The organism is Ruegeria sp. BHSB058 (genome assembly GCF_059613285.1).
Genome location: NZ_JBXWSF010000026.1, coordinates 1 through 46,366, shown reverse-complemented (window position 1 = coordinate 46,366; position 46,366 = coordinate 1). Strand labels below are relative to the sequence as shown.

General features: G+C 61.1%; 46 protein-coding genes. 27 read left to right on the top strand and 19 right to left on the bottom strand.

What is annotated here, in order from left to right; genetic code table 11:
• Positions 1-97 precede the first annotated feature (97 nt).
• The 3 genes from purH to AC2FNB_RS09075 form a co-directional block, all read right to left on the bottom strand.
• Complete coding sequence (purH, locus tag AC2FNB_RS09085; protein ID WP_480750288.1) at positions 98-1,687, bottom strand: bifunctional phosphoribosylaminoimidazolecarboxamide formyltransferase/IMP cyclohydrolase; 1,590 nt, start codon at positions 1,685-1,687, stop codon at positions 98-100.
• 22 nt (positions 1,688-1,709) lie between these two features.
• Positions 1,710-3,449 carry a heparinase II/III family protein gene (locus tag AC2FNB_RS09080; RefSeq protein ID WP_496745810.1) on the bottom strand — a complete coding sequence of 580 codons (1,740 nt, stop codon included), beginning with the start codon at positions 3,447-3,449 and terminating at the stop codon, positions 1,710-1,712.
• Positions 3,450-3,534: 85 nt separating this feature from the next.
• The gene (locus tag AC2FNB_RS09075; RefSeq protein ID WP_496745808.1) at positions 3,535-4,794 is read right to left on the bottom strand and encodes an RsmB/NOP family class I SAM-dependent RNA methyltransferase; all 1,260 of its coding nucleotides are present in this window, start codon (positions 4,792-4,794) and stop codon (positions 3,535-3,537) included.
• 93 nt (positions 4,795-4,887) lie between these two features.
• Between AC2FNB_RS09075 and AC2FNB_RS09070 the strand changes: the two genes are divergently transcribed.
• A complete protein-coding gene (locus AC2FNB_RS09070) occupies positions 4,888-5,070 on the top strand; it encodes a DUF1674 domain-containing protein (RefSeq protein WP_496745807.1) in 183 nt (60 codons plus the stop codon).
• Between the two features lie 5 nt (positions 5,071-5,075).
• Here the strand turns inward: AC2FNB_RS09070 and AC2FNB_RS09065 are convergent, their stop codons facing one another.
• Positions 5,076-5,924, bottom strand: a complete 849-nt coding sequence (locus tag AC2FNB_RS09065) for a hypothetical protein (RefSeq protein ID WP_496745805.1) — start codon at positions 5,922-5,924, stop codon at positions 5,076-5,078.
• Between the two features lie 70 nt (positions 5,925-5,994).
• On the bottom strand, positions 5,995-6,855 hold the full coding sequence (locus tag AC2FNB_RS09060; RefSeq protein ID WP_480750283.1) for a LysR family transcriptional regulator: 861 nt from the start codon (positions 6,853-6,855) through the stop codon (positions 5,995-5,997).
• Between the two features lie 97 nt (positions 6,856-6,952).
• Here AC2FNB_RS09060 and tmpA point away from each other — a divergent pair, with 97 nt between their 5' ends.
• From tmpA to AC2FNB_RS09045, 3 genes are read left to right on the top strand one after another with little or no spacing between them, the layout of a single operon-like run.
• The gene (gene tmpA, locus AC2FNB_RS09055) at positions 6,953-8,089 is read left to right on the top strand and encodes a 2-trimethylaminoethylphosphonate dioxygenase (RefSeq protein ID WP_496745803.1); all 1,137 of its coding nucleotides are present in this window, start codon (positions 6,953-6,955) and stop codon (positions 8,087-8,089) included.
• Entirely contained in the window at positions 8,086-8,676 is a 591-nt protein-coding gene (gene tmpB, locus AC2FNB_RS09050) for a (R)-1-hydroxy-2-trimethylaminoethylphosphonate oxygenase (RefSeq protein WP_496745801.1), read from the top strand. Before tmpA ends, tmpB begins: the two co-directional genes overlap by 4 nt.
• The gene (locus AC2FNB_RS09045; protein ID WP_496745799.1) at positions 8,673-9,341 is read left to right on the top strand and encodes an ureidoglycolate lyase; all 669 of its coding nucleotides are present in this window, start codon (positions 8,673-8,675) and stop codon (positions 9,339-9,341) included. The genes tmpB and AC2FNB_RS09045 overlap by 4 nt, the downstream gene beginning before the upstream one ends.
• 4 nt (positions 9,342-9,345) lie before the next feature.
• Here AC2FNB_RS09045 and AC2FNB_RS09040 read toward each other — a convergent pair whose 3' ends face one another.
• Genes AC2FNB_RS09040 through dapB form a run of 3 tightly spaced genes read right to left on the bottom strand, consistent with a single transcriptional unit; the run spans position 9,346 to position 11,177 of the window.
• Positions 9,346-9,576 (bottom strand): cysteine rich repeat-containing protein, encoded by a 231-nt coding sequence (locus tag AC2FNB_RS09040; RefSeq protein ID WP_496745797.1) that lies wholly within the window; start codon positions 9,574-9,576, stop codon positions 9,346-9,348.
• A gap of 54 nt (positions 9,577-9,630) precedes the next feature.
• The gene (locus AC2FNB_RS09035; RefSeq protein ID WP_496745795.1) at positions 9,631-10,329 is read right to left on the bottom strand and encodes a DUF2306 domain-containing protein; all 699 of its coding nucleotides are present in this window, start codon (positions 10,327-10,329) and stop codon (positions 9,631-9,633) included.
• Positions 10,330-10,367: 38 nt separating this feature from the next.
• Positions 10,368-11,177 carry a 4-hydroxy-tetrahydrodipicolinate reductase gene (dapB, locus tag AC2FNB_RS09030; RefSeq protein WP_496745793.1) on the bottom strand — a complete coding sequence of 270 codons (810 nt, stop codon included), beginning with the start codon at positions 11,175-11,177 and terminating at the stop codon, positions 10,368-10,370.
• A gap of 92 nt (positions 11,178-11,269) precedes the next feature.
• Here dapB and rbfA point away from each other — a divergent pair, with 92 nt between their 5' ends.
• From rbfA to AC2FNB_RS08975, 11 genes are all read left to right on the top strand, one after another.
• On the top strand, positions 11,270-11,665 hold the full coding sequence (gene rbfA / locus AC2FNB_RS09025; RefSeq protein WP_480750276.1) for a 30S ribosome-binding factor RbfA: 396 nt from the start codon (positions 11,270-11,272) through the stop codon (positions 11,663-11,665).
• Positions 11,662-12,405, top strand: a complete 744-nt coding sequence (locus AC2FNB_RS09020) for a phosphodiester glycosidase family protein (RefSeq protein WP_496745791.1) — start codon at positions 11,662-11,664, stop codon at positions 12,403-12,405. The genes rbfA and AC2FNB_RS09020 overlap by 4 nt, the downstream gene beginning before the upstream one ends.
• Before the next feature lie 54 nt (positions 12,406-12,459).
• Positions 12,460-13,365 (top strand): tRNA pseudouridine(55) synthase TruB, encoded by a 906-nt coding sequence (gene truB, locus AC2FNB_RS09015; RefSeq protein ID WP_496745789.1) that lies wholly within the window; start codon positions 12,460-12,462, stop codon positions 13,363-13,365.
• Between the two features lie 188 nt (positions 13,366-13,553).
• The gene (locus AC2FNB_RS09010) at positions 13,554-14,747 is read left to right on the top strand and encodes a hypothetical protein (protein WP_496745787.1); all 1,194 of its coding nucleotides are present in this window, start codon (positions 13,554-13,556) and stop codon (positions 14,745-14,747) included.
• A gap of 176 nt (positions 14,748-14,923) precedes the next feature.
• A complete protein-coding gene (locus AC2FNB_RS09005; RefSeq protein WP_480750438.1) occupies positions 14,924-15,445 on the top strand; it encodes a DUF1643 domain-containing protein in 522 nt (173 codons plus the stop codon).
• Positions 15,446-15,530: 85 nt separating this feature from the next.
• Positions 15,531-16,553, top strand: coding sequence for a calcium-binding protein (locus AC2FNB_RS09000; RefSeq protein WP_496745786.1), 1,023 nt, complete (start codon positions 15,531-15,533; stop codon positions 16,551-16,553).
• 141 nt (positions 16,554-16,694) lie between these two features.
• Complete coding sequence (gene rpsO / locus AC2FNB_RS08995) at positions 16,695-16,964, top strand: 30S ribosomal protein S15 (protein WP_480750272.1); 270 nt, start codon at positions 16,695-16,697, stop codon at positions 16,962-16,964.
• Positions 16,965-17,117: 153 nt separating this feature from the next.
• Complete coding sequence (locus tag AC2FNB_RS08990; protein WP_496745783.1) at positions 17,118-18,788, top strand: adenylate/guanylate cyclase domain-containing protein; 1,671 nt, start codon at positions 17,118-17,120, stop codon at positions 18,786-18,788.
• Between the two features lie 192 nt (positions 18,789-18,980).
• Positions 18,981-21,131: a polyribonucleotide nucleotidyltransferase gene (gene pnp / locus AC2FNB_RS08985; protein ID WP_480750270.1), complete on the top strand. Its 2,151-nt coding sequence runs from the start codon at positions 18,981-18,983 to the stop codon at positions 21,129-21,131.
• Positions 21,132-21,314: 183 nt separating this feature from the next.
• Positions 21,315-22,004: an outer membrane protein gene (locus AC2FNB_RS08980; RefSeq protein WP_496745782.1), complete on the top strand. Its 690-nt coding sequence runs from the start codon at positions 21,315-21,317 to the stop codon at positions 22,002-22,004.
• A 69-nt stretch (positions 22,005-22,073) separates the two neighbouring features.
• Complete coding sequence (locus AC2FNB_RS08975; protein WP_480750268.1) at positions 22,074-22,790, top strand: glycosyltransferase family 25 protein; 717 nt, start codon at positions 22,074-22,076, stop codon at positions 22,788-22,790.
• Here AC2FNB_RS08975 and AC2FNB_RS08970 read toward each other — a convergent pair.
• Positions 22,787-23,440: a peroxiredoxin gene (locus AC2FNB_RS08970; protein WP_480750267.1), complete on the bottom strand. Its 654-nt coding sequence runs from the start codon at positions 23,438-23,440 to the stop codon at positions 22,787-22,789. The two genes, AC2FNB_RS08975 and AC2FNB_RS08970, sit on opposite strands and share 4 nt — an antisense overlap.
• A gap of 241 nt (positions 23,441-23,681) precedes the next feature.
• On the opposite strand from AC2FNB_RS08970, the gene AC2FNB_RS08965 reads away from it, so the two are divergent.
• Positions 23,682-25,121: an aldehyde dehydrogenase family protein gene (locus AC2FNB_RS08965; RefSeq protein WP_496745781.1), complete on the top strand. Its 1,440-nt coding sequence runs from the start codon at positions 23,682-23,684 to the stop codon at positions 25,119-25,121.
• Positions 25,122-25,226: 105 nt separating this feature from the next.
• Here AC2FNB_RS08965 and AC2FNB_RS08960 read toward each other — a convergent pair whose 3' ends face one another.
• Positions 25,227-25,874 (bottom strand): RluA family pseudouridine synthase, encoded by a 648-nt coding sequence (locus AC2FNB_RS08960; protein WP_496745779.1) that lies wholly within the window; start codon positions 25,872-25,874, stop codon positions 25,227-25,229.
• 96 nt (positions 25,875-25,970) lie between these two features.
• Between AC2FNB_RS08960 and AC2FNB_RS08955 the strand changes: the two genes are divergently transcribed.
• Both AC2FNB_RS08955 and AC2FNB_RS08950 read left to right on the top strand, forming a co-directional pair.
• Positions 25,971-26,381 (top strand): nuclear transport factor 2 family protein, encoded by a 411-nt coding sequence (locus AC2FNB_RS08955; RefSeq protein ID WP_496745777.1) that lies wholly within the window; start codon positions 25,971-25,973, stop codon positions 26,379-26,381.
• Positions 26,378-27,082, top strand: a complete 705-nt coding sequence (locus AC2FNB_RS08950; RefSeq protein ID WP_496745775.1) for an SGNH/GDSL hydrolase family protein — start codon at positions 26,378-26,380, stop codon at positions 27,080-27,082. The genes AC2FNB_RS08955 and AC2FNB_RS08950 overlap by 4 nt, the downstream gene beginning before the upstream one ends.
• Here the strand turns inward: AC2FNB_RS08950 and rarD are convergent.
• From rarD to AC2FNB_RS08920, 6 genes are all read right to left on the bottom strand, one after another.
• Positions 27,073-27,981, bottom strand: coding sequence for an EamA family transporter RarD (gene rarD, locus AC2FNB_RS08945; RefSeq protein WP_480750261.1), 909 nt, complete (start codon positions 27,979-27,981; stop codon positions 27,073-27,075). The genes AC2FNB_RS08950 and rarD overlap by 10 nt on opposite strands.
• Positions 27,982-28,093: 112 nt before the next feature.
• Complete coding sequence (locus AC2FNB_RS08940; RefSeq protein WP_496745773.1) at positions 28,094-29,236, bottom strand: saccharopine dehydrogenase family protein; 1,143 nt, start codon at positions 29,234-29,236, stop codon at positions 28,094-28,096.
• 3 nt (positions 29,237-29,239) lie between these two features.
• The gene (locus tag AC2FNB_RS08935; RefSeq protein WP_496745771.1) at positions 29,240-30,295 is read right to left on the bottom strand and encodes a saccharopine dehydrogenase; all 1,056 of its coding nucleotides are present in this window, start codon (positions 30,293-30,295) and stop codon (positions 29,240-29,242) included.
• 14 nt (positions 30,296-30,309) lie between these two features.
• Complete coding sequence (locus AC2FNB_RS08930) at positions 30,310-30,924, bottom strand: glutathione S-transferase family protein (protein ID WP_496745769.1); 615 nt, start codon at positions 30,922-30,924, stop codon at positions 30,310-30,312.
• A gap of 11 nt (positions 30,925-30,935) precedes the next feature.
• Complete coding sequence (locus AC2FNB_RS08925) at positions 30,936-31,586, bottom strand: histidine phosphatase family protein (protein ID WP_480750257.1); 651 nt, start codon at positions 31,584-31,586, stop codon at positions 30,936-30,938.
• 79 nt (positions 31,587-31,665) lie between these two features.
• The gene (locus tag AC2FNB_RS08920) at positions 31,666-32,364 is read right to left on the bottom strand and encodes an SDR family oxidoreductase (protein ID WP_496745767.1); all 699 of its coding nucleotides are present in this window, start codon (positions 32,362-32,364) and stop codon (positions 31,666-31,668) included.
• Between the two features lie 88 nt (positions 32,365-32,452).
• Between AC2FNB_RS08920 and AC2FNB_RS08915 the strand changes: the two genes are divergently transcribed.
• Positions 32,453-33,637, top strand: a complete 1,185-nt coding sequence (locus tag AC2FNB_RS08915) for a Zn-dependent hydrolase (protein ID WP_496745765.1) — start codon at positions 32,453-32,455, stop codon at positions 33,635-33,637.
• A gap of 101 nt (positions 33,638-33,738) precedes the next feature.
• Here the strand turns inward: AC2FNB_RS08915 and AC2FNB_RS08910 are convergent, their stop codons facing one another.
• Positions 33,739-34,443, bottom strand: a complete 705-nt coding sequence (locus AC2FNB_RS08910; RefSeq protein ID WP_496745763.1) for a response regulator transcription factor — start codon at positions 34,441-34,443, stop codon at positions 33,739-33,741.
• The gene (locus tag AC2FNB_RS08905) at positions 34,440-36,308 is read right to left on the bottom strand and encodes a PAS-domain containing protein (RefSeq protein ID WP_480750437.1); all 1,869 of its coding nucleotides are present in this window, start codon (positions 36,306-36,308) and stop codon (positions 34,440-34,442) included. Before AC2FNB_RS08905 ends, AC2FNB_RS08910 begins: the two co-directional genes overlap by 4 nt.
• A 283-nt stretch (positions 36,309-36,591) precedes the next feature.
• Between AC2FNB_RS08905 and AC2FNB_RS08900 the strand changes: the two genes are divergently transcribed.
• The 7 genes from AC2FNB_RS08900 (at position 36,592) to AC2FNB_RS08870 (ending at position 44,012) form a co-directional block, all read left to right on the top strand.
• Positions 36,592-38,565, top strand: coding sequence for an AMP-binding protein (locus AC2FNB_RS08900; protein ID WP_480750253.1), 1,974 nt, complete (start codon positions 36,592-36,594; stop codon positions 38,563-38,565).
• A gap of 80 nt (positions 38,566-38,645) precedes the next feature.
• Positions 38,646-39,464: an ABC transporter ATP-binding protein gene (locus tag AC2FNB_RS08895; RefSeq protein ID WP_480750252.1), complete on the top strand. Its 819-nt coding sequence runs from the start codon at positions 38,646-38,648 to the stop codon at positions 39,462-39,464.
• A 29-nt stretch (positions 39,465-39,493) separates the two neighbouring features.
• Positions 39,494-40,480, top strand: a complete 987-nt coding sequence (locus AC2FNB_RS08890) for a branched-chain amino acid ABC transporter permease (RefSeq protein ID WP_480750251.1) — start codon at positions 39,494-39,496, stop codon at positions 40,478-40,480.
• Positions 40,481-40,483: 3 nt separating this feature from the next.
• Positions 40,484-40,606, top strand: a complete 123-nt coding sequence (locus tag AC2FNB_RS08885; RefSeq protein WP_496745760.1) for a hypothetical protein — start codon at positions 40,484-40,486, stop codon at positions 40,604-40,606.
• Between the two features lie 3 nt (positions 40,607-40,609).
• Positions 40,610-41,686: a branched-chain amino acid ABC transporter permease gene (locus AC2FNB_RS08880; protein WP_480750249.1), complete on the top strand. Its 1,077-nt coding sequence runs from the start codon at positions 40,610-40,612 to the stop codon at positions 41,684-41,686.
• Positions 41,687-41,779: 93 nt separating this feature from the next.
• Complete coding sequence (locus AC2FNB_RS08875) at positions 41,780-43,063, top strand: ABC transporter substrate-binding protein (protein ID WP_480750248.1); 1,284 nt, start codon at positions 41,780-41,782, stop codon at positions 43,061-43,063.
• A gap of 115 nt (positions 43,064-43,178) precedes the next feature.
• Positions 43,179-44,012 (top strand): ABC transporter ATP-binding protein, encoded by an 834-nt coding sequence (locus AC2FNB_RS08870; RefSeq protein ID WP_480750247.1) that lies wholly within the window; start codon positions 43,179-43,181, stop codon positions 44,010-44,012.
• 4 nt (positions 44,013-44,016) lie between these two features.
• Here AC2FNB_RS08870 and AC2FNB_RS08865 read toward each other — a convergent pair whose 3' ends face one another.
• Positions 44,017-44,847 (bottom strand): hypothetical protein, encoded by an 831-nt coding sequence (locus AC2FNB_RS08865; RefSeq protein WP_480750246.1) that lies wholly within the window; start codon positions 44,845-44,847, stop codon positions 44,017-44,019.
• A 137-nt stretch (positions 44,848-44,984) separates the two neighbouring features.
• Between AC2FNB_RS08865 and AC2FNB_RS08860 the strand changes: the two genes are divergently transcribed.
• The gene (locus tag AC2FNB_RS08860; protein ID WP_496745757.1) at positions 44,985-46,205 is read left to right on the top strand and encodes a phenylacetate--CoA ligase family protein; all 1,221 of its coding nucleotides are present in this window, start codon (positions 44,985-44,987) and stop codon (positions 46,203-46,205) included.
• The last annotated feature ends 161 nt before the right edge of the window (positions 46,206-46,366 follow it).

The following is a 46,366-nucleotide window of genomic DNA, read 5'->3' as shown; positions in this document are numbered from 1 at the left end:
CGATGGGCCACATCCATGACATGAACGACCAGAAACTTGCTGAACTGGTCAGCCAGCAAAGCCAGTGCCGTGGCCCAGAGAAGAAGACGGAAACGCATCAATGCCGGAAATGCCGCATACCGGTGAAGACCATGGCCAGACCAGCATCGTTGGCGGCTTTGATCACCTCGTCATCGCGCATTGAGCCACCTGGCTGAATGACGCAGGCTCCGCCAGCAGCGGCGGCCTCGAGCAAACCGTCCGGGAAGGGGAAAAACGCATCCGAGGCCACGACGCACCCTTTGGCAAGGCTTTCATTCAGGCCAAGTTCGGCAGCCATGCGTTCTGCCTTGGCAGCGGCCACATTCGCGCTGTCCAGACGCGACATCTGTCCCGCGCCCACACCCACGGTGGCACCGTTTTTGACATAGACAATCGCGTTGGACTTCACATGCTTGGCGACTTTCCATGCGAAAAGCAGATCCTGCATCTGTGCCTCGGTCGGTGCTTTGTCGGTCACGATCTTCAGGTCTTTGATGCCCACGTAACCCACATCCTTGTCCTGCACGAGCATACCCCCCGCGACCTGCTTGTAGGCTACAATCGGTTGGCGAGTGTCAGGCAGACTGTCGGTCAGCAAAAGGCGCAGGTTTTTCTTGGCGGCGAAGATGGCCTTTGCCTCGTCCGATGCGCCGGGGGCGATGACGACTTCGGTAAAAATCTCGACGATCTTGGTTGCGGTTTCCGCGTCGAGTGGCCGGTTCAGTGCGACAATACCGCCAAAGGCCGAAGTTCGGTCACAATCAAATGCCTTTTGATACGCCTCGACCAGCGTCGCGCCTGTCGCCACGCCACAGGGGTTGGCGTGTTTGATGATCGCAACGGCAGCGCTGTCGCGCGGATCGAATTCCGCCACCAGTTCATACGCGGCATCGGTGTCGTTGATATTGTTATAGCTCAGTTCCTTGCCCTGCAGCTGGACAGCCGTGGCCACTCCAGGCCGGTTCGATCCATCGGTATAGAACGCCGCTGTCTGGTGGCTGTTCTCGCCATAACGCAGTGTCTGTTTCAGCTCTCCGGCAAAGGCGCGACGCTTGGGGGCCGTCAACTCCAGCGCACCGGCCAGCCAGTTCGACACGGCCGCGTCATAGGCGGCGGTACGGGCATAGGCCTTTTGCGCCAGCTTGCGACGGAATTTCGGGCAGGTCGCGCCGTTGTGCTGATCCATGTCGCCCAACAGTTTTTCGTAATCTTCGACGTCGACCACCACGTTGACAAAGGCGTGGTTCTTGGCCGCCGCGCGGATCATCGCCGGGCCACCGATGTCGATATTCTCGATGCAGGTGTCATAGTCTGCGCCCTTGGCCACCGTCGCCTCGAACGGATAGAGGTTTACGACCAGCAGGTCGATTGGGCCGATGTCATGTTCCTTCATTGCCGCGACATGGGCGTCATTGTCTCTCAGCGCCAGCAGGCCGCCATGCACCATCGGATGCAATGTCTTTACACGCCCATCCATCATTTCGGGGAACCCGGTCACGTCGCTCACGTCTTTCACGGCCAACCCGGCATCGCGCAGTGCCTTGGCAGTGCCGCCGGTCGACAGCAGTTCTACCCCGCGGTCTGCCAAAGCCTGTCCCAGCTCGATCAGTCCGGTCTTGTCGGATACGGAAAGCAACGCGCGGCGCACGGGGTGAAGGTCGGTCATGTGTTCGGGGTCCTTATGCGGATCAGTCGAAATCGGGTTCGTCCCGGCTTACGTCGCGAACGGCAACAGCTGTATCATGGGCCTTGCTCAACGACCACCGGATGCGCGTCGCATACTCCATTGCGCGCCCGGATAGAACGATCTGTTTTGTCGCGCGTGGCTTTAATCGACCTTTTTCAAGATAAACGCTTGGTTTCAATGACAACTCGCAAGGAGAGTCATGCCGAAAGATCCAGATTTCCCCGCTTTTGAGCGCCATCGATACCGCCGCGCCACCCAGATCCAGCGCGGCGTCGATGTCGGGATGCAGGTGAAAACGGACGTCGATTCCAATCCCGGTCAGCCCCGATGCGTCGACCGCCCCATCAAACCGGCGCTTGGCCGCATCACCCAAGGCCAGCAAAAGATCCTCGCCCGTCAGCTCCCGGCCGTCAAACGCAAGGTCCAGAGTGCGTGCATGAGTCAGCCCCAAAGCCTTGATGTAACCGTCATGTGCACCCTGAAAACGCACTCCGCCATGGGTCTCTTCGATTTCCACGGGCACGTTTGCCGGTACATCAGTCAATTCCTCGAACTCGGTGCCCTTGTGCGACCCAGTCAGGCGAGCACTGGAATAGCCGTCCAGGCATAAGGTTGAATGTGACGGTGTTGCCCGACCCGCGCGGCGCCACTCCATTCCGAAACTCTCCCCAGAGCCGCAATTGACGATCAAAGGCCGCCGCCCTGATGTCAACTCGAATGCCAGGGTCGAGGCGTGACCGTTATACGATGCGCGTCCGATAGGCGGTGAACTCGCATCGACCACGATGCTTGTGCGGCCCGCCGACAATCTGGCGTATCCCATCACCAATCCGACGGGATGATGTGGCTTGACGCCGCTTTGTGCAAGCGCGTGATCGAGCCGTCCTTCCAGACCGCGCCCGCCGCCGTGGAAGCGGGCCAGACCCCCATCTGTGTGGCGCAGGCTACGAAGGGTGGGCGCAATCCGCTTGATGGCCGCCGTGTGGTCAGAGGGAGTTCCGCGTCCGACGTCATGCAGCGCTGCCGCCGTCCATGTCAGTAACGTGAACACTTCCAGTAATTCTTCGGAATTACGGGTGGGAATTCCGCCAGTCTCGTCGATCTGAGTTTTGCATTCCTTTCCCAAAGCCTTGATCGCGGGATCGGCCAAAGCCTCGAAACCTTCCAGTGCCAGGCTGGCATAGATAAGGCCGCACAGAGCCTCGAAACGCGGCAGGCCCGGTGTCGTCTGGTACCAGCGTTTCGACAGGTACCAGGTTTGTTGGGCCAATGAGCGCAAAAATGCCTCGCTGTGGGCGTCATCAGTTCCGCGTAACAGGAAGGCCGAATGATTGATCCAGCGGATCAAACGTCTGCCGGTCAGGTCAGGAGCCCATCCGGAACCGTAGGACTGTCCCTGAGTCTCTATCCAGCCCCACAGCCAAAGTTGCGCTTTTTCGCGAGCATTCGGGTCGCCGACCGCAGCCAGGTCGTCAAGCCAAACGAACCCATGCCTCTCGGCGTCAAAGGCTGCATTCGGGGCCTCGACTTCCCACAAACCACTGTCCTGAGATTCGACGAGGTAACCAGCGAACAGCAAGTTGCCCGCCACAAGTTGCCGTCCACGCGCGAAGGAACCGACAGTTCGCGGCTCTGGCTGGGACACGAAACCGGCAATTGCCTTTCGACGCTGACTGAGGCGCACATAAAGACGGTTCTGAAACCGCCCCCATCTGCTGGAAATTGTACGCGGGCCGGACATCTCGTTCCCCTGCCTCTTACGCTCTATGGCGTTTGAACGCGAAAATAGCGGGTCATCGGTGCCGTGTCACCGAAAAGAGTCCATCTTAGCCTGCTTTGCGCAAACACGCGACGTAAAATCCGTCCATTCCACCTCGATCAGGCCAGTAGTCCGGGCGCAGACGCAGGCCGCCTTCTTCGGTGATCCAGCTGGTGTCAACACCCGGAAGATTTGATATGCTTCGGTCCGCCGCCATATCGGGGAACAGCTCCAGCGCCTCCTCGACCTGAACCTCGCCTTCGTCGGGCAACAGCGAACAGGTGCAATAGACTAACCGACCACCGGGCCTCACCAGCGTCCAGGCGTGTGCCAACATTTTCGCTTGCAACTCGATCAGCGGACCGAATTCCGAACCGTCCTTGGCAAAGGGCAGGTCGGGATGCCGCCGGATGGTTCCGGTCGCTGAACATGGCGCGTCGAGAAGCACCGCGTCATAGGTACCCCCGTGCTCCAGCGCGTCGCCTATGATCAACTCAGCTTGCAACCCGGTGCGCGCCAGATTCTCCCGCACGCGCGCCATACGGGTCTCTGAAATGTCCAGCGCCGTAACCTTGGCGCCGAAGGAGGCAAGTTGCATCGTCTTGCCGCCCGGTGCCGCGCACAAATCCAGAACACGCTCTCCGGATTGCGCGGCCAATATTTTTACAGGCAATGCAGCCGCAGCATCCTGAACCCACCAGTTTCCGTCGGAAAATCCGGGAAGGACCGACACCTGATGGGTGCCGTGCAATCGGATCGATCCGGTTGGCAGCTTTTCACCGTCGGGCGCTTCGGCGCCCGGCTTCACTGTCAGGTCCAGTGGCGCACCTGCAAAATGTGCGTGCTCGATCCCGGTGACAGCCTCTTTTCCCCATGCCTCAATCAACGGTCCGCGTAACCATTCGGGCATGCGAGGCACCCGCATGCGCGGCCACGCATCAGGCCCTTCTGCGGCGATCTTTCGGAGAACGGCATTGACCAGCCCCTTGAGTCGCCCGTGCTTGCGACTGCGCCCCACGATCTCAACCAACGAATTCACAACGCCGTGCGCTGCTTCGCCCTGACAAAGTTCGACCGTTGCAAGCCGCAACGCATTTTTGACTGTCAGGGCTGGCGCTTTCTTCAGATGACCACTCAGCAACCGGTCGGCGCGCTCAAGCCCGCGTAGGGTCTCCAGCGCCAGCCGCTGCGCACGCGCCCGATCTTCGGGTAACAACCGATCCAGTGCTCCTGCGGCCAGACATTCGGACATCAGGCGACCCTCACCCAGAATTTGATCCAGCAGATAGATCGCGCTGCGCCGCGCCGAGGTTGCGCTGTCTGCCATGAATACCGCCTTTTTGCATGTGACCTCCGCCCGCATTGTGTCGGACGGACGTGGGCGTATATCAAGTGCAAAGTCGAAAAGGAACCCGATGCAATGAGTGACGACCGCAAAGACCTTTCTCCCACCGCGAAACGCGCGCTCGCCGAGGCCGAAGAGCGTCGCAAGAATGCTGCGGCCGTAGCAAAGGAGTTGCCAAAGGAATTGGGTGGACGGGACGGCCCCGACCCGGCGCGCTATGGCGATTGGGAAAAAAAGGGCATCGCCATCGACTTCTGACAGGCTCAGTTCTGATCGCGGGGAACTTGCGCGCAATCGACCTGCGAAGACCTGGGGAACTCCGTGCCATCCATCGCGGCCTTCATTCCGCAATAGTGCGACTTGCAATCGTGTTGCGGGTCGTTGATCCTGACTCCTTGATCCCGCGTAACTCCCAACTCAAGGCGGCATAACACCCCGTTGGACAGTTGTTCCTGATAGAGCCATCCTGTCGTTGTCGGGGTCAAATTACCTCTGATCCCGCAGAAATGACCGGTTGCCGCCCAGATTTCGAGGTCGAAGAGACCGGCACCAGTGCTGTCGAGTTCGATCCTCAGCGTCCCTCCATCGTGAACATAACAATATCCGGCAAGCTCGGTTGACGGCGCTGCGACGTTGGCTGCGTCACAAGGTATTTCCGACAAACGCCATCCTTGGCCGGCGATGTCATCGATTCGCCAATGCCCGTCGACCGGGGCAAATTCATAACTCACAATTTCGGGTTTCCCGAAGTTCCGGAACCTTGCATGCACGATCTGGCGGGTGCCTTCGTTCACGGCCTCGATTTGCAGGGTGCGCAAGATCTCTGCAGCGTCATAGTCCTGCCCGGAAACATCGACGCCAAAACCGATGCACGGCGGCTGGCGGTTGGCGTCCTTAAATTCATTCGCGGCAAACAGGCGGATAAGGCGGTCGGAAAAGAACTGCTGCCGACGCTCTGGAGCAGACAGATAGGGAACACCATGAAGTCCCGGTTGCGATAGTGACACATAGATCCACTGCACAAGATCCTGCGGGCTTTGGGCGGCCAGTTTGCCCGCGGGCAGGATAGTTATAAGGATGACAGCAAGGAAGTTGAACACAAATGCAGGCATCGGAAATCTCCTGATTGCAGGATACCGCAACTCGGGATTACCTCAAAACCAAACATTGAAATGGGCCCTGTCAGGCATCCTGTCGAATCAAATCCAGAAACCCGGTAACCAATGCACGCTGCCGCCTGGATTGCAGCCGCCCCTCAGGCCATGTCAGCCAGTATCCGTCGCGGGTTGGCAACGCGGGTAGGCCGAGCAGGTGCAACCGTCTGGCCGCGCAAGCCGTCTTTGCCAAAGCGATTGACCCCAAAACTACACCAAGCCCCTGTTCGGCTGCCGTCAACGCATGCCCCATCGAGTCGACGCTTAGCAAGGCAGGCGCAGTGTCCGGCTGGCCTGCGTTGCGTGCCCATTCGCGCCAGCCGGGCCGTTCGCCGCGCAATTCGATCAACGGTGCACCCCATTCCGTTCCGGGCGCGGCCATGGGGGCCAGCACTTCTTGCGCGATCAGTTGCGCTTCTCGTCTGGGCCACACGCCGCGACCATATCGGACTTGCAGCCAAGTCCTGGCCTCATCCAGTTCCGATCGCAATGCCAAGGATTCGGTGACCAACCGGACCTCGGGATGGTCGATGTGAAACCCCGCACATCGCGCCACTACCAGCGCGTTGATATGTGAACTCATGCCCGCAACGCGCAGCTCTCTGGGGGACTTTCCGAAAAGATCTTCGGTGTTGCGCTCCAACGCAGTCAGGCTTTCCTGAACCAATGGCAGATAGCTTTCTCCCTCAACCGTCAGCGACACGCCGCGCGCCTCGCGAACGAAAAGCGACCGGCCCAGCCAGACCTCGAGGTTGCCGATTCTCTGGCTGACCGCCGCCTGCGTCAGGCCAAACTCACGAGCTGCGGCTGAAAATCCCCCTAAGCGGCCCGCAGCTTCAAATACCCGCAACCAATCCAGTGGCGGAAGGCCACGCCGTTTTCTATCCATAAGAATTTCCATCCCTTAGTCGAAATAAGGATTAGTTGTCGTAATGTCATGCGCAAGGTATTTCCTCAAGTACAGTTCGCCGAACAGGAGACAACCCATGCTGCGCACAGTCACCCATGACACGTCCATCGTGACGTTGGATTTTGCCAACGGCGCCCGCGCGCGCTTTCATGCTATCTGGTTGCGTGACAACGCGCTCGACCCCGAAACCCGCGCGCCCGGCAATGGTCAGCGGCTGATCACAATCGGCGATATCCCTGCGGATATCTCTGTCGACGCCGCGGACGTGGTGGACGGTGATTTGCAGATCACATTCCAGCCCGAAGGGAAAACGGTCATCTTTCCCGCCGCGTGGTTGGCCGAAAACAGCTATGACCGCGATCAGACGCATGAACCCGGTTGGACCGCCCCCGGCATCACAACTTGGGAACGCGGTATCGCCGCCCCTAGCGCCGACTGGCTCCAGGTGCACGCCAACCCCGAGGTCAAGCGGAACTGGCTGGCCGCTGTGGCCGAGTTCGGCTTTGCCAAGCTGACCGGCGGCCCGACCGAGCCTGAATCGCTGCTGAAGGTCGCTGACCTGTTCGGCTATGTCCGCGAAACCAATTATGGCCCCTATTTCGAGGTGCGAACCGAGGTGAACCCGACCAACCTTGCCTATACCGGGCTTGGCCTTCAGGCGCATACCGACAACCCCTATCGCGACCCGGTGCCGACCTTGCAAATCCTCTATTGTCTGGAAAACTCCGCGGAAGGCGGGGATTCCATCGTTGTTGACGGCTTCCGCGCTATCGAAAAACTGCGTGACGCAAACCCCGAAGGCTTTGCACTGCTGGCCGGATATCCGGCGCGGTTCGAATACAAGGGATCGGACGGGGTCTGCCTGCGTTCGCGCCGTCCGATGATCGAGTTGTCACCGGATGGCGAGCTGATCGGCATCCGCTTCAACAACCGCTCTTCTGCCCCCTTTGTGGATGTGCCGTTTGACAAGATGGAGGCATATTACGCCGCCTATCGCCAATTGGGTGATATCATCGACGATCCGGCCATGGGCGTGTCGTTCAAGCTGGAACCGGGGGAAAGCTTTATTGTCGACAACACCCGCGTCCTGCACGCGCGGCTGGGCTATTCCGGGGCCGGATCGCGCTGGTTGCAGGGATGTTACGCCGACAAGGACGGGTTGCTGTCCACACTGGCTGTGATGGAGATGGCCCAACCGGAGGCGGCGGAATGAAACCCGATTTCTCGACCCTGAACCGGGACAATATCGTCGCCTTCATCGGGGATATTTTCGAACGCCGCGGCGGTGAAGAGTATCTGGGCGAACCTGTCACCATGGCCCAGCACATGCTGCAAGGAGCCACCATTGCCGAGCAGAACGGGATGCCTGAGGAAATCATCGTGGGCGCATTGCTGCACGATATCGGCCATTTCACATCCGAGTTCGGCACCTACCACCCCGACGACACCGAAGACCGTCATCATGAGGACGCGGGCGCGGAAGTGCTGGAGCAGTTCTTCCCCTCGGTCATCACCGATTGCTGCCGCTATCACGTGGCGGCCAAGCGGTATCTGTGTGCCACCAAGCCCGAGTATTTCAATCGCCTGTCCGCGGCGTCGGTTCACACGTTGGAACTGCAAGGTGGTCCGATGAGCGCCGAAGAAGTTGCCGCGTTCGAGGCCAACCCGAACCTGAAAGAGATCATTCAGGTCCGCTATCTGGATGAGGCGGGAAAACGCGCCGATATGGAAACCCCTGACTTTGCACATTTTGCGCCGATGGTGCAGCGTATGGTCGACAAGCACATGGAGGCCGCATGAACGCCCCGGAATATATCTTTGAAGCCAGCACCAAACCCTCGCTGCCCTGGCACGAGGTTCCCCTGATCCGCGCGACGGACGCCTCGGTCAAAGGCTATGGGTGCCTGGTTGATGATCCCGAAGGGTTCGAGATCGAGATCACCCGCTGGCCACAGCAGGGGTGGCGACCGATCGATGAAGGCACCGGCGACGAAGGAGGCTGGGTCGAAGGCACCTTTCGTGGCGAGTGGAAGGGTGACGTGCTTTATGGCGAGAACGAAGCGGTCAATGGCCACTATGTCCTCGGATGGTCAACCGATCCGCAGCAGGCACAGACAAGCCGCCAAACAGCGCCCCGCGATCAGGTGCTGCTGTGGCACATGAACTATCACCCGGATGGCGGGCAGATGTTCTGGCCGCTCGACAACAAGCCCTTCATCATTCCTGCCGCGTTGCCCGGCGACAACCTGACACCAGAAAAGGTGGTGGCGTTCTGGTGCGACGGTTCGCGCGGGCTGTATATCCATCCCGGTATCTGGCACGAGGGGATTTTCCCGGTCGAAGACGAGCAACGCTTTCTGGACAGGCAAGGCCGTGTGCATGCCCGCGTCAGCGCAGATATCGGGCGGGAGTTCGGCGTCTACCTAGCTTGCCCTTTGCGAGCGGACAAGATCAAGGACATTTGAGCACCTATTCGCCGCGTGCTTTTTTTAATGCCTCTAGGCAGCCGACCGACATCTCGGGTTCGTGTTCCTTTAAGCATTCCGCAATAGCACCGCCGCCAATTTTCACGCCCTTGCAAAGACGCTCAACGTCTTCCCTGCAATATTCCTCAAGGGCTTTTTTCTCTGCCTCGCTGGGTTGGGCGTCGGCTGCTGTCGCAAGAATGGCAGACAGAAGTATCATTGGAAATCTAATCATAACGTAATCTCCCGGATACCCGGCTTTCGAAATGATGGCGCCGGTTAGCCGAGCCTATACCCCTGAGTAGTCTCGATACAAGTTTAGGCTATCGCGCCGTGCCCTTGGTCGGACCACAATCCAGATCTGCACCGCGACAAGATAAGGAACAAAAAAAGCAAAATTCTGAATTCGGTCGAAAAGCCCGGAGAAGTCAGGCGTGGAACCAAGCCCTCCGGTGATCAAAAACCAAAGCGTATAATGCACACGGTAGAGCCACGACCCCAGCGCCAGCCAGAACAGACGCAGACCCCACACCCAATGGCCAGCACGATCCGCGATCATAGCCATGCGCGCCACCATCAGAGCTGCAGTGAACAGACAGAGCCCATACAAGAAAAACGCTGCAGACATCATCGGTCCACCGATCGTTCCCCGCAGGGGGATATAGGTCATTCCTGCCAGTCCTGTGATCAAAGCCGACGCAATCAGAGCCACACCCAAGCCGCGGTGAAACCGATTGAATTTAAGCCGAAGCCCTTTCAGCAGCTGCAGTGGCACAAGAGCCACCAACACTGTTCCGGAAAGGATATGCAACATCATCGCCGCATTAGCGACACTCTGGTCATAAGCAAACAAGTAGCTTTTTTGTGCCGCGCCCTCAGACAGCCCGACGCCGATCATGTCAATCCCGTGCGCGACGAAGGGCAGCAGCGTCAGATAGAACACCACCAACAGGGCACTGTTGAACACGCGGGATTTCAGGCGTCGCATAGACAGATCTTAGCGCCTGTAACCTGGGCGTCTATGGATTACAGCCCCAACACATCCACCATGTTGTACTGACCCGGTGCCTTGCCCTGGCCCCACAGTGCTGCCTTCAGCGCGCCGCGGGCAAAGATGGCGCGGTCGGTGGCCAGATGGCGCAGAACGATGCGTTCTCCGGGGGCGGCGAACAGAACATCATGTTCCCCCACGATGTCGCCGCCGCGAATAGCGTGAAAGCCGATATCACCGCGCTTGCGCGCGCCGGTGATGCCGTCCCGACCCCGGTCGGAAACGTCCGCCAGTTTGACCCCGCGCCCTTTGGCTGCGGCCTCTCCCAGCATCAAGGCGGTGCCGGATGGGGCATCGATCTTGTGACGGTGGTGACCTTCGATGATCTCGATATCGAAATCCTCATCCAGCGCGGCTGCGACCTTTTTGGTCAGTTGCACCAGCAAGTTGACGCCAAGGCTCATGTTTCCGGCCCGTACGATCACCGCATGGCGAGATGCGGGTTCCAGTGCTGCGATCTGTTCGTCGGACATGCCGGTGGTGCCGATAACATGCACACAGCGTGCCTGCGCCGCCAGCGCGGCGAATTCCAGTGTCGCCTCGGGCGCGGTGAAGTCGATCACTGCCTGCGCCTGCGCAAAGGCCTCCAGCGGATCGTCGGTGACAGTGACGCCTAGTGCCTGCCCGCCCATGGCCTTGCCCACATCCTGACCGATCCAGTCATGGCCCTTGCGTTCGACCACGCCGACCAGACGGGCCTGATCGCTGTCCGTCACGGTCTTGATCAGCATCTGCCCCATACGGCCCGAAGCCCCTGTGATGACGATCCCCGGAATATGGGTCATTGCGCTGGTCCTTTTCGTTAAGTCGGCTCAAAGCCTCCTACCCGGTTCGCGCCCGCTTGGCAAAGCCCCGCTTTGCGCTTAGATCGGGGATTATGGCAAAGAACAAATTCCATGATGGCCCCGGCCCGTCCCAGCGGCAGCTGCGTGTCGGCGAACTGATCCGTCGCACCCTGTCCGAAGTTCTGGCGCGCGGAGATGTCCACGACCCCGACCTGAATCGCATGTCGATCACCGTGGGTGAGGTGCGCACCTCGCCCGATCTGAAGATCGCCACCGCCTATGTGCTGCCCCTTGGCGGCAGAGGGCAGGAGGACGTGATCGAACTTCTGGCCCGCAACAAGGGTGAGCTGCGGCGCATGGTCGGCAAGAAAATCGGCCTGAAATTCGCGCCCGATCTGCGCTTTCGGCTGGATGACACGTTTGACCGTCTGGACGACACCCGGCGCATGTTCGAACAGGACGCGGTGCGCCGCGATCTGGACGAGTGATCCGCACGTTTGTCACATTGGCAACGCTTCTCTGGGCCGCGCAGGCAGGTGCGGTCACTTGTGAAAAGCTGACCCATGAGGACAAACGTTATACGGTTTGCAACGTCGATGCCGCCAATGAAGATCTGCGGCTGTTCCTGAACGGTGAAGACGGTCAGGTTTTGGGGCATTTTTCGGCGGTCAACGAAGTGCTGGCCCCGGAAGGCAAGCGACTGGCTTTTGCAATGAACGCTGGCATGTATCACGACGACCGGTCACCCGTTGGCCATTATGTCGAGGACGGGCAGGAGCAGATGCGTGTGATCGCCAACCCCGGTCCCGGCAATTTCGGTTTACTGCCCAATGGCGTGTTCTGCATCCGGGAGGGCCGGGCGGATGTGTTTGAAACGCTTGATTACGTGGATCAGGCCCCCACCTGCCGCTTTGCCACCCAATCCGGCCCCATGCTGGTGATCGACGGAGAACTGCACCCGCGTTTCCTGCCCGATTCGACCTCGCTTTATGTCCGCAATGGGGTCGGCACCAGTTCCGATGGTACACAGGCGGTGTTTGCGATCTCGGAAGATTATGTCACCTTCCACGAGTTCGGGCGTCTGTTCCGCGATGTGCTTGGCACACCAAACGCGCTGTTCTTCGACGGCAATATCTCGCGGATGTATGAGCGGGCCAGCAACCGCTCGGATCTGGGATTCTCGCTGGGGCCGATTGTCGGCGTGGTCGAAGAAACGCCCGCAAATTGACAGCGGCAGTGTGATCCGCTAACTCGCGCGCCTTAGCAAGATTCAAGGTGCATGATGGGACGCAAACGCAAGGGTCGCGACATTTCCGGCTGGCTGGTGGTGGACAAGCCCGCGGGCATGACCTCGACCGCCGTGGTCAACAAGGTGCGTTGGGCGATGGATGCCAAAAAGGCGGGCCATGCAGGCACGCTGGACCCCGAGGCGACCGGCGTTCTGGCGATTGCCTTGGGCGAGGCGACCAAGACCGTTCCCTATATCACCGATGCGCTGAAGGCCTATACCTTTACCGTGCGTCTGGGGCAGGCCACCAACACTGACGATTCCGAGGGCGAAGTGATCGCGCAAAGCGATGCGCGCCCGTCGGATGACGATATCAAACAGGCGCTGACCCCGTTTCTGGGTGACATCATGCAGGTGCCGCCCAAATTCTCGGCGGTTAAGATCGACGGCCAACGCGCCTATAAACTGGCCCGCGATGGGGAGGATGTGGAGCTGACCGCCCGCCCCCTTTGGGTCGAGGAACTGATCCTCGTTGACCGCCCCGACGAAGACCATGTGGTGCTGGAGATGACCTGCGGCAAAGGCGGCTATGTCCGCTCGATTGCCCGCGATCTGGGCGAAGCGCTGGGCTGTCACGGCCACGTCAAGGAACTGCGCCGCATATGGTCCGGTCCGTTCGAGGCCGAGGACGGGTTAAGCATCGAGCAGATTGACGAAATGGCGAAAACAACCGCGCTGGACGAATATCTGCACCCGTTGGAAACCGGCCTGTCCGACCTGCCGGAACTGAAATGCACCCCCGAAGGCGCCACCCGTCTGCGCAATGGTAATCCGGGTATGGTCTTTGCGTCCGATGTCGAATACGGCGACGAGGCCTGGGCTTCATTGGATGGCCAGGCAGTGGCCGTGGGCATCTACAAATCCGGCGAACTTCATCCAAGCCGGGTGTTTGCGTCCTGACGCCGGATCCGATCACGCGTTTCTGACATAGTATGAACTATTTGGAACCAACATCCTTGTGAATCGCATTTGATGGGGCGTTGACCAAACGTCACTTGTGCCGCGATCCGAATTGGCGAATGCCTTTCGAGTTGTCGCGACATTGGAGCTGTGAAGGGTTCATGGCCATCACAAGGAGAAAATGAGTGATGCAAGTATTCAACAAAGGTGCGACGACTCTTTTTAGCGCCGCCATGTTGTCCATTCTGGCGTCTGGGGTTTATGCCGAAGGCGGAGCCTCGGATGACGATGGCGATGTCGCACCTGCGCCGCCGTCCATTGGTGCCGACATTCCCTTGACCTATTTCGGTCCCGCCCCTTCGGAAGTACAAAAAGAACTGATTGGTCCGTACAAGCTGCTGAAAGCGGGTCAGGTCGATGTCGACGCAGGTACTGTGACGCTGCCCCTCTACAAAGGTCGGATGGAAAGCGGTGAAACGGTCTGGTATGTCGTTCTTGATACCAACGACCAGGGCAATGCCGAAGCGCTGGGGCTGAACTACTCGCCGAAATTAACCTATACCGATGTCGGGCATGCGGTCCGCAAGGCGACGCTCGCCGAAGACCTGCAACTCGTGTTTGCCTCCGGGACTGTCGATTTTTCTCCAGAACGCAGCGTGACGCCGGGCGACGCGCCGAATTTCTTTCCTCCCAAAGCCGTCCAGCCCGGTTCGGTCGGAGATGAAAGCTATAGCCCACTGGTCAAGGTCGAAAACGCAGGCGGGTTTATCTATAATGCGCCGATCATTGCGTTCGACGTTGATGCCGATATTCTGAACGGATTCTGCGACGGCGAAGCCGATCATTCGGTCGTGCATGACAAAGTGATCTCAATTTGCCCCGAAGAAGGCTCTGTCACCCTCGAACTGACCGCCGGGTTCAGCTTTGCACGCCCTGTTCTGTATGTCTCAACCGATGCCAACGACCCCGCTCCGGCAGCACTCGAAGGAGCAACTTATGCGCCAGGTCTGGCCAGCATTCATGTTGGCGCGGATGATAGCCTGTTTTCGCCGGTCGAGCGCATTTTTGTGATGGTGAACGGGCATACAGGCGACGACAATCCGCAACGTCAGGGCCTCAACAGTGCCCTGAGCGACGGCCGGACGCCTTTGAACGTGCTGGGCGGCATTCCTACCGTGGCCACCGACTACAGCCCGCTTTGGGACCTGAACCCGGGTGTCTGGACGCAAGCAGCGATCGAGCAGGGTATTCGGAGCCGCGTAACCGAGGAATTCCAGATCCTCGGCCTCGTCGAACGTGGCTGGATCACAGGGCTTGAAGGCGGTGATTTCGGCTCGGTAGGCTTCGTCGTCAACTGCCCGATCGTTTTCCGGTTCCTCTGATCGTGATCAGACGACCGTTCAGCCAATTGCGGAACGGACATACAATGGATGGCCAGCATTGTCTGGCCATCTATCATCGGGATGTTGTCATTCGATTCGGCTGGCGTCTCTTTTGAGAATGATTGCCGCCGGGATGCATGTGGCGGGCGGATTCCGAGTATGATATGCGCACGAGGATGATCACCCGAAGCCACACCAAGGGCGATGCGCCCTCGACCGCCATCTATTCCGATTGCGAATGCTATCGCTACAGCCTGACCCGCATCTGGGATCAGACGGGGCGCAGGGCGCTTTTCGTCATGCTGAACCCTTCGACCGCAACCGAGGTGCAGAACGACCCCACGGTGGAGCGCTGTGAACGCCGCGCCCGCGCGCTGGGCTTCGGTGCGTTTCAAGTCACGAACATCTTTGCCTGGCGTGACACCGACCCGCGCAAGATGCGCGCCGCCATCGATCCGGTTGGGCCAGAGAACGACGCGGCAATACTGTCGGGTGTAAATTGGGCCGATCAAATCATTGCCGCTTGGGGTACCCACGGATCGCATTTGGAACGCGGGCCGGAAGTGGAACGGTTGCTGCGGGGCACTGGTCAACCCCTGTTTCACCTAGGGCTGACCAAAGAGGGGCACCCAAAACATCCGCTTTACATCGCCTATTCTCAACAACCCGAGCGCTGGGCAACGTCCACGGGTCATTAACCAGTTACACAGATCGGCTTTGACCGAAGTCCTTGAAACATGGGATGTTTCCCTTGTTTGGGCGCTGTTAGTGCGGAGGTCGGGTATGTTCTGGATTGCAGGTTTGCTGGGCGTTGCAGCCCTAGGCGGCGCAGCCTATTTGATCGGTGGCGATACGCCGGATGAGGATGAAAACGCGGATGCCCAGACCGAAGGCGAGTTAGAGGGGGAGAAAGAGCAGGGCAATCTGCTGGAACCTGAGGATCTGTCCGATGCTTCCGGTGTCCTTGACGCCTCTGCCGGGGGGGATACTTCGATTATCAGCGACTTTGACGGCAATCTCGTCATCGCAGGCGATGACGGAGAGAACAACTTGGGCGGCGTCGAAGGGAATGACCAGATCAACGGATATGCCGGTGACGACGGAATTTTCGGAGGGGCGGGAAATGATACGTTACAGGGTGCCGAAGGCGACGATTCCATTTCGGGTGAAGAAGATGATGACGAAATCCATGGCGGGTTTGGGGATGATCAACTTGCGGGCGGCAGTGGAAATGATGCGCTTTTTGGGGATTTCGGTGACGATTCGATTGCCGGGGGCGATGGCGAGGACACGTTGACTGGCGGTCAGGGCGATGACGACTTGACCGGTGATGCGGGTAACGATGCTCTGCATGGCTGGGACGGCGACGATAGCCTGTCGGGCGGTGCCGGATCGGACAGCTTGTTTGGCGGTGACGGGCGGGATGTATTGACCGGTCGAGAGGTCGGCGAGACAGAGGTCGACTATCTCAATGGCGGTTCGGGAGAAGATATTATTCTGGCGGGTCAAGGAGATATCGTGACTTCGGGCGAAGATGCGGACAGTATCATTGTCGGCGCAGAGGCGATGGAGAACGCCGTGACGGTGATGGATTTCGAGCCGGGCCAAGACCGACTGCTGGTGACCTGGGATCAGGATGAGCCGCCCGAGATAGAGATCAAGCCGGACGAGGAGAACACGCGTCTGACCCATGTATTGGTTGCCGGGCAGGAAATTGCCTCGCTCTATGGGGATGGTGTGGTTTCGGCTTCGGACATCCAGCTGATACGCGAGAGTGATCTGTCGCAATACGGGTTCGATGCGTAGGCGGCAAAATCCCTTTGCTATCTGCTGTAATTGCGCTTATACGCGCCCATCTGCTCCGGAATCAGGGCGGATATCTCCACGGGCCTGTGCTGGACGACATCCCGGCCTGCGCCATTCACTCTAACCTCAAAGGAGACCCCGATGTCGATCACTGTTGAAGAAAAAGCACGTGTTATGAAAGAGTTCGCAACCAAGGAAGGTGACACAGGTTCGCCGGAAGTCCAGGTTGCCATCCTGACCTCGCGCATCAACACGCTGACCGAACACTTCAAGACCCACAAGAAAGACAACCATGGACGCCGTGGTCTGTTGAAGATGGTGGCACAGCGCCGCAAGTTGCTGGACTATCTGAAGGGCAAGGAAGAGGCCCGTTATCAGGACCTCATCAAGCGCCTGGGCATCCGCCGCTAAGCGCGCCATTTGTACAATTCGTACAGGTTTTGAAACCGGCATTGTCCGGTTTGTACGCCCGCCACCCGGCGGGCGTTTTCGTTTTGGCCCGCCGTCGCTGATGACAGCCCGAACCGATTTGGTCTAGATTCCGGATCACGGGAGGGGCCAGAGATGAGGCGCAGGCTTGCGGCCATTTTGACTGCGGATGTGGTCGGGTATTCCGGCCTGATGGAGGCGGACCAGGCCGCCACGATCGCGTTGGTGCAAGAATTTTACGAACACTGTCTTGAACCTGCGGTCTCGACCCATGGCGGAGCGGTCCTGAAGCGCATGGGGGATGGCTGGATCGTGGGATTCGATGCCGCGACCCATGCGGTGGAATGCGCGCGCGCGATGCAGACCGAGCTTGGCGGGAACACGTCGATCAATATCCGAACGGCCATCCACATCGGCGAATATGTCGATGATGGAGCGGATTTGTATGGCACCTGCCTGAACATCGCGGCCCGGCTGCAATCCGAAGCCCCGCCGGGCGGGATCATGATTTCGGAGGAGACCCGGCGGCAACTCGACAGGTCGCTGGCGGCGGAGTTTTCCGAAGCGGGGACATTCGAACTCAAGAACATCTCGTATCCGGTGCAGGCGCATCAATGGCGGCCTCAAATCCGCAATCCCGAGGGGCGCGATGAAATTCCGGTCATCGGGGTTGAGCGCACCCGCATCTCACCGGACAGTACGGAACTGAGGGAACCGGCCGACGAGTTTCGCGAGCAGATGATTTATCGCCTGTCCCGTCGCACCGGGATCCAGGTGTCTTCTGTCGCCGAGGGTGCCAGCCCTGCGCCGACGTATCGCTTGCAAAGCCGGTTGAGCCTGCGCAACTCGGCCCAGTTGGTAGTGTCGATGGTCAGGGTGCGCACCGGGCAGGTATTCTGGTCGAACCGGTTCGAGGACAGGCCCGATCGCCTGTATGACCTGATCACGGAGGCGGCGCAGGTCTGTGACGAGGATCTGCGCACCGAAATCAATGCCCGCGATGCAGAGCGAACGTCCGATCTGCCGGATGATGCGCTGAACCCGTCCGAATTGCGGGCGCGGGCGGCGCAGAACTTTTATCGCGGGTCGATCAAGGGGTATCTCAAGGCGATCGAGCTGCTGGAGCGATGTCTGGATCTGTCGCCCAACGACCCAATGGCGCAGGCCATGTGGGTGCATGCCCGGTTGCGCCTGATCCGGTGTGGGGTGCAACCGCCTGCGCCAGATATTCTGGAGCGGATGGTGCAGCTGTCGGATATTGCGATCGAGAACGCCCCGCGCAGCGATTTTGTCTGCAAGGTGCGATCCGAGGTGATGATCAACGTGTTGGGAGATTTCGTTGGGGCGCGGCGCAACAACGCCCGGGTTGCAGCCCTGAACCCGGATTATCACCTGCGGTTCGAGGTCGAGGCCGAACTGGCGCTGGCAGAAGGGGACTTTGCGGGGGTCGAAACGGTGCTGGTCCCTTACTTCCGCAGTTTCAAAAGCGACATGGACCGGCCCTATGTGTGTTTTCTGGCCGCCCTTGCGGCAATGCTGGACGGGCGGTTCGAGGCGGCTTTGGAGCATATCGACACGTCGATCGAACTCAGGTCCACCTGCGGGGTTTTCCCGGCACTCAAGGCCGAAATCCTGCGCCGGGCAGGCCAGCCCGAGGCCGCCGGACGGGTGAGGTCGCGCACCGCAGAGATCGAGGCCAAGCCCGATATTCTGGCAGTGACACCGATCCTGCCGTCAGGACACCGGGACATTCTGGACCTGTTGGGCATGGCCCCGCCGATCGTGGACCAGGTTGCGGACGCGTGACGGTGCGCGTCGCTCTTGCGACAATTCCAACTTTCAATCCGCATCATTCTCCTGTATGGGCGCTGTCATCTGAGACGTTGTGCCATGACCCCGGCACTCGAATGGAAGATAAAGTGGGGTCGGCGGCAATGGGGCCGCCATGCAAAACGGGAGACCCGCAGGGGCGGGAGTGCTCCCTTCTAGGATACGCATATGTTTGATGTAACGACGAAATCGATGCAGTGGGGCGAGGAAACGCTTACACTGGAAACCGGCAAGGTTGCCCGTCAGGCCGACGGCAGCGTGATTGCCACGCTGGGTGAAACCAGCGTCATGGCAAACGTGACCTTTGCACGGGCGCAAAAACCCGGTCAGGACTTTTTCCCGCTGACCGTACACTACCAAGAGAAATATTATGCCGCCGGTAAGGTTCCGGGTGGCTTCTTCAAGCGCGAGGCGCGCCCGACCGAAAAAGAGACGCTGACCGCGCGTCTGATCGACCGTCCGATCCGCCCGCTGTTCGTTGACGGCTTCAAGAACGAAGTTCTGGTGATGTGCACCGTGCTGAGCCACGATCTGGTCAACGATCCCGACATCGTCGCGATGATTGCCGCTTCGGCTGCGCTGACCATTTCCGGCGCGCCGTTCATGGGCCCGATCGCCGGTGCCCGCGTCGGTTTCGTGGATGGCGAATACGTCCTGAACCCGACCGTGGATGACATGCAGGACCTGCGCCTGAACCCTGAACAGCGTCTGGATCTGGTTGTGGCCGGCACCAAAGACGCCGTGATGATGGTGGAATCGGAAGCGTACGAGCTGTCCGAGGCCGAAATGCTGGGCGCCGTGACCTTTGCGCACGCACAGATCCAGCCGGTGATCGACCTGATCATTTCGCTGGCCGAAGAAGCCGCGAAAGAGCCGTTTGAATTCGTCGCACCCGATTACTCGGACCTCTACGCTGCAGTTAAGGCCGCCGGCGAAGAGCAGATGCGCGCCGCTTTCGCGATCACCGACAAGCAGGAGCGCACCGCCGCTGTTGCCGCTGCCCGTGAAACGATCAAGGAAGCGCTGACCGAGGAACAGCTGGAAGACGCCAACCTTGGTTCGGCGATGAAAAAGCTGGAAGCCGGCATTCTGCGCGGCGATGTCGTCAAGGGCGGCAAGCGCATCGACGGTCGTTCGACCACCGATGTGCGTGCCATCGAAGCCGAAACCTCGCTGCTGCCGCGCACACACGGTTCTGCCCTGTTCACCCGCGGTGAAACACAGGCGCTGGCCGTGACCACGCTGGGCACCGGCGACGACGAGCAGTTCATCGACGCGCTGCATGGCAACTTCAAATCGAACTTCCTGCTGCACTACAACTTCCCCCCCTATTCGGTGGGTGAGGTTGGCCGCGTGGGTTCGCCCGGTCGTCGCGAGATCGGCCACGGCAAGCTGGCATGGCGCGCGCTGCAGGCGGTTCTGCCTGCGCCGACCGATTTCCCTTACACCATCCGCGTGGTGTCCGAGATCACTGAATCCAACGGCTCAAGCTCGATGGCGTCTGTCTGCGGCGGTTCGCTGTCGATGATGGATGCGGGTGTCCCGCTGAAAGCCCCGGTTGCCGGTGTGGCCATGGGCCTGATCCTGGAAGATGACGGGTCTTACGCGGTTCTGACCGACATCCTGGGTGACGAAGACCACCTGGGCGACATGGACTTCAAGGTTGCGGGTACTGCAAACGGCATCACCTCGCTTCAGATGGACATCAAGGTTGCGGGCATCACGCCTCAGATCATGGAAACCGCCCTGGCACAGGCCAAGGACGGCCGGATGCACATCCTGGGCGAGATGGGCAAAGCCCTGTCCGAGACCAACGAATTCTCGGTCCACGCGCCGCGCATCGAGACTATGAACATCCCGACCGACAAGATCCGTGAAGTGATCGGTTCGGGCGGCAAGGTCATCCGCGAGATCGTCGAGGTTTCGGGTGCCAAGGTCGACATCAACGACGATGGCGTCATCAAGATCGCCTCGCCCGATGGGGAATCGATCAAGAAGGCCTATGACATGATCTGGTCGATCGTGGCCGAGCCGGAAGAAGGTCAGGTCTATACCGGCAAGGTGGTCAAGATCGTTGATTTCGGTGCCTTCGTGAACTTCTTTGGCAAGCGCGACGGTCTGGTCCATGTGTCCCAGATCGAAAACCGCCGCCTGAACCATCCGTCGGATGTTCTGAAGGAAGGTCAGGAAGTGAAGGTCAAGCTGCTGGGCTTTGACGATCGCGGCAAGGTTCGCCTGTCGATGAAAGTGGTCGATCAGGAAACCGGCGAAGAGATCGTTCCCGAGAAGAAAGAAAAGAATGAGGAAAACGCAGAGTAATCTGCCCCTCGGACCGACTTGCAGGGCCCCGGCAATTGCCGGGGCCCTTTTCGTTTTGGATGCCGGCTCACGCCTGACAAAGCAACCGTGACGGCATGTGATCCGGCCCGTCCTTTTCTTTGGCTTCCGCGTCACCAGATGTGTTTTGCACACTGCACAATCCGGAACAGAGGATCCCCAGACATGATTTCCCGCCCCCTTTCCGCCGCCGCATTTCTGGCGCTGTCGGCCACCGCCTTGTCGGCGCAAAGCCTGCCCGAAGGTACCTATATTCAAGGCTATGCAGGGTTCAGCCAGTTGCAGGACACCGATTTTTCGGGCGTCATCGGCGGCTCGAACCAGAATGTCGATACCGATTTTGACACCGGTTATGGTCTTGGTGTCGCGATTGGCCGGGAAATCCCGCAATGGTCGAACGGCACTGTCGGCACCCGGGTCGAGCTGGAATTGTCCTATCGCGACAACGATGCCGACGGGGTCAATTTCTCGGGCAATGGTCCGGGGGCCGAAGGCAACGTTTCGGGGGATGTGACCCAGACCTCGTTGTTTGCCAACGTGCTGTTCGATTTCAAGCAAAACGGCCGGCTGACGCCTTATGCCGGGTTCGGCATCGGCGCGACCTATTCGGATATCGATGTGGTTTATGGCCCCGGCGTCGCAATTGACGGCGATGATACCAATTTCGCCGCCCAGCTGATCGCCGGTGTTGCCTATGACCTGAACGATGCCACCGCCCTGACGCTGGATGCGCGTTATGCGCGGGCTTTCGATGTCTCGAGCCCGCGCCTGGCGCCCAACGGTGTTTCGACCGGCACGGTCGAGGACGATCTCGATACGTTCAGCGTCAATTTCGGGGTTCGCTTCAATTTCTGATCCCTTGGTGGAAGCCTCCCCTCCCGGTTTCGCTTCCACAGCATGCCCCCGTGTTCTATGCACGGGGGCATGCGATCTTTTATTATTCATATGTCTTCCAGTACGGCGCGGCGTCCGAATGCCGAACGGCTGTGCGCGAACCTGCCCGGTGCCGAGCTGTTCGAGGCGGTCAATGGTCGCGATCCAGCGCAGATAGCCGGGGTCGGTCTGCATGACGGCGACCTGTACCGGCCGCACTATCCCTTCCCGTTGCGCCCGACCGAGATCGGGGTGTTCGAAAGCCACCGGCGTATCTGGCGCAAGCTGGTCGAGGAAGATATCGACCTGGCGATCATTGCCGAAGACGACTTGCAGGTCGATCCCGAAAGGTTCGGGGCGGCGCTGGAGGTTTTGCAGCGTCATGCGACGCCCGACCACTATATCCGCCTGCCGGTGAAACAGCGCGAGGTTCCGGCCCAGGTGCTGGAGGAGCGGGGCGATCTGAAGCTGATTTTGCCCAAGATCATCGCCCTGCAATGCGTCTGCCAGATGGTTGGGAAAAACGCCGCGAAACGGTTGCTGGCGGTGACAGAGCGCATCGACCGGCCGGTGGATACTTTCCTGCAGATGCACTGGATCACCGGACAGCCTATTCACGCCCTGCTGGGGACCGGCAACAAGGAGGTCGCGGGCCAGATCGGCGGATCGACGATCCAGAAAAAAATCCGCCCCGGCGAAAAGCTGGGGCGGGAACTCAGGCGCGGCTGGTATCGGGCGCAGTTGCACCTGCGCCCGCAAAAACCTTAGCCGGGCAATTTCGTGGTGCGCAGATAGGGGAAATGGGTGGTGAATTCACCGTATTTCGCCTTGGCGTCCTCGTTGCTGACGGCAACGGGGATGACCACATCGTCGCCGGGTGTCCAGTTTGCCGGGGTCGCCACGTTCTCGCGGGCGGCGGTCTGCAGCCCGTCCAGCGCCCGCAGTACTTCGGCAAAATTGCGGCCCACATTCATCGGATAGGTCATCGACAGTTTCAGTGTCTTGTCGGGTGCGATGATGAACACGACGCGCACCGTCTGGCTGTCTGCCGGGGTCGGGTTGTCGGGCAGGTAATAGCCGGCGGGCAGCATGTCAAAGGCCTTGGACACTTCCAGCCCCTTGTCCGCGATGATCGGAAAGCCCGGATTGGCCTTGCCATAGGCCTCGATATCGCCCTTCCATTTCTTGTGGTCCTCGGCGCTGTCCACCGAGACGCCGATCACCTTGGTGTTGCGCTTGGCCCATTCGTCCGCCAGCTGCGCCACGGCCGAGAATTCGGTGGTGCAGACGGGGGTGAAATCCTTGGGATGCGAGAACAGGATCGCCCAGCTGTCGCCGATCCAGTCGTGGAACTGAATGGTGCCCTGATCTGTTTCCGCGGTGAAATCGGGAACGGTGTCGTTGATGCGCAAACCCATGGCTCATGTCCTTTCGTTGAGATTTCGAGTCGGTTGGTGCCAAACCAATCACTAAGGAGTGAAGTTACAGGACTTGTGGCGAAGAACCACCGGGAATCCGTATCAATCAAGGGGAATTTATTGGGGCAAAAATTTGATCAAATTTTTTGACTCTCCTCTTGCCCCTCCTGTAAGGCAGTGACAGAGTGGCCGCGAAAACCGACCGAGCGGTCGAAAACATCCCGGATCAGGAGGGAGAGCCATGATCGAGAAACGCGACTTTTACATCAACGGCAAATGGGTGGCCCCGGCCGTCGCAAGTGATTTTCAGGTGATCAACCCCTCGACCGAAGAGCCCTGCGCGGTGATTTCTCTGGGGTCCCAAGCGGATACGAACGCCGCCGTTGCCGCCGCCAAGGCGGCGCTTCCGGGCTGGATGGCGACGCCGGTCGAAGAACGGATTGCACTGGTGGAAAAGCTGATCGACATCTACCAGACGCGCGGCGAGGATCTGGCCCAGGCCATGTCGCTGGAAATGGGTGCGCCGATCGACATGTCGCGCACGCAACAGGTGGGTGCGGGCATCTGGCACCTGAAAAACTTCATCCGCGCCGCCAAGGCGTTCCAGTTCGAACGCCCCTTGGGCGATCACGCGCCCGGCGACCGCATCATCTATGAGGCGGTTGGGGTCGCGGCGCTGATCACGCCGTGGAACTGGCCGATGAACCAGATCACGCTCAAGGTGGGTGCGGCGGCGATTGCGGGCTGCACGATGGTTCTAAAGCCGTCGGAACAAAGCCCGCTCAACGCGATGATCTTTGCCGAGATGATGGACGCGGCCGGGTTCCCTGCGGGTGTTTTCAACCTGGTGAACGGCGATGGCGCGGGCGTCGGTTCGCAGCTGTCGGCGCATCCTGATATCGACATGGTCAGCTTTACCGGCTCGACCCGCGCGGGCACGGCGATTTCCAAGGCCGCGGCGGACACGCTGAAAAAGGTGCACCTGGAACTGGGTGGCAAGGGCGCGAATGTAATCTTTGCCGATGCGGACGAAAAGGCGGTCAAGCGCGGCGTGTTGCACATGATGAACAACACCGGCCAAAGCTGCAACGCGCCCAGCCGGATGCTGGTGCAGCGCCCGATTTATGATCAGGCGGTGGAAACCGCGGCGGAAGTCGCGGGCAAAGTCACCGTCGGGAGCGCGCTGGAGGAAGGCCGCCATATCGGCCCGGTGGTGAACGAGGTGCAGTGGACCAAGATCCAGGACCTGATCCAGAAAGGCATCGATGAAGGCGCGCGCCTGGTCGCGGGTGGCACCGGACGGCCCGAGGGGCTGAACAAGGGCTATTATGTGCGCCCCACGGTTTTTGCCGATGCCAACAACCAGATGACCATCGCGCGCGAGGAAATCTTTGGCCCGGTCCTGACCATGATCCCGTTCGACACCGAAGAGGAAGCCGTCGAGATCGCCAACGACACGCCCTATGGTCTGACCAACTATGTCCAGACGCAGGACGCCGGACGCGCCAACCGCATGGCGCGCCGCCTGCGCTCGGGCATGGTCGAGATGAACGGGCAATCCCGTTCTGCCGGTTCCCCGTTCGGGGGCATGAAGCAATCCGGCAACGGGCGCGAAGGAGGCGTCTGGGGCTTGGAGGATTTCCTTGAGGTCAAGGCCGTCGGCGGTTGGGCGGCGGAGTAAAATGAGCGCCGTCGGCGCACTTTTGTTCACATAGGTATGAGGGACGCTGTCCCTCAATACCCCGGGGTGAATTGCCCGCAGGGCAAGAGGGGCAGCGCCCCTGCACTAGAACGTCGCGGCAGCCCGAAATTTCATTGATAGCCCCCCTTCGGGATGTTTCAGGCGCAGTTCCTCGGAATGAAGCATCAGGCGGGGAAAGTTGCGCGCAGCCCCCGAGGCATAGAACGGGTCACCCAGAATCGGGTGCCCGAGCGCCTGCATGTGCACGCGCAACTGGTGCGAGCGGCCGGTTTTCGGGGACAGGCGCACGCGGGTCGTGTCGCCTTGGTGTTTCACCACACGCCAGTCGGTCAGCGCCGGCTTGCCTGTGTCGTGACAGACCATCTGCCGTGGCCGGTTTGGCCAGTCCACGATCAGGGGCAGGTCGACAGTGCCAGTCTTGGGTTCCAGCCGCCCCCAGACCCGCGCGACATAGGTCTTGCGGGTTTGTCTGTTCTCGAATTGCAGGCCTAGGTGGCGTTGGGCGTGGGGGGTTTGGGCAAAGACCATCACCCCCGAAGTGTCGCGGTCCAGCCGGTGCACCAGCAGTGCCTGCGGAAAAGCGGTCTGCACCCGCGTCAGCAGGCAATCGGCAAGATGCTCGCCGCGCCCCGGAACCGACAGAAGTCCGGGGGGTTTGTTCACCACGATCAGCTGCGCGTCTTCGTGCAGGATATCCAGCGGCGTTTGCGGGGGCTCATAGGTTTCGCTCATGCGCGCCTGCCTAACGCAGGCGGCGGGGTCCCGCAACGTCGCGCTTGCGCGACGCGCGACGTTTGGCAACTCTCTGGCCAAACGAGAGGAGCCGAGATGCACCCGACAATCAAAAAGATGCAAGAGGTCGTGGCAAAGGGCGATGACAGCCAGCTTCACGCCCTGTTGGCCGAGGATGTGCGGTTTCTGCCGCCGACCTATTACAAGACATGGACCGGGCGCGCGCCGGTTGCGGCGGTGCTGGGCCATGTGGGGCAGGTGTTTTCCGAGTTCCGTTATCGCCGGATCATGGGCGAGGGTCGGGACTGGGCGCTGGAGTTTCAGTGCAAGGTCGGGGAGCTGGATGCGGTGGGCGTGGATCTGATCACCCTGAACGACGCGGGATTGATTCAGGAATTCGAGGTGGTGATGCGGCCCCACAAGACCGTCGGTGCGCTGCGGGACGCGATGAACGCGCGGGTGTTGACCGATGCCCGCTTCCTGAAGTTTCGCGAGGCTCTCTCTTGATTGCTGCCGACCAGATCTTGCGGGTGCCGTTGTTGCCGCTTTTGGCCGCGCAGGGACTGTCGGTGCGGCGCAAGGTGCAGCTGTTGCCCGAGCCGGTTGGCCCGCGCGAGGGGAGCGAGGGGCGAGGCCCGGTGTTGCGGCTGCTGATTGCGGGGGACAGTTCGGCGGCCGGCGTCGGCGCGGGCACGCAGGCGCAGGCATTGTCGGGGCAGCTTGTCCGGCATCTGGGGAGGCACCATGCGGTCGAGTGGCGGCTGGAGGCCACAACCGGGCACACCACGCGGGACACGCTGGAGCGGATAATGGGGATGCACGGCACCTTCGACGTGGTGGTGACGGCACTGGGCGTCAATGACGTGACGCGGGGGGCGACCAGGGCGCAGTTCATGGTACGGCAGGCGGCTTTGCTGCGGCATCTGACCGGGCCGCTGGGCGCGCGACGCGTCGTGGTCACGGGTGTGCCGCAGATGCACCGGTTTCCGGCCCTGCCGCAACCTTTGGCCTGGGTTCTCGGGCGACAGGCCGCGCGGCTGGATCAGGGGTTGCGCGAAGTGGTGGCGGGTTTTCCCGAGGCACGGCATCTGTCGCTGGATCTGCCGCACGACCCAGCACTGGCCGCGCCGGACGGCTATCACCCCAGCCCGCGCGCCTATGCATTGTGGGCCGAGCAATTGGCGCGGGTGATCCTTGCTCAGGCCTGAGCGCGCATGCGCCGGATCATCGGCACGGTATAGATCACCAGCGCCGCCCAGATCATCGGAAAGGCGATCATGCGGGCGCGGTCGAATTCCTCGCCAAAGATGAAGACGGCGGTCAGGAAGATCATCGTCGGCGCAATATATTGCAGGATGCCGATGGTCGAGAGGCGCAGCAGTTTGGCACCGTTGGCATAGACGATCAGCGGCACGGCGGTGACCAGGCCGCAACCGATCAACAGCCAGGTATCGACCATATTGCCGCCAAAGTGGTTTTCGCCATTGGCCGACAGATAGGTCAGATACCCAAGTGCGGGAACCGAAAGGATCAGCACTTCGAGCATGAAACCCTGATTGGGGCCGATGGGCAGGGATTTCTTGAAAAAAGCATAAAAGCCCCATGTCAGGGTCAACCCGATGGCGGCCCAGGGCAGGCGGCCTGCCGCGACGGTCAGCACGATGACGGCTGTGGCCGCGAGGGCGATTGCGACGAGTTGGGCGGGGCTGAGTTTTTCGCGCAGCAAGAGCGCGCCCAAGGCGATGCTGAAGAGCGGGTTGATGTAATATCCCAGTGCCGCATCCAGCGCCTTGCCCGCTCCGATAGCCCAGACATAGATGCCCCAGTTGACCGAAATCAGAGCTGCGGTCAGGCACCCCATCGCCAATGTGCGGGGGTGGGTCAGCGCTGTGCGCAGATCGCGGGTTCGGCGCAGCACGATCAGCAGCGCACCGGCAATCGGGACCGACCAGATGACCCGGTGCGCGACAACCTCGGCTGGCGGGATATGGGCCAGCGCCTTCATGTAGATGGGCAGGAACCCCCACAGCAGATAGGCCGTGATGGCAAAGGCCAGCCCCTGAGGAGTGTCTATGTTGTCGGTTGGTCGGGCGGTGTGCTGCGCCATGGGGCTCTCCGGCAGATGTACCGGGTGTTTATGGCAGGTCGCAGCCGAAAGGAAACGCCGAATTCTGTGAGCTGCCCCATCACCCGTTGTGATGGGGCAGATTTTCGGTGGGTCAGGCCAGGTGATCGACCACCTGCAGATGCTGGGCCAGCGTGTCGATTTCGCCCATCCATGACTGAACCAGTTTCGGATCGCTGGGTGCAGCGTGCACGCCCGCCGGGATGGCGCGGTTCAGCACCGCCTCGATCGCCAGAGAGACCGGGATCGAAACAAGACGCGCCATGGCGGTGCCGCGCGCGTCGCCCCATGCATCCATGACATAGGTCTTGTGCCAGACCTCGCGCCCGTCCTTTTCGGCCTTCAGCCCGACGCACAGGACAACGCGATCGGGCTCGCCCTCGTCATAGGCGTTTTCGGCCCAGAACTGGTCGGACATCTCCTTGAGCCGTGCGTCGCCTTCGGGACCGGAAAGGGTTTCGATTTCGCGGAATACATCCGCCCACGCATCGGCCCAGCCGTTCAGGCGCAAGGTGCCTCGGACGAACTCTTTGACCGGCCAGTGGTCTTCGAAATGGTACTGGGCCTTGAAGGGGATCGAGTCGCGGTTGGGGTAGACCTCGAAGCTTTCCGGCGAGGGCAGGGGGGCGACATAGCTGGTGATCGCATCCCAAGGGCGGGCCACGTCGAGCGGTGCGTAGTCGCGGATCGAGCGGGAGGGCGAACGCAGCGCCTTGAGAACGCCCAGCGGCGACCAGCTGAACTTGTAGCGGAACGGGTTGGGGTTCTTGGGAATGCCACCGCAATAGGAAATGAAGCTGAGGTGGTTTTGCGGATCGAACGCGTCGGAGGCGCGGTAGTCATCGACCAGCGCATGCGCCATCAGGTGGTCGATGCCGGGGTCGAGACCCACTTCGTTGACCAGCGCCACGCCCGCCTCGCGCGCCTTGTCATCCAGCGCGCGCATCTCGGGCGCGATGTACGAGGATGAGACGAAATTCGCGCCCTTGGCGATCGCCAGCTCGGCCAGCGGCACGTGCCAGTCCCCGGGCAGCATCGACACGATCACGTCGCCCTTGGCCAGCACCGCGCCCAGCGCGTCGATGTCGAAGGCGCGGATGTCATCGGTCAGGTCGCCGACCTCGGCCCTGGCCTTTTCGACGGTCCGGTTCCAGACGGTGACGGGATGGCCCGCCTCGATCAGCCGCCGCAATCCGGGGATGGCCGACAGGCCGGTGCCACACCAGTGAATGGTCATCGCTCAGATCCTTTCGATATGGGTTTTGAATTCAGCCTCGGCCCGGCCCCAGACACCTGCGGTCAAGTCGTTCAGGGTGGCCAGCGAGGGCAGCAGTTGCGCCGCGTAGTCCTGCGAGCTTTCCACTGGCAGCATCGAGGGCAGGTTGTCGATCGCCATCACGTCCAGCACCGGATTGGTCGCGACGCGCAGGGCCGGGGCCCCCCAGGTGGTGGCGCGGTCATAGACCGGAACCGGGTTGTAATCGCTGTCCGGATCGCAGGCGACGTCACCGATGGCGGTCAGTCTTCGGGGGGCGGTCATCGCGTCACGGGGGACAAAGACCGGCGTGCCGGGACGGGCGAAGATGCAGTTGAGAAAGATGTCATGGGCGAGGATCTCGGGGAAGGGGCCGCCGCTTGCGGTTTCGGCCATGTCCCATTTGGTGACCTGAACGCCCATCGCCTCACAGAGGTCCGAAGCGCCGGTGCCGACCCGGCCCAATGCGCCGATAACGATGGCGCGGGGGCGGTCCGCACCGGTGGCGTCCAGTTCGGCCAGCAGCTCGGCGTTCAGCGCATCCTTGCCGGGATAAACGCCCACGGAGCCGCACAATTCGCCACGCTGCTGCGCTGCCCAGGCCTTGAGCGTCACCGCCGCACCCGCATATCCGGCCCAATAGCCGAATGCGGCGACCCGGCGGCCGGTTTCGTCCACCAGATATTCCAGATCATAAAGCGTGCCGCCGCCCGCCTTGAACCGCTGCAGCAGCGCGCGGCCCGAGTGCTGACCCTTGAAGGCGTGGCCGAACATGATGTGGCGATGAGGCAGGGGCGTGCCGTCCTCGGGCAGCTCCTTGAGGCCGAAGATGATCGCATCCCGCGGCGCGTCGGGCCAGCTGTTCTCGGCCGCAATTTCGCACCCTGCGGCCTTGTAACCATCAATCGGAACGGCGCGGACCGAGCTGTCCTCGACCGTCACCCGGATACCGGCCGCGATCAGCTGCGCCGCGCCTTCGGGCGTCAGCCCCACCCGTTCTTCGTTCGGGCGCTGTTCGGCCCGGACCCAGAGATGTGTCATATCCTGTCCTTCTGTCAAAGCATCCCGGCGGCGTGTACCGCCTGAACCGAGGCGCGCGCCTCCATCGTTTTGCGAAACGCGGCGATCCCGGGGAAGGCCGTCACATCGACCCCGTCGCCTTCGAGCCAGCTGCACACCACGTAAAGGTAACAGTCGGCAAGGCTGATCCGGTCGCCCAGAACAAACGGCCCGCGCAGCCCGTTCGCCTCGATATACCTGCATGAGGTAGTCATGGTCTGCGGCACCTTGGCGGTCATGTCCTTCCAGCTTGCTTTTTTGTCGGCCCAGCGGGCGCCGCGCAGCTTGTGGGCATGGTTCACGTGCATGGTTGAGGCGAGATAGTACATCACCTCGCGCATGCGCGCGGCCATCACCGGATCGTCGGGCACCAGCCCCGCTTGCGGAGCCCTGGCCGCGACGTATTCCAGCAACGCGCCGGTTTCGGTCAGGATACCGCCCTGAACCGCCAGCGCAGGCACGCGGCCCTTGGGGTTGATCTGTTTGTAGGCCAGTTTGGTCTGTTCGGCATTGGCGAAGTCGAGGCGGATCGCCTCATACTCCAGCCCGGCCTCTTCCAGGGCGATGGCAACGGCGACCGAGATGGTGCGGGGCGCATAGTAAAGCTGCATGGTGGGCTCCGTCACAGGTGGGTTTGGGCGAATTGCCGGTCGGGCGTTTCCAGATGCGGCACGGCGTTGAACAGGACCGGGCTGAGGTGATCGCCAATCGGGTGCAGACGATGCATCGACGTGTTCATGATGGCAAGGGCGACGCGGGCCATGGCCGGAATCTCCAGCCCCATGGCCTGCCGCACCGCCATCGAGATCAGCCCGCCCGAGGTCACCACGATCGCCGGCCCGCCCTTTGTGCCGATGTCATGCAGCGCTGACGAGACGCGGGCCTCGAATTCGGCAAAGGTTTCCGGCGCGTTCTCGATCTCGCCCTTGGCCCATGCGGTGAAGGTCATTGGCAAATGCTGCACAAAGCCCTCGCGGTCGCGCGGGATGGCGACGCCGTGCTGGTCTTCGAACAGCTGGGCAAGGGCGAAATACTCTATCTCGTTCAGGCGCGCGTCCTGCACCGGGTTGGTCAGCCCCATGCTGGCGGCGGTTTCCACGTGACGTTTCAGGGTGCCGCAATAGGCGCGGGGATGATGTGCGCGAGTGTCGGCCAGATGCGCGCCCAGCCACCGGGCCTGTTGATGGCCCAGATCGCTCAGTCGGTCATAGCTTTCCTCGTCGCGCGCCTCGGTATTGGCCTGCCCGTGGCGCACCAGCGTGATGTGGGACATATCCGGCTCCTCTTGCGGCAAGTCTTAGGTCAGCTTTCCGCAGGGGGCCAGAGGGGTTTCGCCGCTTTGGCGTGAAAAATCACAGATAAGGCGAGCGCTGGGGGCGCAGCGTCAGTTCGGTGACGCAGGCCGTGTTCGGCAGCGTAATGACGGTCGCTATCATCTGGGATATGTCCGCAAGCTGGATCATGCGCGTGCGGTCCTTGCCGGTGTCGTTGACGTCGGGTGTGTTGACAAATCCCGGATGCACCAGCGTCACGCCGACCCCGTCCTCGCGAACGTCTTCGAACAGCGCCTTGGCGAAGCCGGCCTGTGCGTGTCGAAGGGCGCAGTGGATTGCGTGGTTCTTCCAGCCCAGCCACGAGGTTGGACCGCAAATATAGACAAACGATCCCTGCGACGCCTGAATCTTTGGCAGCACGTGCGCCGTCAGCCTGATCGTCGCCCTGAGAACCTGATCGATGGATCTGTCCCAATCGGCAAAGCGCTCTGTCGAGACCGGGCCATAGGTGAATTTCGCCGCGCAATGCACCATGGCGTCCAGCCGGTCACCCGCCGTTGCCCAATCGGCCAGCGCTGCGACAGCGTCCATATCGCCCATTTCGGCGGCAAAGGATTGGCCGGTTCCACCTGCTGTGCGCACCATGTCGAGCGTTTCGGCAAGCGCGTCCTCGCGGCGACCGTGGGCCAGAATGTGCCAGCCGTCCGAGGCCAGCCGGATGGCGGTTCCGCGCCCGATGCCGCTGGATGCGCCGGTGATGAGTGCCGTCTTTGCCATTTGCCTCTCTCCCTTGGACCTGTCACTTGTTGTGGTGATGTGACACGAATAATGGCCCCTCAGGCCCCGGACTGGAAAGGAAAACCTTATGGCAGTGGACGCAGAGCGGTTTCTGACTGACCTTCACATGCTGCGCGGTTTCGGTGCGTCCGGCGTCGGCAAGGGCGTGGTGCGCCCGGCCTATTCCGAGGCCGACATCGCCGCCCGGAAGTGGCTTGCGTCCCGGATGGAAGAGGCCGGGCTGCAGGTGCAGGTCGACCCGGTGGGCAACCTGTTCGGTCTGGCCGAAGGCCCCTCGTTGTTGATGGGATCGCATTCCGACAGCCAGCCCGAGGGCGGCTGGCTGGACGGTGCACTGGGCGTGATCGCGGCGCTTGAGGTGGCGCGGGCGGTGGATCGCCCGGTCTCGGTCGTGAGTTTTCAGGATGAGGAGGGGCGGTTCGGCGTCACCACCGGTTCGGCCATCTGGTCGGGGCATCTGTCGCTGGATCGGGCCGACACGCTGACCGATCACTCTGGGATCGCCTTTGGCGCGGCGCGGGCGGCAATCGCCGATCTGGGCGGAGATTTCGTGGACCCGGAACGATTCACCGGTTTTGTCGAGATGCATATCGAGCAGGGGCCGACACTGGATGCCGAGGGCGAGCAGATCGGCGTCGTCACCGATATCGTGGGTATCCGCGACATGAAGATCACGTATCAAGGACAGCAGAACCACGCGGGCACCACGCCGATGCACTTGCGCCGCGACGCCTTTCAGGCGTTGTCGCTGTTCAGCGCACGGATCAACGACCGGTTCCGAAATGTGGTCACGCCGCGAACCGTCTGGACCATCGGGCATGTGTCGCTGCATCCCAATGCCTCGTCCATCGTGCCGGGCAGGGCCACCTTTTCGATGCAATGGCGCGACGGCGAGGCCGGACGGCTGGCGCGGATGGAGGAGATCATCCGGCAAACGGCGCAGGAAGTTGCAGGTGAAGCCGGTATGGAGTTGGAGTTTGGCCCCCTGCTGGGACTGGAACCGGTGCCGATGGATGGCCGCCTGCGTTCGGCGCTGGAGAGCGGGGCCGAGGCGGTTGCGCCGGGGCGCTGGCGGACGATGCCGTCGGGCGCGCTGCATGACGCCACCAATGTCTCGCGCCTGATGCCGGTGGCGATGCTGTTCGTGCCCTCCATCGGCGGCATCAGCCACGATTTTGCCGAGGATACCGATGAGGCCGATCTGGTTGCGGGCCTGCGGGTGCTGGAACAGGCGGTGTTGGCGCTGGACTGATCGACCGGAGAAGGCCGGCCCTGACCAGCCCGACTGACGGCCCAACGCTGTTCCTGTTTCGGACCAGAAAGAAGCAGCGGATGCTTTATGCGTGTTTTGGGTTATCGCCAGCTGACATCGCCCAGAAAGATGTACCCGGCCCCGTAGATCGTCTTGATCAGGCGTGGGTTCTTGGGGTCTTCGCCCAGTTTGGTGCGCAGACGCGAGATGCGCACATCCATCGCCCGGTCGAAGCTTTCACCGGCGCCGCCGCCCAGCATTTCCTGCATCTGGGCGCGGCTGATCAGGCGTTTGGGGCTTTCCAGGAACAGTCGCAGCACCTCGCCTTCGGCGTGGCTGAAGGGTGTTTGCGTGCCGCTGTCGTCCTCGAGGATGTAGCTGTCAAAATGGGCGGTCCAGCCGTTGAAAAGCGCGGTGTTGCCGCCCGTTTGTAAGGTGGCGCGCGGGGCGCGCAGGCGGGCGCGGATGCGGGCCACCACCTCGGCGGGGTCGAATGGTTTGGTGATATAGTCATCTGCCCCCAGTTCCAGCCCGGTCACCCGGTCCTGTACCTGGGCGCGGCCCGAGATGATGATCACCGCCGCGCCCTGTTCCAGCGCCAGCCGGTGCACCAGCGCCAGCCCGTCGGTGTCGGGCAGCGACAGGTCGACCAGGCAGACATCCGGAGTGACCCGTTTCAGCGAGGCTTCGAATTCGCGGGCGCGCGAGAAGCTTTGGGTGCGAAACCCGGCTTCTTCCAGCGCGTCGGTCAGGATCTGTCGGATCTCGGGTTCGTCGTCGAGAATGGTCACCAGCGGTTGTGTCATGGGGCGGCCTCGGGTCGGATCAGGGCAGAGAGTTGCGCCCGCGAAAAGGGTTTGCGCAGAACCGGGCCCAGCGCAAGGGCCTGGCGGTGCAGCGGATCGGTCAGCGGCAGCGAGGTCATCAGGATACAGGGCAATCCGGGTTGCAGGCGCTTGATCAGGTCGATGCCGGTGGCGGAACCTTCGAGTTTGATGTCGGAAAGTACCAGCGAGATATCCTCGATATCGGCGGTGAGCGCGCAGGCCTCGTCAACCGAGGTGGCCTCGATCACCGACAGGCCGAGATCGATCAGAAGGTCGCGGAACTGGCTGCGCAGGTCGTCGTTGTCCTCGACCAGCAGGGCCAGCCCGCCCTGCACCTGCGGGGCGGCGCGATAGGGCAGGCGCAGGATCACCGCCGCGCCCGAAGGCGAGTTGCGCAGCTGCAGGTCGCCGCCTGCCAATTTGACCATGTCATAGACCATTGGCAGGCCCAGCCCCGACCCTTCGCTGCCCTTGGTGGTAAAGAACGGGTTCAGTGCCTTGTCCAACGCGTCGGGCGAAAAGCCGGGGCCGGTGTCTGTAACAGTGATCTCGACCCAGATAGAGCCGATGGCGTGGGCGCTGATGGTGATTTGCCCGGTCGCACCACAGGCGTCGCGGGCATTCAGGACCAGGTTCAGCAGCGCATCCTGCAACATGCCGGGATCAAGCAGCAATGCCTCGTCGGGCAGGGTGTTCACCACTGACAGACCCATTCCGCGCGGCAGCGAGGGAGAGGCGAGGATCTTCATGTCTTCCAGCAGTCCGCGCATGTCGGTGGCCTGCGGATGCAGGGTGCGGTTGCCGGTCATGTCGGCGATCCGGTTCAGCAACTGCCCGCCCCGGCGCGCGGTCTGCTGGGTGGCGGCGACCAGTTCGGCGGCCTCTTCGGGCAGGGCCATCTTTTCCAGCTTGCCCTGCATGCCGAGGATGATGGTCAGCAGGTTCGAGAAGTCATGCGCCAGCCCGCTGGTCATTTGCGCCGCCATCGCCCGCCGGCGCGATTGCTGCAGCGCGACGCGGGCCTGGGTTTCCTCGGTCACGTCCATCGACAGGATATAGACGCCGCCTTCTTCGTCCGGCGTGAACGAGACACGGATGCGGCGCTGGTCGTGATCCTCGGTGAATTCGAAGACCGACGTGCGCCCGCCATAGGCCTTTTGCAGATGTGGCGCGACGCGGGCAAAGGCGGAGGGGCCGAGCGCCTCGGAGATGTGCAGGCCCAGGATTTCCGAAGGCCGTCCCGGCATCACCGAACTGAGGCGGCGATTGGAATAGGTATAGTGCCCTTTGGCATCGACATGCGCGATATGGGCGGGCATCATTTCGGTGGTCAGGCGGGTGCGCGATTCGATTTCGGTCAGCTGCCGCTTGGCCTCTTCCAGCGCGGTTATGGTGGCGGCGAGTTCGCGGTTGGTGGCCGAGAGTTCCTCGGCATGGGTCAGCAACTGGTCGGACAGCTCCTCGGACCGCGAGCGCAGCATCTCTTCGACCCGCTTGGTGCGGGAAATGTCGGTATAGACCGCCACCCACCCGCCCTGCGGCAGCGGCGCGCCCTCGACCGAGATGACCTGACCGTTGGGGCGGATGCGTTCGATATAGTGCGGCGCGAACGCCAGCGCCTGTTCGACGCGGCTGCGGATGATGTCCTCGATATTCTCTTCGGGCGCGTATTCGCCGTTTTCGGCCAGATGGCGGATCGTGTCGGCGAAGGACGCGCCGGGCTCGACCAGACGATCGGGCAGTTCGAACATTTCCTGGAAACGGCGGTTGCTCAGCACCAGTTTCAAGTTGCTGTCGTAGATCGACAGCGCCTGTCCGATCAGGTTCAGACCGGCGGTCGTCATTGCCTTGATGCGCTGATCGGAATTGCCCAATGCCTTCCTCCTTGCAGCCCATGCCTATCACCGGACGGATGCAGGGTGTAGAGCCTTTGCCGCCGTTCCCGCCGGTGTGGCCAAATGTAACAAGGCATACCCGGATTTTCGCAACTTGTTACAATTCGTAAGATTTGGGAAAACATCAGGAAAAAGTTACCGATCAACCTTTGAGGGTCCGACACCAGGACAGATTCGCAGTCGCGGACGTTTCCGGCCATTCGACGGGCCGGGATGGGGAGGAGAAAAGACATTGGCTCAGACGCAGTCTGGCGCTGAAGGGTATGTATCCCTTCCGGCGCTGCTTCATCGCAACGCAACCCAAATCGGGGATGCCCCGGCCTATCGCGAAAAGGAATTCGGGATCTGGCAATGCTGGACCTGGGCCCAGGCTGCCAAGGAAATCAGGGCCATGGCGCTTGGCTTCATGGAGATCGGCGTTGAAAAAGGCGACCATATCGCGGTGATTGGACGCAACCGTCCGGCGCATTACTGGTCGATGGTTGCGGCCCAGATGGTGGGCGCAGTGCCGGTGCCGCTCTATCAGGATTCGGTGGCCGAAGAGATGACCTATGTGATGGAGCATTGCGGCGCGAAATACGTCGTCTGCGGCGATCAGGAGCAGGTCGACAAGGTCATCGAGATCCAGGAGACGGTGCACCAGATCAAGCACATCCTGTATACCGACAAGCGCGGCATGCGGAAATACGACCACAGCCAGATGAACGCGCTGGACGACATCAAGGCCGAAGGCCGCGCCGGTCATCAGCGTTTCGACGCGGAACTGGATCAGCGCATCGCGGATATCACTTATGACGACACCTGCGTGATGCTGTATACCTCGGGCACCACGGGCAAGCCCAAGGGCGTTGTGCTGTCGAACCGCAACGTGATCGAAAGCGCCAAGAATTCGGCCGATTTCGATCATCTGACGCGCGGCGAGGACATTCTGTCTTATCTGCCAATGGCCTGGGTAGGCGATTTCATCTTTTCCATCGGTCAGGCCTATTGGTGCGGGTTCTGCGTGAACTGCCCCGAAAGCGCCGACACGATGATGACCGATCTGCGCGAGATCGGGCCGACCTATTTCTTTGCTCCGCCGCGTGTGTTCGAGACCCAGCTGACCAACGTGATGATCCGGATGGAGGATGCGGGCAAGCTGAAGAAGCGGATGTTCGATTACTTCATGGCCCACGCCAAGAAGGTCGGCGGCCGCATTCTGGACGGCAAACCAGTCAGCTTTGGCGACCGTTTCAAATATGCGCTGGGCAATGTTCTGGTCTATGGCCCGCTCAAGGATACGCTGGGCTATAGCCGGTTCCGCGTCGGATACACTGCGGGTGAGGCGATCGGACCCGAGATTTTCGACTTCTACCGCTCGCTCGGCATCAACCTGAAACAGCTTTACGGCCAGACCGAGGCGACGGTGTTCATCACCGTGCAGCCCGATGGCGAGGTGCGCGCGGATACAGTTGGCGTTCCGGCGCCGGATGTCGAGATCAAGATCGACGAGAAGGGCGAGATCCACTATCGCTCGCCCGGCGTTTTCGTCGAGTATTACAAAAACCCCGAATCCACTGCGTCGACCAAGGATGCCGAGGGCTGGGTCGCGACTGGCGATGCGGGCTTCATCGAGGAAGGTTCGGGCCACCTGCGGATCATCGACCGGGCCAAGGATGTGGGCAAGATGGCGGACGGGTCGATGTTCGCGCCCAAATATGTCGAGAACAAGCTCAAGTTCTATCCCGATATTCTGGAGGTCGTTCTGTTCGGCAATGGCAAGGACCGTTGCGTCGCCTTCATCAACATCGACCTGACGGCGGTGGGCAACTGGGCGGAACGCAACAACGTGGCCTATGCGTCTTATCAGGAACTGGCGGGTCATCCGCGTGTGTTAGAGACGATAAAGGCCCATGTGGAAGAGGTGAACAAGTCAGTGGCGGCAGATGAAATGCTGTCGGGCTGCCAGGTGCATCGCTTTGTTGTTCTGCATAAGGAACTGGACGCCGATGATGGCGAGATGACCCGCACGCGGAAGGTGCGGCGCGGGTTTGTCGAAGAGAAGTTCCACGACATCATCACCGCGCTATACGACGGGTCGGACACGATCTCGACCAAGACCGAGGTGACCTATGAGGACGGGCGCAAGGGATCGATCAGCGCAACGCTGAAGATCATAGACGCGCCGGTTGTCCCGGTGGCGCAGCACAAGGTGGCGGCGGAATGAGGGCCGCGCGTGCGCCGCTCGCCCGTTCCGGGCATCGCCCCGCCCGCCGCCCCGTAACCGCGAAGTTCAGGGAGTAGCCGATGCTGGATGCATCCGAAGGATATGTCACCGAGGACGGCCGCAAGATCGGCGGCGTGGTGATGGAAATGAAGAACATCACCCTGCGCTTTGGAGGCGTGGTGGCGATCAAGGATATCTCGTTCGACATCCGCGAGGGCGAAATTCGCGCCATTATCGGACCGAACGGCGCGGGCAAGTCGTCGATGCTGAACGTGATCTCGGGCTTTTACGTTCCGCAGGAGGGCGAGGTTTGGTTCCATGGAGCCAAACGTCCGGCCATGCGCCCCTATGAGGTGGCACGCCAGGGCATCGCCCGCACCTTCCAGAACATCGCGTTGTTCGAAGGCATGAGCGTGCTGGACAACGTGATGACCGGCCGTCTGAACTACATGAAGACCAACCTGATCCAGCAGGCGCTGTGGAAGGGCAAGGCCGAGGCGGAAGAAACCAAGAACCGCGAGGCGGTCGAAAAGATCATCGACTTCCTCGAGATCCAGCACATTCGCAAGACCCCGGTGGCGCGCCTGCCTTATGGCCTGAAAAAGCGGGTGGAACTGGCCCGTGCACTGGCGGCCGAGCCCAAGCTGCTGCTGCTGGACGAGCCGATGGCAGGCATGAATGTCGAAGAGAAGGAAGACATGAGCCGTTTCATCCTCGACGTGAATGACGAGTTCGGAACCACCATCGCCCTGATCGAACATGACATGGGCGTGGTGATGGACCTGAGCGACCGGGTGGTCGTGATGGATTACGGCAAGAAGATCGGCGACGGCACCCCCGACGAGGTGCGCAACAACCAGGAAGTCATCGACGCCTATCTGGGCGTGGCACATGACTGACCGCCTGACACAGATGAGGGGAGGCATACATGCCTGATCAGTTGATTTTTGCGATGGAGGTCATCCTGAACGGCCTGATGGCCGGGGTGCTCTATGCGCTGGTGGCCCTGGGGTTCGTGTTGATCTACAAGGCGTCCGGCATTTTCAACTATGCGCAGGGCGTCATGGCGCTGTTTGCGGCGATGACGCTGGTCGGGATCATGAACGGGCAGGTTCCGTTCGCACACCTGATCAATGCGATCTTTGGCGGTCACATTACCCATTTCGGCTGGAACATCCCCGGTGCGCTGGCGATCTTGCTGACCATGGCGGTCATGGTGCTGCTCGCGTGGTGCGTGCAACGTTTCGTCATGCGCCACCTGGTCGGGCAGGAGCCGATCATCCTGTTCATGGCGACCATCGGCCTGGCCTATTTCCTTGAAGGTGTGGCCGACCTGATGTGGGGTTCCGAAATCAAGACGCTGGATGTGGGCCTGCCGCAGGGCATCAACCTGTGGATCGATGAGGCGACGTTCAACATTTTCGGCTATGGCTTTTTCATCGACAACCTCGACATTGTGGCGACCGTGATTGCGGCGCTTCTGGTGGCGGCGCTGGTGGCCTTCAGCCAATACACCAAGCAGGGCCGGGCCATGCGCGCGGTGGCCGACGACCATCAGGCAGCGCTGTCGGTGGGTATTTCGCTGAACTTCATCTGGGTTATGGTCTGGTCGGTTGCGGGCTTTGTCGCGCTGGTCGCAGGCATCATGTGGGGCACCAAGTCGGGCGTGCAGTTCTCGCTGAGCCTGATCGCGCTCAAGGCGCTGCCGGTGCTGATGCTGGGTGGCTTCACCTCGATCCCCGGCGCCATTGTCGGCGGGCTTATCATCGGCGTGGGCGAGAAGCTGTTCGAATTCTCGATTGGCCCGCTGGTGGGTGGCGCGACCGAGAACTGGTTCGCCTATGTGCTGGCGCTGATCTTCCTGGTGTTCCGTCCGCAGGGGCTGTTCGGCGAGAAGATCATCGAAAGGGTGTGATCCGTGCAAGAGCTGGTCGCCATCATCAAACTGGCGCGTTTATCCGAGGCAACCGGCTACGCCAGATCATCGAAACAACTGGATGCCGCGACCCGCAAACGGGCGCAGGAAGAATGGGGAAAGTGAGCCATGTTCTATCGTGAAGCCGGGGATTTCAAAGTCTCCTATCAGGACGACAGCCAGACCTTTCCGATCAAGTTCGACCGCTATCGGTACTATGTCGTTCTGGCGGTGGCCTTTGGCATCATCCCCTTCGTCATCAACGACTATTGGGCCAACGCGCTGCTGCTGCCGTTCCTGATCTACGCTATTGCGGCGATCGGGCTGAATATCCTTGTGGGATATTGCGGTCAAGTTTCGCTGGGGACCGGCGGTTTCATGGCGGTGGGGGCCTATTCCTGCTACAAGCTGATGACTGCCTTCCCCGAGGTGTCCATGTTCATTCATGTGCTCCTTGCGGGCGGCATCACCGCCTTTGTCGGTGTCCTGTTCGGCCTGCCGAGCTTGCGTATCAAGGGGTTCTATCTGGCAGTTGCGACGCTGGCGGCGCAGTTCTTCCTTGTGTGGCTCTTCAACCGGGTGCCGTGGTTCTACAACTACTCGGCCTCGGGCCAGATCAACGCGCCGGAACGTGACGTGTTCGGCATCATCATCACCGGTCCGAACGCACCGGCCTGGGCGACCTATCTGTTCTGCCTGATCTTTCTGGCCGTTTCGGCGCTGATCGCGCGCAACCTGACGCGCGGCACCACGGGCCGGACCTGGATGGCGATCCGCGACATGGATATCGCGGCGGAAATCATCGGAGTGAACCCGCTCAAGGCCAAGATGAGCGCCTTTGCCGTCTCGTCATTCTTTGTCGGAATCTCGGGTGCGCTGTTCTTTTCGGTCTATCTCGGCGCGGTCGAGGTCGGCGAGGCATTCGGCATCCAGAAATCGTTCCTGGTGCTGTTCATGGTCATCATCGGCGGTCTTGGCTCGATCTTTGGCTCTTTCGCCGGCGCCGCCTTCCTGGTGTTGTTGCCAGTGGTGCTGAAGGTTCTGGGCGTCGATGTACTGGGCTGGCCCACCGATATCGTGGCGCACCTGCAGCTGGTGATCGTGGGCGCGCTGATCATCATGTTCCTGATCCTCGAACCGCACGGGCTGGCCCAGCTCTGGCGCGTTGCGAAGGAGAAACTGAGACTTTGGCCCTTCCCCTATTGACGAAGGGCCGGGCGGGGCGACCCGCCCTACGGATGGCCCCGGCCGGATTTGCGGGGTGGATACATCGGTCAAAACCAAGGGAGGACTAACCCGATGAAGACAAAACTGGCAACCCTGGCGCTGGGCGCCATGATGGCCGCAGGCCCGGCGATGGCAGACCTCGTGTTTCCGTCGCTCAGCTATCGGACCGGCCCCTATGCGGCGGGTGGCATTCCGTTCGCCGATGGTTATGCGGATTATTTCACCCTGCTGAACGAGCGCGACGGCGGCATCGGTGGCGTACCGGCCAAGGTGATCGAATGCGAGACCGGCTATAACACCGAGAAGGGTGTGGAATGCTATGAATCGACCAAGGGCCAGGGCGCGCTGGTGTATCAGCCGCTGTCGACTGGTATCACCTATCAGCTGATCCCCAAAACCACTGCAGACGATATCCCGATGCACACCATGGGCTATGGCCGCACCTCGGCCAAGAACGGCAAGGTGTTCAGCCATACCTTCAACTATCCTGCAAACTACTGGGATGGTGCGTCGGGCGCGATCAACTATCTTCTGGATGAAAACGGTGGCGATCTGAACGGCAAGAAGATCGCGCTGGTCTATCACAACTCGGCCTATGGTAAGGAACCGATCCGCACGCTGGAAGAGCTGTCCAAGAAGCACGGGTATGAACTCATCGCCCTACCGGTCGACCATCCGGGTCAGGAGCAGAAGTCTCAGTGGCTGCAAATCCGTCGCGACCGTCCCGACTATGTCCTGATGTGGGGCTGGGGCGTGATGAATCAGGTTGCGGTTCAGGAAGCTGCCAACATCCGCTTCCCGATGGAAAATTTCATCGGCATCTGGTGGTCGGGCGCAGAGCATGACGTCATGCCTGCAGGCGAGGCCGCCAACGGCTATAAGGCGCTGACCTTCCACAACGTGGGCTCTGATTATCCGCTATACGACGATCTGCAGAAATATGTGATCGATGCAGGTAAGGCCGCCGGTGCTGGCGATCAGGTTGGTTCGGTGCTCTATAACCGCGGTCTTTATGCTGCCATGCTGGCTGCTGAAGCGGCCAAGAAGGCTCAAGAGATTTCGGGTAATGCGGACATCACCTCGTCCGACATGCGCGCGGGCATGGAAGCGCTGGAAATGAGCCAGGAGAAGATGACCGAACTGGGTCTTCCGAACTTTGGCCCGGCCTTCTCGGTCAACTGCGAAAACCACGGCGGCGACGCTCTGGTAGGTGTGACCCAGTGGGATGCGGCCAACAAGACCTGGTCTCTGATCTCGGACTTCAAACCGACCGACGGCGAAGTGATCGGCGCGCTGATCGAGGAAGACTCGGGTGCCTACGCTTCGGAAAACAACATCGAAGCGGGCTGCAACTGAGCCGAACGTGCCCCGGCACGGGCCGGGGCGCATATCAACAAGGGGCGGCGGCAGGCCCGCCGCTCCGCACCGGACAAGTCCCGGCATGACGGGACAGGCATGAGGACAAGCGCTGATGCTGGATGCGGCAACACCCACCGAAGTGCAGGCTGATACCCTGCTTGAGGTCAATAATATCGAGGTGATCTATAATCACGTGATCCTCGTGCTCAAAGGCGTCAGCCTCACCGTTCCCAAGGGCGGCATCACAGCGCTGCTGGGCGGCAACGGCGCCGGCAAGACGACCACGCTCAAGGCGGTGTCGAACCTGCTCCATTCCGAGCGCGGCGAGGTCACCAAAGGGTCGATTAAATACCGCGGCGAGAGCATCCACGAAAGCGATCCGGCCGATCTGGTGGAAAAGGGCGTGATTCAGGTGATGGAAGGGCGTCATTGTTTCGAACACCTGACGGTCGAGGAAAACCTGTTGACCGGCGCTTATACCCGCAAGGACGGCAAGGGCAAGATTCAGCAGGATCTTGAGCTGGTCTACAATTATTTCCCCCGCCTCAAGGAACGCCGCCGCAGCCAGGCGGGTTATACATCAGGCGGTGAACAACAGATGGTGGCGATGGGCCGGGCGCTGATGTCGCGACCCGAAACGATCCTGCTGGACGAGCCCTCGATGGGCCTGGCGCCGCAGTTGGTCGAAGAGATTTTCGAAATCGTCAGGGATCTGAACCAGAAGGAAGGCGTGTCTTTCCTGCTGGCGGAACAGAACACCAACGTGGCGCTTCGGTTTGCCCACTACGGCTATATCCTGGAGTCGGGCCGTGTGGTGATGGACGGCCCCGCCGCCGATCTGCGTGAGAACCCCGATGTGAAGGAGTTCTATCTGGGTATGTCCGACGAGGGCCGAAAAAGTTTTCGCGACGTGCGTTCGTACCGTCGCCGCAAGCGGTGGCTGTGAGGGGTCAGGCGTGTTCGCTTTCCGCTTTCATCTCGGCAATCCGCTCCAGCGCCTCGTCGCGCGTGTTGCGGATGTTGGGGCGAAATCCCTGGGTTTCGGCACGCAGACGGATGTCGGCCTCGGTCTCGGACCCCGCGGCGAAGCGGACCGATCCAAGGGAATGCGCGGTGTTCAGCTTTTTGCCCCGATGGGCATATTGCACCCACGCCGCAGGCAGGATTTCGCAACCGTTGAGGTCGACCAGAAAGTACCATTTGCGACCGGTCTCGGCGATGCGTTCCTCGATATAGTCGTAAAACTCGTTCACGTCGCGCGAGTGATGAAAGACAAAATGAGAAAAATTCACGTCCATGATCCCGGCGTCAGCGTCGAACGAAAGTCTGCGCACGAAATCGCTCAGAACATAGTTCGGATCGTGCTGCACCCGCTTGCGGCGCGTGCTGGGCAACTGGGTGATTCGGTCCAGCGCTTCGTCACGGCTGGCAAACAGGTTTGGGTCGAAGTATTCGGTGTTGGCCGCGCGCTCGATCTGGGTCCGCGTTTCGTCCGAGGGATCATAGCGGACCGAGCCCATGGAATGCGCCAGGTTCAACGCCTTGCCCCGGCGGGAATAGGCCAGCCAGGCCTCGGGATCGATCCGGGTTCCGTGCAGGTTGACCAGAAAAAACCATTTCTCTTCACCGGTTTGCGCGATGCGCTCTTCCAGCCGGTCGTAAAATCGGTTGACGGTTTCCGAAGTGTCGAAGTGAAAGCCCGAAAAATCCGCCTCCATGGTTTGCAGCGTGTCGTGAAAGGCGATCCTGCTGTCCAGGTCTGCGGTGTCGAAATCGGTCACGTCGGTCTCCTCTCTCAGTCGTCTCAATATGGTCGGGTCAAATTGTATGCGATGGCATGCAATCAATTGCCCCAACGTCAATACAATCTCAATCAGGCAAGCTGTCGCGCCCCGCGCGGCGCATGGAGGGCTTATCCATGACACAGCATTTCGATGCTCTCGAAACCCGGTCCGCCGACGAGCGCGCGGCCGATCTCTCCAAAGCGTTGCCGCAACAGATCGCCCGCGCGCAGGGCGCTGCCGGGTTTTCTGCCTCGCTGGCTGGCATCGATGCCGACGCGGTCACGTCGCCCGAGGCGCTGGCGAATTTGCCCGTTCTGCGCAAGTCCGAGTTGAGCCGCGCACAGGCTGAGCATCCGCCCTTTGGCGGCTTCACGGTCAAGCCTGCACATGGCTTTGCCCATATTTTTCAGTCGCCGGGTCCGATCTATGAACCGGGCGGTGTCGATCACGACTGGTGGCGTATGGGACGGTTCCTGCATGCTGCCGGGATCGGGCAAGGCGACATCGTGCAGAACTGTTTCGGCTATCACCTGACGCCCGCTGGCATGATCTTTGAAAACGGTGCCCGCGCCGTGGGCGCGGCGGTGCTGCCTGCCGGGACGGGGCAAACCGAATTGCAGGTGACCGCCGCTCGCGACGTGGGGTGCACCGCTTATGCCGGGACGCCGGATTACCTCAAGGTAATTCTCGACAAGGCCGACGAGATGGGCGTCAGCCTGAAGTTTTCCAAGGCCGCCGTCGGCGGCGGCGCACTGTTTCCCAGCCTGCGCCAGGAGTATGCCGACCGGGGGATCACCTGCCTGCAAAGTTATGCAACCGCGGATCTGGGCAATATCGCCTATGAAAGTTCCGCGATGGAGGGGATGATCGTCGACGAGCATGTGATCGTCGAGATCGTCACTCCGGGCACTGGAATGCCGGTGGCGCCGGGCGAAGTGGGCGAGGTCGTGGTCACCTCCCTGAACCCAGACTATCCGCTCATCCGTTTTGCCACCGGTGACCTGTCCGCCATTCTGCCGGGGCAGTCGCCCTGTGGCCGCACCAACCTGCGGATCAAGGGATGGATGGGTCGCGCCGACCAGACCACCAAGATCAAGGGTATGTTCGTTCGGCCCGAGCAGGTGGCGGCGCTTGTTGAAAAACACTCCGAGATCGTCAAGGCGCGCGTCATCGCCGCGCGGGATGGGGAAATGGACACAATGACCGTGCGCATCGAAAGCCCCTGCCAAGACAGTTCCGCCTATGCCCGGTCGGTGGTCGAGGTGCTCAAGCTGAAAGGCGCGGTCGAGATCGTCGCCCCCGGCACCCTTCCCAAGGATGGTTTGGTGATCGAGGATCAGCGGGTTTACGACTGAGCATTGCCTCTGGTAATTCCGACTGAATTGGTCGAATAAGGGCGGGGCGCGCTATGACGCCCCGCTTTGCTGTTTGTTGGGACCATGGCTCAGATCGAATACGCAGAACACGGTACACGGCACCGCAACGCGCTGGGCACGCGCGTGCTGGGCGGGCTTGC

Excerpts from the sequence above, each read along its gene's own strand:
- purH (WP_480750288.1), bottom strand. The coding sequence starts at position 1,687 with ATGACCGACCTTCACCCCGTGCGCCGCGCGTTGCTTTCCGTATCCGAC.
- AC2FNB_RS09080 (WP_496745810.1), bottom strand. The coding sequence starts at position 3,449 with ATGTCCGGCCCGCGTACAATTTCCAGCAGATGGGGGCGGTTTCAGAAC.
- AC2FNB_RS09075 (WP_496745808.1), bottom strand. The coding sequence starts at position 4,794 with ATGGCAGACAGCGCAACCTCGGCGCGGCGCAGCGCGATCTATCTGCTG.
- AC2FNB_RS09070 (WP_496745807.1), top strand. The coding sequence starts at position 4,888 with ATGAGTGACGACCGCAAAGACCTTTCTCCCACCGCGAAACGCGCGCTC.
- AC2FNB_RS09065 (WP_496745805.1), bottom strand. The coding sequence starts at position 5,924 with ATGCCTGCATTTGTGTTCAACTTCCTTGCTGTCATCCTTATAACTATC.
- AC2FNB_RS09060 (WP_480750283.1), bottom strand. The coding sequence starts at position 6,855 with ATGGATAGAAAACGGCGTGGCCTTCCGCCACTGGATTGGTTGCGGGTA.
- tmpA (WP_496745803.1), top strand. The coding sequence starts at position 6,953 with ATGCTGCGCACAGTCACCCATGACACGTCCATCGTGACGTTGGATTTT.
- tmpB (WP_496745801.1), top strand. The coding sequence starts at position 8,086 with ATGAAACCCGATTTCTCGACCCTGAACCGGGACAATATCGTCGCCTTC.
- AC2FNB_RS09045 (WP_496745799.1), top strand. The coding sequence starts at position 8,673 with ATGAACGCCCCGGAATATATCTTTGAAGCCAGCACCAAACCCTCGCTG.
- AC2FNB_RS09040 (WP_496745797.1), bottom strand. The coding sequence starts at position 9,576 with ATGATTAGATTTCCAATGATACTTCTGTCTGCCATTCTTGCGACAGCA.
- AC2FNB_RS09035 (WP_496745795.1), bottom strand. The coding sequence starts at position 10,329 with ATGCGACGCCTGAAATCCCGCGTGTTCAACAGTGCCCTGTTGGTGGTG.
- dapB (WP_496745793.1), bottom strand. The coding sequence starts at position 11,177 with ATGACCCATATTCCGGGGATCGTCATCACAGGGGCTTCGGGCCGTATG.
- rbfA (WP_480750276.1), top strand. The coding sequence starts at position 11,270 with ATGGCAAAGAACAAATTCCATGATGGCCCCGGCCCGTCCCAGCGGCAG.
- truB (WP_496745789.1), top strand. The coding sequence starts at position 12,460 with ATGGGACGCAAACGCAAGGGTCGCGACATTTCCGGCTGGCTGGTGGTG.
- AC2FNB_RS09010 (WP_496745787.1), top strand. The coding sequence starts at position 13,554 with ATGCAAGTATTCAACAAAGGTGCGACGACTCTTTTTAGCGCCGCCATG.
- AC2FNB_RS09005 (WP_480750438.1), top strand. The coding sequence starts at position 14,924 with ATGATCACCCGAAGCCACACCAAGGGCGATGCGCCCTCGACCGCCATC.
- AC2FNB_RS09000 (WP_496745786.1), top strand. The coding sequence starts at position 15,531 with ATGTTCTGGATTGCAGGTTTGCTGGGCGTTGCAGCCCTAGGCGGCGCA.
- rpsO (WP_480750272.1), top strand. The coding sequence starts at position 16,695 with ATGTCGATCACTGTTGAAGAAAAAGCACGTGTTATGAAAGAGTTCGCA.
- AC2FNB_RS08990 (WP_496745783.1), top strand. The coding sequence starts at position 17,118 with ATGAGGCGCAGGCTTGCGGCCATTTTGACTGCGGATGTGGTCGGGTAT.
- pnp (WP_480750270.1), top strand. The coding sequence starts at position 18,981 with ATGTTTGATGTAACGACGAAATCGATGCAGTGGGGCGAGGAAACGCTT.
- AC2FNB_RS08980 (WP_496745782.1), top strand. The coding sequence starts at position 21,315 with ATGATTTCCCGCCCCCTTTCCGCCGCCGCATTTCTGGCGCTGTCGGCC.
- AC2FNB_RS08975 (WP_480750268.1), top strand. The coding sequence starts at position 22,074 with ATGCGATCTTTTATTATTCATATGTCTTCCAGTACGGCGCGGCGTCCG.
- AC2FNB_RS08970 (WP_480750267.1), bottom strand. The coding sequence starts at position 23,440 with ATGGGTTTGCGCATCAACGACACCGTTCCCGATTTCACCGCGGAAACA.
- AC2FNB_RS08965 (WP_496745781.1), top strand. The coding sequence starts at position 23,682 with ATGATCGAGAAACGCGACTTTTACATCAACGGCAAATGGGTGGCCCCG.
- AC2FNB_RS08960 (WP_496745779.1), bottom strand. The coding sequence starts at position 25,874 with ATGAGCGAAACCTATGAGCCCCCGCAAACGCCGCTGGATATCCTGCAC.
- AC2FNB_RS08955 (WP_496745777.1), top strand. The coding sequence starts at position 25,971 with ATGCACCCGACAATCAAAAAGATGCAAGAGGTCGTGGCAAAGGGCGAT.
- rarD (WP_480750261.1), bottom strand. The coding sequence starts at position 27,981 with ATGGCGCAGCACACCGCCCGACCAACCGACAACATAGACACTCCTCAG.
- AC2FNB_RS08940 (WP_496745773.1), bottom strand. The coding sequence starts at position 29,236 with ATGACCATTCACTGGTGTGGCACCGGCCTGTCGGCCATCCCCGGATTG.
- AC2FNB_RS08935 (WP_496745771.1), bottom strand. The coding sequence starts at position 30,295 with ATGACACATCTCTGGGTCCGGGCCGAACAGCGCCCGAACGAAGAACGG.
- AC2FNB_RS08930 (WP_496745769.1), bottom strand. The coding sequence starts at position 30,924 with ATGCAGCTTTACTATGCGCCCCGCACCATCTCGGTCGCCGTTGCCATC.
- AC2FNB_RS08925 (WP_480750257.1), bottom strand. The coding sequence starts at position 31,586 with ATGTCCCACATCACGCTGGTGCGCCACGGGCAGGCCAATACCGAGGCG.
- AC2FNB_RS08920 (WP_496745767.1), bottom strand. The coding sequence starts at position 32,364 with ATGGCAAAGACGGCACTCATCACCGGCGCATCCAGCGGCATCGGGCGC.
- AC2FNB_RS08915 (WP_496745765.1), top strand. The coding sequence starts at position 32,453 with ATGGCAGTGGACGCAGAGCGGTTTCTGACTGACCTTCACATGCTGCGC.
- AC2FNB_RS08910 (WP_496745763.1), bottom strand. The coding sequence starts at position 34,443 with ATGACACAACCGCTGGTGACCATTCTCGACGACGAACCCGAGATCCGA.
- AC2FNB_RS08905 (WP_480750437.1), bottom strand. The coding sequence starts at position 36,308 with ATGACGACCGCCGGTCTGAACCTGATCGGACAGGCGCTGTCGATCTAC.
- AC2FNB_RS08895 (WP_480750252.1), top strand. The coding sequence starts at position 38,646 with ATGCTGGATGCATCCGAAGGATATGTCACCGAGGACGGCCGCAAGATC.
- AC2FNB_RS08890 (WP_480750251.1), top strand. The coding sequence starts at position 39,494 with ATGCCTGATCAGTTGATTTTTGCGATGGAGGTCATCCTGAACGGCCTG.
- AC2FNB_RS08880 (WP_480750249.1), top strand. The coding sequence starts at position 40,610 with ATGTTCTATCGTGAAGCCGGGGATTTCAAAGTCTCCTATCAGGACGAC.
- AC2FNB_RS08875 (WP_480750248.1), top strand. The coding sequence starts at position 41,780 with ATGAAGACAAAACTGGCAACCCTGGCGCTGGGCGCCATGATGGCCGCA.
- AC2FNB_RS08870 (WP_480750247.1), top strand. The coding sequence starts at position 43,179 with ATGCTGGATGCGGCAACACCCACCGAAGTGCAGGCTGATACCCTGCTT.
- AC2FNB_RS08860 (WP_496745757.1), top strand. The coding sequence starts at position 44,985 with ATGACACAGCATTTCGATGCTCTCGAAACCCGGTCCGCCGACGAGCGC.